Here is a 56,393-nt window from a genome sequence, read left to right as displayed (position 1 = left end):
GGACGCTGTCCATGGGGTACAGCGAGAACTCCGGCGCCCACTCGGGCCGGGCCCGCACCCAGGTGATCGCGCCGGAACGCCGGGTGGTGACGGGGCCCGCAGGGACGTCGAGTGTGGTGACCGCGGCACCGCGCTCGTGCAACCACCAGGACAGTCCGACGGTGGGATGTCCGGCGAAGGGCAGTTCGGTGGTGGGGGTGAAGATCTGGGCGCGCGCGTGCTCGTCGTCGGGCCCGGGGATGTCGACGAAGATCGTCTCGCTGTATCCGAGTGTGCGAGCGACGGACTGCCGGTCCTCGGGCGGGACGGCCGAGGAGTCGACGATGCCGAGCGGATTGCCGTGGCGTCCTTTGTCGTCGGTGAACACCCGGACGACGTCTACGTGGATGGGCATTGACGCACCCTATCGCTCCGGGGGTTCCTGCATTGTGCAGGAACCCGTCCAAAAGGCCGAGGCGATGGAAAGCATTAGGCTGATAGGCATGGCCGATCAGAGTTATCAACCCACACTGTCGCAGCTGCGTGCGTTCGTGGCAGTCGCGGAGTACCGCCATTTCGGCACGGCGGCAGCACGATTGAGTGTGAGCCAACCCACACTGTCGCAGTCGCTGGCCGCCCTGGAGAACGGGCTCGGTGTGCAGCTCATCGAGCGCAGCACCCGGCGCGTCCTCGTCACCGCGGCGGGGGAGCGGCTCCTCGGTCAGGCCAAGGTGATCCTCGAGGCCGCGGACGGTTTCGTCGCGACGGCCGCGGGTGTCGGCGACCGGTTGGCAGGGCCCCTGCGGATCGGGCTCATTCCCACCGTCGCCCCCTACGTGCTGCCGGCGCTGCTGCCGGCGCTGCGCGAGGAGATGCCCGCACTGGAGCCGCAGGTCATCGAGGACCAGACGGCGCGACTTCTCGAGGCGCTGCGTGTGGGTTCACTCGACGTCGCAGTGCTGGCCCTGCCGAGCGGTGTCAGCGGTCTCGTCGACATCCCCTTGTACACAGAAGATTTCGTGATGGTCGTCCCGAAGGGGCACCCGCTGGCCGGTCGCACCGACATCTCGCCGCCGATGCTGGACGAGCTTCCTCTCCTGCTGCTCGACGAGGGGCACTGCCTGCGCGACCAGACCCTCGATCTGTGCCGTTCGGTGGATGCGCATCCGGTGGCGGGCGACACCCGCGCCACGTCGCTGTCGACGGTGGTGCAGTGCGTCGCCGGCGGACTCGGCGTGACCCTGGTGCCGGAATCCGCCGTCCAGGTGGAGACCGGACGGGGTCCGCTCGCGACGGCCCGCTTCGCCGCTCCCGCGCCCGGTCGCACGATCGGCCTCGTGTTCCGGTCGTCCAGTGCCCGCGCGGACGACTACGGGCAACTCGCGCGCCTGTTCACGAAGACGGCGCCGGTGGGCACCCCCGCCTGACGGCCGGGGAGTGTCAGGACCGCCGACGCGGTTTGCCCTTCTTGCCACCTTTGGGCTTGCCGCCCTTGGCTCCGGTGCCGGAGCGCGGCGTCCGCGTCCCCGTGGCCGGTTTCTGTCGTGCGGCCGCCGCGGCGGGACGCTTCTTCCTCGGCTCGGCCGCCGCCGGGGTGCGACCCCGGGAGCTGTTGACGGTGCGACCCCGGACGATGCCGATGAACTCCTCCACCAGTTCGGTGGTCTCGTCCTCGGGCCACGACAACGCGATCCGCGACTCCGGGCCGTCCGACACCGTCCGGTAGACGAGGTCCTTGCGGTGGTGGAGCCGGGCGAGCGACTGCGGGACGACCAGCAGCCCGACCCCCGCGGCGACCAGTTCGATCGCGTCGGCCGTCGTGGCCGGACGGTCCGCGGCAGGCAGTCCCGGCAGCCGGTCCCACACGAGGACGTCGTCGAGGGGGTGCTGGATGAGCTCGTCGGCCAGATCCGCGATCGACACCTCGTCCACCGCCGCCACGACGTGGTCCTTCGGTGCCACGACCACCGGGATCTCGGTGTACAGCGGGATGGCGCTGAGACCGGTCCGGTCGATCGGCAGCCGCACCAGGCCCACGTCCGCACTCCGGCCACGCAACTGATCGGGTGCGTCCGAGGCGGACACGGGGACGAGGGTGAGGGGGACGTCGGGCAGCCGTTCGGCCCAGATCCGTACCCACTTGGTGGGGGTCACGCCCGGGACATACGCGAGCCGGAAGGGAGGGGATGCATCCGCGTCTGTCACTCCGTCAGGCTACCGGGCGTGGTCAACGGCACCGCACACGCTCGTTACTCTTGACACCATGACGTCGCACAAGAGCCCTCAGACTATGAAGCCCGCCACCGCGGCGAAGAAGCTGGGTGTGTACCTCGAGGCCACCCCCGCGGAGTTCCAGGAGGGTGTCGTCTCCCGCGACGAGCTCGGCGCACTGCAGAGCGATCCGCCGGAGTGGCTGCTCGAGCTGCGCCGCAACGGCCCGCACCCGCGTCCGGTGGTCGCGGCGAAGCTGGGGGTGTCCATCGCGGGCCTCGCGCGCGGCGGCATCACCGAGGCGCTCACCACCGAGCAGATCGACGCCCTCATGGCGGATCGCCCCGAATGGCTGCAGCAGGAGCGCGCCACCCAGGCCGAGGTCCGCAAGGAGACCGTCCGCATCAAGGAGAAGAACGCGGCACGGCGTGATCAGCCCCGCCGGCCGCGTTCGTGACCGCTATCCCTCGACGATGCTGAGCTCGTCGAAGATCACTTCACCGGCCGCGTCGGACTCGGGGAGGTCCACGACCGCCGTCAGCGCCCACCCGTGATCACCCTGCGGGTCCTCGAGGACCTGCCGGACCCGCCACAGCTCGGGCGCGGTCTCCACCTGGAACAGCTGGGGGCCGCGCGCCGAGGGTCCGGTGCCGAGCGAGTCGTATTCGTCGAAGTACGGCTGGAGCTGGTCCTCCCACTCCTCGGCGTCGATGCCGTCGTCCAGCCCCTCCAACTCGGCCCACCGCCGCCGCGAGGCGAGGTCGATGCGCCGGAACATGGCATTGCGCACCATCACCCGGAATGCCCGCGTGTTCGCGGAGATCGGGCGCGGCACGTCGGCGCCGAACGCGACCTGCTGGTCGTCGCCCTCGGCGCCGGGGTCGGTGAGTGATTCCCACTCGTCGAGCAGGCTCGAATCGACCTGACGGATCAGCTCACCCAGCCACTCGATGAGGTCGTCGAGTTCCTCCGTCCGGGCCTCGGTCGGAACGGTCTGGCGCAGTGCGCGATACGCGTCCGCGAGATACCGCAGCACGAGGCCTTCCGAACGGGCCAGACCGTAGTGGCTGACCATTTCGGCGAACGTCATGGCCCGCTCGACCATGTCCCGCACGACCGACTTGGGCGACAGCGCGAACTCCGTGATCCACGGATGCCCACCCCGGTACATCTCGAACGCCGGGAACAACAGGTCCGCGAGAGGCTTGGGCCAGGTGACCTCCTCGAGCAACTCCATGCGTTCCTCGTATTCGATCCCGTCGGCCTTCATCTGCGAGACCGCCTCGCCGCGGGCGAAGTGCTGCTGCGCCATGAGCACCTGCCGGGGGTCGTCGAGGGTCGACTCGATCACCGACACCACATCCAGTGCATAGGAATCGGATTCGACGTCGAGGAGTTCGAGGGCCGCCAGCGCGAACGGCGACAGCGGTTGGTTGAGTGCGAAATCCCGCTGGAGTTCCATCGTGAGTCGGGCCATCCGGCCGTCGGCGTCGGGCTCGTCGAGTCGCTGCACCACACCGGCGTCGATCAGCCCCCGGTACAGCGACAGCGCCTTGAGGATGTGCTTGCGCTGCGCCGGCCGCGGCTCGTGGTTGTCTTCGAGGAGGTGCCGCATGGACTCGAAGCAGTTACCCGGCCGTGCGATGACGTTGAGCAGCATGGAGTTCGACACGGAGAACCTCGACACGAGCGGTTCCGGCGATGCGGCGACGAGGCGATCGAACGTGGCCTCGCCCCACGACACGAATCCGTCCGGCGCCTTCTTGCGCTGCACCTTGCGGCGTTTCTTCGGGTCGTCGCCCGCCTTGGCCAGCGCCCGCAGATTCTCGACCTCGTGTTCGGGGGCCTGCACCACCACGGTGCCCAGGGTGTCGTAGCCGGCGCGTCCCGCACGTCCCGCGATCTGGTGGAACTCACGGGCCCGCAGGTGCCGCGTGCGGGTGCCGTCGAACTTGGTCAGCCCGGTCAGCAGCACGGTGCGGATGGGGACGTTGATCCCCACACCGAGCGTGTCGGTGCCGCAGATGACCTTCAGCAGACCGTCCTGCGCCAGTTTCTCGATGAGGCGCCGGTATTTCGGCAGCATGCCCGCGTGGTGGACGCCGATGCCGTGCCGGACCAGACGGGAGAGCGTCTTGCCGAATCCGGTGGTGAACCGGAACCCGCCGAGGGCGTCGGCGATGGCGTCCTTCTCCTCGCGCGAACAGAAGTTGACGCTCGTCAGGGCCTGCGCGCGTTCCAGGGCAGCGGCCTGGGTGAAGTGGACGACGTACACCGGGGCCTGATTCGTGGTCACCAGTTCCTCGATCGTCTCGCTCACGGGTGTCGTCGCGTACGAGAACATCAGCGGAACGGGACGCTCGGTGCCCGCCACGACGGTGGTGGGCCGCCCGGTCCGGCGGGTGAGGTCGGACGAGAAGAAGTCGACCTCCCCGAGGGTGGCCGACATGAGCAGGAACTGGGCGTGGGGGAGTTCGACGAGGGGGACCTGCCACGCCCAGCCGCGGTCGGGTTCGGAGTAGAAGTGGAACTCGTCCATCACGACCTGGCCGATGTCGGAGTCGGGGCCCTCGCGCAGCGCGAGGTTCGCGACGATCTCGGCGGTCGCGCAGATGATCGGTGCCCGCGAGTTGACGGCGGCGTCGCCGGTCATCATGCCGACGTTCTCGGCGCCGAACACCTCGCACAGGGCGAAGAACTTCTCGCTGACAAGGGCTTTGATCGGGGCCGTGTAGAACGTGCGCTTGCCGGTGGCCATGGCGTAGAAGTGGGCGCCGACCGCCACCATCGACTTACCGGATCCGGTGGGCGTCGCCAGGATCACATTGGCCCCGGACACCAGCTCCATGACGGATTCTTCCTGGGCGGGATAGAGCGTCAGTCCTCGTTCTTCGGTCCAGGAGGTGAAGGCGTCGAAAACGGAATCGGAATCCGCGTTCTCGGGGAGCAGGTCGGAGAGAAGCACTGCTACAGGCTAGCCGGACGGCCGTGCGCCGCTGCCGGGCCTATGTCGCGCTGCGTTCGTCCGATCCCATCGCGTCGAGAACCGCCATGCGGGTGGACGCGCTGCCGGTGATGGTGCTCTCACCGACGCCGGTGACGAGCATCTGCCGCCACTTCGCCTCGTCGAACTGCAGGGGATGGGTTCCGGACAGGAACTTCTCGATGGTGCGCAGGAACCGCATCGGGTCGTCGCGGAACGGGAAATGTCCTGCGCCGCGGAAGATCTCGAGGTGGGAGCCGGGCATCGCCGCGTGCGCGAGGTGGGCGTGGCTCACCGGAATGACGGCGTCCTGATCACCCCAGATGAGCTGCACCGGGAGGTTCTCGGTCAGATAACATCGGTCGAGCATCGTGACGACCTGCCCGCGCCAGTCGACGACCGCGCGGAGGGTGCGCAGGTACGCCTCGTACGCGGTGGGGTCGTACAGCTCCGCGAGTACCCGCACCAGGTCGGGTGTGTCGTGGAGCATCGCACCGGGGCGCAGGCGCGTGCCGTTCAGCTGACTCAGCACGTTCCCCACCAGCCGCACGGTGGGCATCGCGCCGGGAATGCGCAGCAGCTTCAGCGCCTCGTTGACCACCGGGACGGACGCGAGCCGCAGCAGCGGGTGGACGTCCTTGGTGACGCCGCCTGCCGACACCAGGACGAGGCGGTCGACCATCTGCGGGAACTGGTAGGAGAACTGCATGGCGACACCGCCGCCCAGCGAGTGACCGACGACGGTGACCTTGTCGATGCCCAGGGTGGACAGCAGGTCGCGCATGCCGTTGGCGTACGCCGCCACCGAGTAGTCGGCCCGCGGCTTGTCGGAGCGTCCGTGACCCAGCAGGTCGGGGGCGATGACGGTGTAGTTCTTGGCGAGATGCGGAATGATCTCGGTCCACGTGGACGAGTTGTCGCCGATGCCGTGGATCAGCAGCAGCGCGGGACCCTCGCCCGCCATGCGGAACGCGCGACGGTAGCCGTGGATGGTGCGGAACATCATGCGGGTTTCGGCGTTCGGAACAGGCCTGAGCTTACGAATGCGGTTGTCGCTCATGTCGCCTCCTGAACTAGGTGCACTTCCCGAATGTTGACAGCTCAATCATCGGCTTGGTCTCGACGCTATTGCACCGGTCCCGGCCGAACAACTGCACCGTGCGGTCGCACAGTGCCGGGAGGGCGACCGCACAAACCGCTACCCGGTCAGGCCCCGCCCGGTGATCCCCCCTCCTCCTCGGAGTTGCCGCTCTCGCCGTCCTGCATCGCCTGTTCGGCGAGGAAACGCTCGAATTCCGCACCGAGTTCGTCGCCACTCGGCAGGTCTTCCTCGCTGGCCAGGAGCGTGGATTGCTGTTCTTGAGCCGTTACGTAGGCATCGTACTGACGTTCCAGGGCGTGGACGACCGTTTGTACCTCGTCGTTACCTGCGATGTGCTCGTCGACCTGTTCGCGGACGCGGGCGGCGGCCTCGCCGAGCGCGGCCAGTGGCAGATCCAGGTCGGTGACGTCACTCACATTCTCGAGGAGGGTTTCCGCCGCCCCCGGGTAGTCCGTCTGAGCCAGGTAGTGGGGAACGTGAACCGAGAATCCCACCGACTCGTGCCCGTGCTGCGCCATCCGCAACTCGATCAGCGAGGACGCGCTGCCCGGCACCTGCAATTCACCCGACCAGCGCTGGTGGTCCTTGATCAGGTCCTTGTTGGTGGAATGTGCGGTCACACCGAGCGGGCGGGTGTGCGGGATGGCCATCGGGATGGCGTTGATGCCCACGGTCCGGCGCACACCGAGCTGCTCGGCCAGCAGGCGCACCGCCGTCGTGAACCGCTCCCAGCGCAGATCGGGCTCCATGCCGGCCAGCAGCAGGAACGGGGTACCCGCCGTGTCCTTCAGCGCATACAGGTTCAGCTCGGGCTGGTCGTAGTCCGAGAAGTGATCGGCCTTGAACGTCATCGTGGGCCGACGGGAGCGGTAGTCCACGAGCTCGTCGACCGCGAAGGAGGCGACGAGTTCGCTCTCGAGACTCTCGCGGAGATGCGTCGTGGCGAGTTTGACGGCGTGGCCTGCGTCGGAGAAGCCCTCGAGTCCATGGATCAGCACGGGTCCCTGCCCGTCCGCGGAGGACAGCTGCGGTGCCGGGAACTCCAGCTCGTACATCTTCGACTGTTCGTCCATTACAGACCTCTTCTCCTTCGTGCCTGGCCTCCAGTGTCCCCTATCGTCTCCGGCATCGATACGTCGGACTTTGCTCTCGGAGGCCCTGCTCTGGGGGAACACGCCACGCGCGACCGATAATTCCCGCCGGACGGCCTCCGGTGTTCGCCCACAGCGAGATCCCGCGCACGGTCTGTGGCAATGTGAGGAACGGCACGATCCGAGACGGACGACCCTGGAGGTGCGCGATGTCGACACGGGTACGAGCGATACGGGTACGAGCGATACGGCGATCGAAGGTCGAGTCGTGAGCGTGCGCATCGACCGAGTGGTCACCTCCGGCACCTTCAGCCTCGACGGTGGCACCTGGGACGTCGACAACAACGTGTGGATCGTCGGTGACGACGCCGAAGTCGTGGTGATCGACGCAGCTCATACCGCCGCCCCGATCGTCGCGGCCGTCGGCGGCAGGCGCGTCCGGGCGATCGTCTGCACCCACGGTCACAACGACCACGTCACCGTGGCCCCCGAACTGTCCGCGGCACTGGACGCCCCGCTCTTCCTCCATGCGGCCGACGACGTGTTGTGGCAGCAGACGCACCCCGCCGTCGCCTACACGCCGATCGAGGACGGGCAGGAGATCGCGGTGGCCGGGACCGACCTCCGCGTGCTCCACACGCCCGGGCATTCTCCCGGTTCCTGCTGCCTGTATCTGCCGGAGGCGGGGGAGTTGTTCAGCGGCGACACCCTGTTCTCGGGCGGTCCGGGAGCCACCGGGCGCTCCTACTCGGACTTCCCGACGATCATCGGATCCATTCGCGATCGCCTGTTCGCGCTGCCGGCGTCGACGACGGTCCGCACCGGGCACGGCGACGGCACCACCATCGGCACCGAAGCCCCGCATCTGGAGGAATGGATCGCCCGCGGCAGCTGAGCCGCAGCCTCCCCTGAGCCGCAGCCTCCCCGCTGTCGGTGTGCCGGCGTGGCAGAGTGGCGGAAAGGGTACATCCGACACGGGAGGACGACGGTGACATCTCGGCGCACAGCGGTACGGACGGCCGTCGCCCCGGTGGTCGCGCTGGCCGCGGCGGCGATTCTCGCCGGGTGTGCCTCGACCGTCTCCGGTGAACCGCAGCCGAGCACCACCATCGCGGCGGGTTCGCCGTCCGGAAAGGGACTGTCGAAGCTGCTGGTCGATCCGGCCGACTTCCCCGCCCGTTACGAGGCGATCGTCCTGCCCGCTCAGGCCGTGTCGATGGCGGCGCCCGACCTGACGGGGGTTCCGCAGGGCGCGGTGGTCGACCCCGCGGACTGTGCGCCGCCTGCACAGGACTACGGACCGACCGGCACGGTCATGGCGGTTGGTACCGACAATGCGAGCCGCTCGACGATCTCGGTCGAGCTCGCCAGGACCGATACACCCCTCGACGACCTGGCGGAACAGACGAAGAGGTGCGGTGAGGTCACCGTGACGGACAACGGGGCCGAGTCCACCGTCACCACCGAGATCACTCCGGCCCCTCCCGTCCGGGCGGACGACACCCTCGCGCTGCGGCGGACAGTCAAATCCGGCACCGGGAGCGAACAGGTCACCCAGTCGATGGTGACGCTGATCGCGCAGGTGGGCGACGTGCGGGTGTCCGCGACCTTCATGTCGTTCGACGATGCGAAGGCCGACACCGTCGCGCTCGACGAAGTGTTCACCGCCGCCGTGCAGAAGGTGCAGAACAGCTGAGCGGGCCCTAGCACAGGGCTCCGACGACTTCTCGGACGAACGGCGCGTCCGCCCGGCGCGGCGGCCGGGTTGTCCACAACCCGTCGCCCATCCACAGCCCTCTGTGTTTGCCCAGCTCGCCCGCCGGCCCCCGCGGCGTCGACCCGACAGAGTCTGGGGCATGACGACACCCGCATTCCCCCACGGTTCCGGCTTCTCCGACGATCCCGGCGGGGAACCGCCCCCGCAGCAGCACACGGTCACGCTGTCCGCTCCGGACGACCTCCTCGCCTCGATTCCCGCACTGCTCGGATTCCGGCCGGCCCGGTCGATCGTGGCGGTGTGCCTGACCGGGAAGCGCAACTCGTCGGTCGGCGCCGTCATGAGACATGACCTGGTCCTCGGAGGTGCCGGAGGGCCGAGCCCGACGATGTGCGCGGCGCTGGGCCAGTTCGCCACCGTCTGTGAGCGCGACCGCGCCGGCGGGGTGATCCTGGTTCTCGTCGACGACCGTGTCACCGGCCCGTCCGCGCTCTGCCTCGACGAATTGTCCGCGATCGTCGAAGAATTCGAGGAGCTCCTCGAATTCACGCCGACCGACCTTCTCGACGTCTTCCTCACGGCGGAGATCGCTTCGGGCGGTGCATGGTTCAGCTTCTTCGGCGGCAATTACGGTGTCCAGTCCGATCCGGCGTCGTCCCGCGTCGCGCTCGCGCGGGTCCTCGAGGGCAAGCCCATCCGCGCCTCGCGCGAGGAGATGGAGGCCACGATCGAGGTGGGGCCGGTGCTCGAACGGATGCAGATTGCCGCCCTCATCGAACGTGGCCGCCCATCGTCGCTTCTGCGAAGGCAACTGGCCGAGCGGTCGCCCATGCCGGATCGCTGCCACCGACTCGAGCTCGAACTGGTGCTGACACACGTGGCGCGGGTGTCGTCCGGTGAGAGGCTCCTCGCACCGGAGTACGCGGAACTCGCGCTCGCACTGGACAACGTCACCGTCCGGGACAGCGTGCTCGCACTCGCCGTGGGCCCGTACGCCGACGATGCCGAGCAACTGTGGATTCTCCTGGCCCGCAACCTTCCCGACCCGGAACGCGCGAACCCGGCGGCGCTGCTCGGCTACAGCGCCTACCTGCGGGGGGACGGGCCGTTCGCCGGCATCGCATTGGCCGCCGCGCTGGACTCGGAGCCGGGGCACAGGCTGGCCACCCTGCTGGACGGTGCACTGCACAGCGGAATGCGGCCGGCCGAGGTGCGGGGACTGGCCGACGTCGGTTACGAACGCGCGAGCGCGGTCGGTGTCGTGCTGCCCCCGCCGCTCGCCGGCTGAGCCCGCGTCAACGACGTGCCGCGTGCGACCGGTCGCCCAGCTCCTGCAGGTAGGTCCAGGCGTCGGCGACGATCTCGTCGAGGTCCGTGTGCTCCGGCCGCCACCCGAGTTCCGCGATCGCACGATCACTCGACGCGACGAGCACTGCGGGATCGCCTGCCCGGCGCGGCGCGTCCTCGACCGCGATGGGGAGCCCGGTGACCCGCGCGCACGCCGAGATGACTTCGCGCACACTGAAACCCGCGCCGCTACCGAGATTGTAGATGCGGTGCCTGCCCTCGATCGACGACTCCAAGGCCAGCACGTGCGCCTCGGCGAGGTCGAGCACATGGATGTAGTCGCGGATCGCCGTTCCGTCCGGGGTGGGCCAGTCGGTTCCGAAGATCGAGATCTTCTCCCGCTGGCCGAGCGCCACCTGGAGCACGAGAGGAATCAAATGCGTTTCGACGACCCGGTTCTCGCCGGCCGACTTGTACGCTCCCGCGACGTTGAAATACCGCAGGCTGGTCGCCGCGAGCGAATGCGCCACCGAGTACGAGGTGATGGCATGGTCGATCGCGAGCTTCGTCGCCCCGTACGGGTTGGTGGGACGCGTCGGATCGGCCTCCGTGATCGGCGAGTGCTCCGGTTCGCCGTACGTCGCGGCCGTCGACGAGAACACGAGTTTCTGCGTCCCCGAGTGCCGCATGGCCTCGAGGAGTTCGAGCGTGGTGACGACGTTGCCGCGCCAGTACTTTTCCGGGTACTGGACCGACTCGCCGACGAGCGACTGCGCGGCGAAGTGCAGCACCCCGTCGAACCGGGGAGTGCCGCTCGTGCCCAGCACCTCCGCCGCCACGTCCGCGACGTCGCCCTCGATGAACTCGGCACCGAGCGGCACCGCGTCGGCATTACCCGTCGACAGGTCGTCGATGACGACGACCTCGTGTCCTCGTTCGAGCAGGACCGTGCTGCAGACGCTGCCGACATAGCCGGCGCCGCCGGTGACCAGAAGTTTCATCGACTATCCCTGAACCTGCTTCACCTGGACGGCGTGCGCCATCTCCTCGGACAGATCGAACCCGCTGTGGCCGGGCACCGTGATCGTGACCGACCCGGGCTTGGTCTCGACGGTGACGCGCGCGTCCGGAACGACGCCCGCCTCACGCAACTGTCCGATGACGTCCGGATCCGACTGGACGTGCTCGGCGAGACGGCGGACGACGACCGCAGTCGGCTTGCCGGGCGGCACGTCCGTGAGGCGGATGAGCGTCTCCGGGGGGTCGACCGGGCGGTCCAGCCCGAGCAGAGCCAGTCCCGGAATCGGGTTGCCGTACGGCGAGGTGGTGGGGTTGTTGAGCACCTCCACCAGGCGCCGCTCCACTTCCTCGCTCATGACGTGCTCCCACCGGCACGCCTCCGCGTGAACCTCTTCCCACCGGAGACCGATGACGTCCACGAGGAGTCGTTCGGCCAGGCGGTGCTTCCGCATCACGGACACCGCAAGCTCGCGGCCCTTCTCCGTCAGTTCCAGGTGGCGGTCACCGGCGACCAGGAGAAGGCCGTCACGTTCCATCCGGGCGACTGTCTGGCTGACCGTCGGACCGCTCTGCTCGAGTCGTTCGGCAATACGTGCTCGAAGTGGGACGACGCCCTCTTCTTCCAAGTCATAGATCGTCCGGAGGTACATCTCCGTGGTGTCGACCAGATCCTTCACACTCACACCCCTTCGTCTCGGTTGATTCTACCGGTGATTGCCCGGCACCGGCGCCGTCCGTCCCCGCCGCGCGTCGGTGCCGGTCCGGCGGGGTCTGCTGACACCCTCCACGGGGGACCAGTAGCGTGAGTCCATGACCGCGTCGTTCAGTTCCGGGGAGGATTCGGCTGCACTGGTATCGAACCGTGCAGTCGTGTGGAGTCCGGACTATCTCAGTTATCGGTGGAGTGCGGACCATCCGATGAATCCCACGCGGCTCGAGCTGACCATGTCGCTCGCGCGCAGCCTCGGGACTCTGGAGGGAGTCGAACTGTTGCGGCCCGCCGCCGCCTCGGACGCAGATCTGTTGAGGATCCACACTCCCGCGTACATCGAAGCGGTCAAACAGGCCGGTCACTCCGCGACGTCCGGTGTGCTCGGCGCGGAGGCACCGCACGGGCTCGGCACGGAGGACAATCCCGTTTTCCCCCAGATGCACGAGGCGAGCGCGATCCTCGCCGGCGGATCCCTCGCCGCGGCGCAGGAGATCGCCGCGGGCCGCACCCGCCGCGCCGTCAGCATCGGCGGCGGCATGCATCACGCCATGCCCGACTGGGCCTCCGGCTTCTGTGTGTACAACGATGTCGCCATAGCCGTTTCCTGGCTGCTGGACAACGGTTTCGACCGGATCGCCTACATCGACGTCGACGCACACCACGGTGACGGCGTCCAGCACGCGTTCGCGAACGACCCGCGGGTCCTGACGATCTCGCTGCACCAGCACCCGGCAACCCTCTGGCCCAACACGGGGTGGTCGAGCGAAGTCGGCGAGGGATCGGGGGAGGGCACGGCGATCAACCTGCCCGTGCTGCCCGGCACCGTCGACGCGTTGTGGCTGCGTGGTTTCCACGCCGTCGTGCCGGGTGCCCTCGCCGCGTTCCGGCCGCAGATCGTGATCAGTCAGTGCGGTGTCGACAGCCACCGGGAGGACCCGCTGGCCGACCTCGCGCTGACCGTAGACGGCCAGCGGGCCGCGTTCCTCGCGATGCGCGACCTCGCCGACCGCTACGCCGAGGGGCGCTGGCTCGCCGTCGGCGGCGGCGGTTACGGCCTCGTCCGGGTCGTTCCGCGTGCGTGGACCCACCTGATCGCCGCGGCGCTCGACCGGGAGATCGACACGGCCCGTGCCGTGCCCGAGGCCTGGCAGGAGCGGGCTCACGCCCTCGCGCCCAGCGTCGACCTGCCGGACACCATGGGCGACGGCGGGGAGGTCGACTACCTGCCGTGGGACGGTCCCGGTGGCACACCGGAAACCGGGATTCCGTCGGTCGACCGCGCACTGACGCGGATCGACTCCGCCGTCATTGCCACCCGCCGCGCCTGCTTCCCGCTACTCGGACTCGACCCGGAGGATCCCCGTGACTGAGCAGGCGGACGACAGCGAAACGACCGGCGCCACGGAGTCGTCGGGCGGCGCGGAGACGGGCAGCACTGAGTCGTCGGGTAGTGCCGGGGCGACGGGGAAACCCGACCCCGCGCACAACTACCCGCGGCACTGGGTCGCCGACGTGCTCGCGGCGGACGGCGGGGCGGTCGCGCTGCGGCCGATCGTGCCCGAGGACGCCGACAAACTCGTTGCGTTCCACTCCAAGCTGTCCGAACGCACCCGCTATCTACGGTATTTCGGTCCCTACCCGACCATGTCGCAACGGGACGTCGTTCATTTCACCACGGTCGACCACCACGACCGGGTCGCGTTCGTGGTGCTGCTGGGGGACGAGATCATCGCCGTCGGCCGGTACGAGCGGCTCACCGGCGAGGGGGACGGCAAATCCGCGGAGGTGGCATTCGTCGTCGCCGACGCGCACCAGGGCCGCGGACTCGGGCCGATCCTGCTCGAGCACCTGGCCGCGGCGGCCGCGGAGAGCGGTCTGACGATGTTCGTCGCCGAGGTCCTCGCGGAGAACCGGAACATGGTGACCGTCTTCCGTGAGGCGGGATATCAGGTGAGCCGCAGCTTCGAGGGCGGCGTGCTCAGGCTCGAGTTCGCGATCGACCCCACGGAAGCGATGGTGTCCGTGCGCAATTCCCGCGAGCGGGCCGCCGAGGCGCGGAGTATGCGCAACGTGCTCAGTCCGCGTTCGGTCGCGGTGATCGGCGCGTCCACCGACCGGGCGAAGGTCGGCAACGCCGTCCTGACCAACCTGCTGCGGGCCGGATTCACCGGCCCGGTGTATCCGGTCAACGCCGAGCACCGTTCGGTCCACGGGGTGCGGGCGTACCCGACGGTCCGGGACATCCCCGACGAGGTGGACCTCGCGGTCGTCGCCGTCCCCGCCGAATCGATCAACGCCGTCCTCGACGACTGCCTGGACAAGGGGGTCAAGGCCCTCGTCGTCGTGTCCTCGGGATTCAGTGAAACCGGAATGGACGGACGGCAGTCCGAGCGCCGCCTCGTCCACGCCGCCCGCGCACACGGGATGCGGCTGATCGGTCCGAACGCGCTCGGCGTGGCCAACAACGACCGAGAGGTGTCGTTGAACGCCACCCTCGCGCCGGTGCTGCCGAGCCCCGGCAACGTCGGATTCTTCTGCCAATCCGGCGCCCTCGGCATCGCCATCCTCGACGAGGCCGCGCGGAGCCGAATCGGGTTGTCCGCGTTCGTCTCTGCAGGCAACCGCGCCGACGTCTCCGGCAACGACCTGCTGCAGTACTGGGATTCGGACCCGGCCACCGAGGTCGTGCTGCTGTATCTGGAGAGCTTCGGCAATCCCCGCAAGTTCTCGCGCATCGCGCGGAGGGTGGCCAGAAACAAGCCGATCGTCGCGGTCAAGAGTGGGCGGCACGCCGTCCCGCCCGCGCTGGCGGCCAGCGGCGGCGAGATGGACGATTCGATCGTGCGTGCACTCTTCGAGCAGGCCGGGGTGGTGCAGGTCGGGTCGATCTCGCAGCTGTTCGACTGTGCGCTGCTGTTCGGGTACCAGCCGCTGCCCGCAGGCCCCCGGCTCGCCGTGGTCGGGAACTCCACCGCGCTCGGTGTCCTGGCGGCCGACGCGGCCCGCAGCGAGGGTCTGCAGGTCGGCGACCCCGTCGACCTCGGCCCGCAGGCCGGTCCCGAGGAATTCGCGACGGCGGTGCGGACGGCGCTCGCGTCCTTCGACGTCGATTCGGTGATCGCCGTGTTCGTTCCCCCGGTCGCCGTGCCCGCCGAACCGTATGCCCAGGCGCTGCGGGAAGCGGTGCGGGACGCCGACAAACCCGTCCTCACGACGTTCCTCGCGGCGGAGGGTGTGCCCGACGTCCTGGCGGTCCGGGGTGAGGACGGGCATCCGACGCGCGGTTCGGTGCCGTCCTATCCGGGTCCGGAACGCGCGGCGCTGGCGCTGGCGCGGGCCTGGCGGTACTCGGCCTGGAAGAGTAAGCCATCCTCGAAAGTCGTGCGCCCCAACGGAATCGATCCGGAGCGGGCGAAAGCGCTGGTCGACGGCTGGCTCGGGGCGTCGTCCGGACGCTGGCTGTCGGACTTCGAGGCGTCGCAACTCCTCGCGTGCTACGGCGTGGACGTCGTGGAATTCCGGTCCGCCACCACCGAGGAGGAGGCCGTGCAGGCCGCCGAGGAACTGGGATACCCGGTGGCGGTGAAGGCGACGGGGGAACAGTGGCGGCACCGGCCCGACCTCGGCGGCGTCCGCCTCGACCTCGTCGGACCGGACTCGGTCCGCTGGGCCTACCGCGACCTCGCCGCCGCATCCGGTGAACCCCTGCTCCACGTGCAGCGGATGGCCACCAAGGGAATCGGCTGCGTCGTCGGCGTGCAGGACGACCCGTCGTTCGGCTCGCTCATCTCGTTCGGGCTCGCCGGCGTGATCTCCGACCTGCTCGGTGACCGCGCCTACCGGGTGCTGCCCCTCACCGAGGACGCCGCGGCGGAGCTGATCGACGCACCGAAGGCCGCGCCGCTGCTGTCCGGCTACCGCAGCGCGGTGCCGGTGAACAAATCGGCCCTCGTCGACCTCGTACAGCGGATCTCCGCTCTCGCCGACGACCTGCCGGAGGTGCGGGAACTGGCCTGCGAACCGGTGCTCGCGTCCGCCGAGGGCGCGCTGGTCACCGATTCGCGCGTGCGGATCGGCCCTGAGCCCAGCGTCGCCGACCTCGGACCCCGCCGGCTGCGCTGACCCGACACACGGTCCCGCAGACAGAAGCTCCCCGCACGGCACAGCGCCGGTGCCGGTCGCGTACGACCGGCACCGGCGCTGAATCGGTGGTGGACTGGGGGGTCAGCTGGCGTAGGAGCGCAGCCGCTCGGCGCGGTCGCCCTGGCGCAGCTTGCCCATCACCTCGCGCTCGATCTGACGGACACGCTCGCGGGAGAGCCCGAAGAGCTTGCCGATCTGGTCGAGGGTGCGCGGCTGACCGTCGTCGAGTCCGTAACGCAGGCGGATGACCTGCTGCTCACGTTCGTCAAGGGTGGCGAGCACGGTGCGCACGTCGCTGTGCAGGAGGCCGGCGATCACGGCGTTCTCCGCGGACGTGGCCTCGGAATCCTCGATGAAGTCGCCCAGCGGGGCTTCCTCGTCGTTGCCGACCGGCATGTCGAGGCTCACCGGGTCGCGGCTGTGGTCGAGGAGATCCGCGATCTTGTGCGCCGGGATTCCCGATTCCTCGGCCAGTTCGTCGTCGGTCGCCTCACGCCCGAGTTGCTGATGCAGTTCACGCTTGATGCGGGCCAGCTTGTTGACCTGCTCCACGAGGTGCACTGGGAGCCGGATCGTGCGGCTCTGGTCGGCCATGCCGCGGGTGATCGCCTGACGAATCCACCAGGTGGCGTACGTCGAGAACTTGAACCCCTTCGCGTAGTCGAACTTCTCCATCGCGCGGATCAGGCCGAGGTTGCCCTCCTGGATGAGGTCCAGCAGGGGCATGCCGCGACCGGTGTACCGCTTCGCGAGCGACACGACGAGCCGCAGGTTGGCCTCGAGGAGGTGCGCGCGGGCAGACTGTCCTTCCCGGACGACCGTCGCGAGGTCGCGCTTCTTGGCGGGGGAGAGGCGCTTCCCGGTCTCCAGGATGTGCGCTGCGTACAGCCCAGCCTCGATTCGCTTGGACAGTTCCACCTCGTCTGCGGCCGTCAGCAGCGCTGTGCGGCCGATGCCGTTCAGGTAGACGCGGACCAGGTCGGCAGCGGGGCTCTGGGCGTCCAGATCGGCAGCGCTGGGGCGAATGCGAGTAGTGGTGCTGGGGCTTGTCATGACTTGCCTCCTCATCGGTGGTGTCTCATATGGATCAACGCACCGACGGCCCGGGAAAGTTCCCGGCCGGTAATTTACGAAGAGGCTGTGACCTGCGGGTTCCTCGATTCGGTCCTGAGAAGTTGCTGAGAACACGTATAAGGGGGACGGATCGGGAACCCGGCGGCTACGCGGGGAGCACCAGTCCGTGCCGGACGAGGGCGTGCACGAGCGGCACCGCCGACTGCGCGAGTTCTTCCGCGTCGACGCCGTGCGCGGCGGCGAGGAGTTCGATCAGTTCGCCCAGTACGAGGCCGTCGCCGCGCATGCCCGCGACGAGCGAGGCGACGAGATCGTCGACCTCGTGCTGCCACGCCGGGCCGTTTCCCCGGTGTAACCGGGCGACCACCTGCGTCCATCCCTCGTCGCCGGGCAGGAACACCCGCTCCAGGGCGGTGCTCTCCTCGACGCGGAACCGGGCGGTGAGCACGTCGTGGTCGCGCAGCCACGCCACCCGATCGAAGTACGCGAGCGCCTCCGCGCCGAGCGGATCGGTGAAGCCGTGGGTGAGGTCTTCCGCCATCAGATCGGTCGGTGCGTCGGTCCGGCGCAGGTAGACGAACCCGAAACCGACCCCCTCCACGTCCGCGCTCGCGAGGTGGTCCAGCCAGTCCCCGGCGATCGTGGCAGTGGCCGGGTCGCGGGTGTCGAGGCCGCCGTCCCGCATCCAGGTGCCGACGTACAGGGCCGGGTCCGCGACGTCCCGCTGCACCACCCACGCGTCGATCCCGTGGGCGGGCAGCCAGGACGCCACCCGGGCACGCCAGTCCTCGCCCTCGACGTGGATCCACGACGCCAGCAGCGCCGCCGTGCCGCCGGGCGCGAGGTAGTCGGCCACGCGGGAGATCATCAGTTCACTCGCGCCGTCGAGGTCGAGGCCGGAGTCGCGGTAGGTGTGGCCCACCGTGGCACGGCTCACGACGAACGGCGGATTGGCCACGACCTGATCGAACGTGCGGCCCTCGACCGGCTCGAACCACGACCCGGCGAGCAGTTCCACCTCCTGCTCGTTGAGCGCCGCCGTGACGGCCGCCAGGTCCACCGCCCGGACGTTCAGGTCCGTCGCCGTGATCGCGTCGGCGTAGGACGCGCCGTGCAGGGCCTGGATGCCGCACCCGGTCCCGATGTCGAGCAACGTCCCGACCGGTGCGGTCGGGGTGGCCTGCAGCAGCGACAGCGACGCGTGCCCGACGCCGATGACGTGGTCGACGGGCGTCTCGCGGGGGCGGAGGGAGCCGTCGAGGTCGGAGAGCACCCAGCGGTTGCCGCCGCCGATGTCCAGCGGCCGCAGGTCGAGGGCGGCCCGGACGACGTCGCCCTCGGATTCGAGCAGGCCTGCGGCGACGGCGTCGTCGACCGCGAGGGGGGCCAGCGCTTCGGCCACCTCGCCGGCGGGACAGTCGTCGGTGAGCAGGAACAGGCGGATCAGGGTGCCGAGTTCGCCGCAGGACGCGCTGGCCCGGCGCACCGGGACCGGTTCGTTGCGGCTCAACGCCGCATGGACCTCGGGGCCGAGCGCATCGAGCAGGGTGTCCGTGTCGTACCGATTGCGGAGGAGGGCCGCACGCAGAAATGGGCAGATCGACAGCAGTTCGTCACGGTTCACCCGTGCATTGTTGCAGGACGCCCGACGGCGTCAGCCCTCGATCGTGTGGTGCGGCGGCGCGGGCAGGGCCGTGGACGGCGAGTCGCGGTGGTCGTACCGGCTGGGCTCGTCCTTGGTGCGCGGCGGCCGGTCGTTCGCGATGAGGACCGCGATCCACGGCAGCGGGATCGACACGCCGATGATCGCCATCGAGATCCACGGGTTCTCCCAGATGCCGTACGCCACCGCCGCGAAGATCAGCGCCGGGAACCGGAACGACATGATGAGCAGGTACTTGCGGACACGGGCACGGTGTTGATCCTCGATGGATCGCGCTGCCTCGGTGATGAGAACCGGATTACTCGGTGAGCCGGCGTCGTGGGACCCACCGAACCCTGCACTTCGTGCCATGTCTCCACTGTTCCACTGTCGGGTCGCAAATGCACACGGGGGGTGGGATCACCGGCCGGTTGCGGCATTATTGAGGGGTGAGCACTCAAACCAAGGAACGGCCCGACGTCACCACCGACGAGTCGACCGATGACGACACTCCCAAGTTCTTCCATTACGTGAAGAAGAACAAGATCGCGGAGAGCGCCGTCATGGGCACTCACGTCGTCGCGTTGTGCGGCGAGGTGTTTCCGGTGACGAAATCCGCGAAGCCGGGATCGCCGGTCTGCCCCGACTGCAAGAAGATCTACGAAGGATTGCGCAAGGGCGACTGAGGCTTCGCCGGCGCTCGCCGCACACCCGGTGGCTCGGGAGATTCTCGTACCGGGCCGTCGGGCTTTTCGTCGTTCCCCGACCCTTGCCCGGCCGGATCGGGACGGGTGCGGTCGCCGACGACCTTGATCGGGCCGGTGGCGATGCGACGTGTGAGGCTGGTCACCGGACCCGCCGACGGTGAACTCTCGGCCTGCGCGGCGATCCAGTCCCGCATCTGGTCGATGCGGGTCGCCCTGGCAGGCCAGAACTCCTGCACGGTGGCGTTGAACTCGGCGCCGAGCACCACCGCGAAACCCAGGAAGAACGTGAACAGAAGGAACGCGATCGGCGTGGCCAGCGCCCCGTACGTGTACCCGGTTCCCGCCACCCACGAGAGGTAGCGGCGCAGGCAGGTGCTCGCGCCGAGGAAGAACACTCCCGCGACGAGCGCGCCGCCGAGCAGCCGGTGCCAGGGCAGCGACCGGGGGAGCGCCACCTTGTACAGCGTCGTCAGGCCGACGATGAGCAGCAGTCCCACGCCGGGGTAGTAGAACGTGTCGACGATCTCCGTCCCGATCGTGCGCCACGCCTCCGGGAGCACCCTCCCGACGAGTGTGGGCCCCAGCGCGACCAGCGGCAGGGTGAACACGGCGAGAATCAGGAACATCACGTAGAGCAGCAGCGCGAACAGGCGCTGCCACACGGGGTGCCGCGCCTCCTGCTGGCCGTGGGCCTCGACGATCGAGTCCACGAACGTGGAGATGGCCGACGAGCCCGCCCAGAGGGACAGCAGGAAACTCAGGGACACGATCTCGGGACGTCCCCGTTGGAGGACGTCCCCGACCGTCGGGCGGATGATCTGTTCGACGACGCTGTCGCTGAACACGGTCCCGCTGAAGTTGATGATCTTCGACTGGATGATGTCGACCGTGTCGGGTCCGAACCACCCGCCGACGTAGCCGAGCATGCCGAGGAGTCCGAGCAGGAGCGGGGGCAGCGACAGTGTCTGCCAGAAGGCCGCCGTGGCCGCCTTCCCGAAGATCGAATCGTCCCACGCCTTGCTCGCTGTGCGACCGATCACGCTCAGTGCGCGACGTAGCGGATGCCACCCCGACCGGGGTGGATCACCGCCACTCTGCGGTGTTGTCGAGGGTGTTTCGGTCATGATGTTTCCAGCATCCCTGACGACACGCCCGGTTGCCCACCGCTGCTGTCCTCGTGTCGCGACAAATCTGTCAGTATCGGAACTCGCGAATGCGGTTCGCGTCGGATCCGGGCGCTAGGCTCCTTGACGGACAGCGCCTTCGGGTCTGGACCGGATGTGTCGATCGATACCGAGGAGTGCGAGCAAACAGTGCCATGCCAGCGGAGGGCAGCCCGTGAGTGCTGAGACAGTGGGCTCCCAGTCGGCGCCGACAGTGGAAACCGAGGCCGCGCAGATCGTGGGTACCGAGGCCTACCTCGCACAGACCGAACCAGCCAGGCCCGCGGGATCGCTGCGCGCCTGGCAGCGTCGTGCGCTGACCAAGTACCTGTCCACCGGACCGCAGGATTTCCTCGCGGTCGCGACGCCGGGCGCCGGTAAGACCACCTTCGCGCTGCGCGTCGCGTCGGAGTTGCTGCGCGACCGGACCGTCGACCAGGTGACGGTGGTCGCGCCGACGGAGCACCTCAAGCACCAGTGGGCGGAGTCCGCGGCGCGCAACGGCATCGCGCTGGACTCGTACTTCTCGAACTCGACCGGGCAGACGTCCAGCGACTATCAGGGTGTCGTGGTGACGTACGCGCAGGTCGCCTCCCACCCGTTCAAGCACCGGGTCCGCACCGAGAGCCGGCGCACGCTGGTCATCCTCGACGAGATCCACCACGGTGGCGACGCGAAGAGCTGGGGTGACGCCATCCGGGAGGCATTCGGTGACGCCACCCGCCGTCTGGCCCTGACCGGTACGCCGTTCCGCAGCGACGACAGCGCGATCCCGTTCGTGACGTACGAACCCGACCGCGAGGGTCTGATGCGCTCGAAGGCGGATCACTCCTACGGGTACTCGGACGCGCTCGCGGACGGCGTCGTCCGGCCCGTCGTGTTCCTCGCGTACTCCGGCGAGGCACGCTGGCGGAACAATGCGGGCGAGGAGTTCTCCGCGCGGCTCGGGGAGCCGCTCAGCGCGGAACAGACGGCCCGGGCGTGGCGCACCGCCCTGGACCCGTCGGGTGACTGGATTCCCGCGGTCCTGCACGCCGCCGACACCCGCCTCGGACAGTTGCGCACCGGCGGCATGCCCGACGCGGGCGGCCTGGTGATCGCCACCGACCAGACCGTCGCCCGTGCCTACGCGCAGACCCTGAAGGCGGTCACCGGCGAAGACCCGGTCGTGGTCCTCTCCGACGACCCGACGGCGTCCAAGCGGATCGCCGAGTTCGGCGCGAGCACCCAGAAGTGGATGGTCGCCGTCCGCATGGTGTCGGAAGGCGTCGACGTCCCCCGCCTGGCCGTCGGCGTGTACGCCACCAGCGCGTCGACCCCGCTCTATTTCGCGCAGGCGATCGGTCGTTTCGTGCGGGCCCGCCGCAAGGGTGAGACCGCGAGCGTGTTCCTCCCGTCGGTGCCGGTGCTCCTCGACCTGGCCAGCCAGCTGGAGGCGCAGCGCGACCACGTGCTCGGCAAGCCGCACCGTGAGAAGGACGGCTTCGACGACGACCTGCTCGCCGACGCGAACAAGCAGAAGGACGAACTCGGCGAGGAGGAGAAGGCGTTCACCTCGCTCGGTGCCGATGCCGAGCTCGATCAGGTGATCTACGACGGCTCGTCCTTCGGGACGGCCACGTTCTCGGGATCCGACGAGGAGGCCGACTACCTGGGTCTGCCCGGTCTGCTCGACGCCGATCAGATGCGGGCCCTGCTGCGTCAGCGTCAGTCGCAGCAGCTGGACAAGCAGGAGCCCGCCGCGCCCGCGCCCGCGCACACGCCGGTTCCACAGGTCGCGGACCGGGTGGCTGCCGCCGGGCAGCTCGCGCAACTGCGCCGCGAATTGAACAGTCTCGTCGCGATGCACCACCACCGGACGGGCAAGCCACACGGCACGATCCACGGCGAACTCCGCCGGGTCTGCGGGGGACCGCCCACGGCCATCGCCACCGTCGAGCAGCTCACCGAGCGGATCTCCACCCTGCGGCAGTGGTGACCCCCGTCACCGCGTGACGCGAACGCACAAAAGACCGGCGAGCGCACTGCACTCGCCGGTCTCTTGTTGCTGAAAGAGGTGAGCCTGGGACGGGTCACCCGGGCTGACGTATCAGATTGCAGCTTCGGCTTCGGACACGATCGTGGCGTTCATCTCGCGAAGACGGTCTGCGTGCTCGTTGGCGTGGTGACCGCAGAAGAGCAACTCTCCTCCGGTCGGAAGGACCGCGCGAACGCGGGCTCCCGCACCGCACCGGTCGCACCGGTCGGCTGCGGTCAACGGGGGGCTGGTCAGTGTTCCGGGCATGACTCCTCCGTACTGGCTTTCGACTGATGCCGAGTGCCTGGGGCCTTGGTCCGCCGCGTCGGGGGTGGCGCGGTGGATCTACTCTGTCAGACGTTTGGGGTTTACGCGTTGTTCCCGACGGCGTTTCTCAGTGTTGCATCACACACGAAACCGGCCCGAAACGTGCCGACAGCGACGTGACGAGCGCCGATGCGAACAGACCGATCGGTCCGAGTTCGCTGACAGCTGATTCGATTTCGGCCGTGACGCTAGTCTCACCGTGTGAAATCCGAAGACCAATTCGTTCACATCTGCAGCCGCGACGAATGGCGCGCCGCGGAACGCGAAGGCGCTCGCGTGCCCGCCGCGTACGCCGCGGACGGATTCGTGCACCTCTCCACACCCGCTCAGGTGCATCTGCCCGCCAACCGGTTGTTCGCCGGGCGCACGGACCTCGTCCTCCTGAGACTCGACCCCGACGCGCTCGGTGCGCCGGTGAAGTGGGAGCCGGGCGTGCCGGCCGATCCGGCGTCGATGCTGTTCCCGCACCTGTACGGGCCGCTGCCCGTCACGGCGGTCACCGCCGTCGAGGAGTACCTCCCCGAGGCCGACGGCACGTTCCCGGCCCGGCGCTGACGCGAGCCTTCCGCTGTTGGTCACCCCCATCGGACTACCGTGGAGGCATGAACGTTGAAGTGACGCCACTACCCGGTATCGGGGTGCGTAAGGACTTCGAACTCGCCGCCGGTCGCCGCATCGGTGTCATCACCCATCGCGACGGCCGCACGGACCTGATCGTGTCGAAGGCCGACGACCCCGACGCCTGCGCCGCGTCCGTGCCGCTCACCACCGAGGAGGCGGCCGTGCTCAGCAATCTGCTCGGAGCGCCGCAACTGGTGGCGCAGCTGGAGGAGGAACACCGGGACCTGCCCGGCATCCGCACCAAGCAGCTGTACATCAAGGAAGATTCCCGATTCGACGGCCGCCCGCTCGGCGACACCGCGATGCGCACGCGCACCGGGGTCTCGATCGTCGCGGTCATGAGGGCGGGCCAGGTGTACCCGTCACCGAAGCCCGACTTCCTGCTCACCTCCGGCGACCTGCTGGTCGCCGTCGGAACCACAGACGGACTGGACGCGTCAGCCAAGCTCCTGGCCAACGGCTGACAGACCCGTGAACACCACCACGCTCGCGCTCATCGAACTGGGCGCGGTGTTCTTCGCGCTCGGCCTGCTGGGCCGTCTGGCAGCTCAATTCGGGATGTCGCCCATCCCGTTCTATCTCCTCGGAGGCCTCTGCTTCGGCAGCGGCGGATTCGTCAACCTCGGCGACATCAGCGAGTTCAGCCACCTCGCGAGCGAGATCGGGGTGGTCCTCCTCCTGCTTCTGCTGGGGCTCGAGTACACCGCATCGGAACTCGTCACCGGGCTGCGACGGTCGTGGATGGCCGGTGTCGTGGACGCCGTCCTGAACGCCGCGCCCGGAGCGGTCGTCGCCCTGATGCTGGGGTGGGGGACCACCGGTGCCGTCGTGATGGCCGGTGTCACCTATATCTCGTCCTCGGGCATCATCGCGAAGGTGCTGAGCGACCTGGGACGGCTCGGTAACCGGGAAACGCCGGTCGTGCTGTCGATCCTGGTGTTCGAGGACCTCGCGATGGCCGTGTACCTGCCCATTCTGACGGCCCTGCTCGCCGGCGTCAGTTTCGCCGGTGGACTCGAGGCGGTGGGCATCTCCCTCGTCGTGATCTCCGTCGTCCTCGTGATCGCGCTGCGGTACGGCCGCTACGTGTCCGCGCTGCTGGACAGCCCGGACAGCGAGACCCTGCTGCTGAAGCTGCTCGGTGCCGCGCTTCTGGTGGCGGGGATCAGCTCGGCGATGCAGGTCTCGGCCGCGGTCGGGGCCTTCCTCCTGGGGATCGCGATCTCCGGCACCACCGCCCACAACGCGAGCCGCGTCCTCGAGCCGCTCCGCGATCTGTTCGCGGCGATGTTCTTCGTCGTGTTCGGGCTCAACACCGATCCCCGGGCGATTCCGCCGGTCCTCGGCTGGGCCGTGCTGCTCGCTGTCGTCACCGCGCTGACGAAGATGGTCACCGGTGCGTGGGCGGCGAAACAGCAAGGGGTCGGGCGGCTGGGCCGGGCCCGCGCCGGGGTCGCGTTGATCGCGCGCGGCGAGTTCTCGATCGTCATCGCCGGGCTGGCGTTGTCGGCAGGCGCAGTGGAGAGCGAACTCGTGGCACTCGCCACCGCGTACGTGCTCCTGATGGCCGTCATCGGCCCGGTGGCGGCACGGGTGGTCGAACCGGTGGCGGGCGCCTGGATCCGGGTTCGCACCACCGCGTGACGGGTGCCCGCCGGATGCCCCGGCGCACGAACGACGATGCCCCCGGACTCGCTCGGAGTCCGGGGGCATCGCAGTCTGTGCGTCAGTCCAGGTAGTCGCGCAGCACCTGCGACCGCGACGGGTGGCGCAGCTTCGACATGGTCTTGGACTCGATCTGGCGGATGCGCTCACGCGTGACGCCGTAGACCTGTCCGATCTCGTCGAGGGTGCGGGGCTGCCCGTCGGTCAGGCCGAAGCGCAGGCGCACGACGCCCGCTTCACGCTCGGAGAGCGTCTCGAGCACCGACTGGAGCTGGTCCTGCAGCAGGGTGAAGGACACGGCGTCGACGGCCACGACGGCCTCGGAGTCCTCGATGAAGTCGCCGAGCTGACTGTCGCCTTCGTCGCCGATGGTCTGGTCGAGGGAGATGGGTTCACGCGCGTACTGCTGGATTTCCAGCACCTTCTCGGGCGTGATGTCCATTTCCTTGGCGAGCTCTTCGGGCGTGGGCTCACGGCCCAGGTCCTGGAGGAGTTCACGCTGGATGCGGCCGAGCTTGTTGATGACCTCGACCATGTGTACCGGGATGCGGATGGTGCGGGCCTGGTCGGCCATCGCGCGGGTGATGGCCTGGCGGATCCACCATGTGGCGTAGGTCGAGAACTTGTAGCCCTTGGTGTAGTCGAACTTCTCGACGGCACGGATGAGGCCCAGGTTGCCTTCCTGGATCAGGTCCAGGAACGCCATGCCGCGGCCGGTGTAGCGCTTGGCCAGCGACACGACGAGCCGGAGGTTGGCCTCCAGGAGGTGGTTCTTGGCGCGGTTTCCGTCGCGGCAGATCCAGCTCATGTCCCGGCGCTGGGCGGCGGGGAGCTTCTCGCCGGAGTCGGACAGCTCCTGCATGATCTGGGTCGCGTACAGCCCCGCCTCGATCCGCTTGGCGAGCTCGACCTCCTCTTCGGCGTTGAGGAGGGCGACCTTGCCGATCTGCTTGAGGTAGGCGCGGACGGAGTCTGCGGATGCGGTCAGCTCGGCGTCCTTGCGGGCCTGGCGGAGCGCTTCGGACTCCTCCTCGTCCCACACGAAGTCGCCGGACGCCTTGTCCTTCTCGGACGGCTCCTCGGTCTCTTCGTCCTCGCCGACTGCGACGACCTCCACGACATCGGACTCGACCTCGGCGAGGTCGCCCTCGGTGATGTCGATGTCTTCCATGTCGGCGGCATCCTCGTCGAGGTCCTCGCCGTCCGCACCCTTACCGGCCGTGGCCTTCTTGCCGCCCGCCTTCTTCGCCGCCGCCTTCTTGGCGGGGGCCTTCTTCGCTGCTGCCTTCTTGGCGGGGGCCTTCTTCGCCGCTGCCTTCTTCGCGGGAGCTGCCTCGGCTGCCGGAGCGGTGCCGGTGGCTGCCGCTGCGACTGGTGCTTCCGGTCCTGACTCTGAAGTCGAATCAGCAGTCTGACGTGTATCGGTGGCTGCCACGTACGCCCTTTCGTGACGGTGTCGTGCGGCGTCACGCCAGAGTGGTCATCCGGCGGAGAGGTCTACTGGTTTCGCCGGCGCGCAGCCGGGCTCTTCCATTGTAACGACCCATCCGAAATAGTTACGGAGCGATGCCCGTTTCGACCGCGAGCGCTGCACCGACGATTCCCGCCGTGTTGAGCAGCGCAGCAGGTACGACGGGTGTCCTGTTGGTCAGATGGGGGATCCACTTCTCGTGTTTGCGGCTGATTCCGCCGCCGGCGATGAACAAATCCGGCCACAGGAGGTTCTCGAACCGGGTGAGCACCCGGCTGACCTCGGCGGCCCACTCCTTGTACGACAGATCCTTCTTCTCTTTCACCGAGGACGCCGCCCGGTGCTCGGCCTCCTTGCCGTCGACCTCCATGTGCCCGAACTCGGTGTTGGGAAGCAGTACGCCGTTGTGGAGGATCGCCGAGCCGATGCCCGTGCCGAAGGTGAGGAGGATGACGACCCCCTTCGCGTCCTTGCCCGCGCCGAGCGCGTCCTCGGCCATCCCCGCCGCGTCCGCGTCGTTGAGGACGGTGACGCGCCTGCCGCCGAGTGCGTCCGAGAACAGCGCGCGCGCGTCGGTCCCGATCCACCCCTTGTCGATGTTCGCGGCGGATCGTGCGACGCCGCCGGTGACGACGCTCGGCAGAGTGATACCGACCGGTCCGTCCCATTCGGCCTGGCGGATGATCTCCGCGACGGTCTTCGCGACCGCCTCCGGGGTGGACGGATGGGGGGTGAGGAGCTTGATGCGGTCGCCGATCAGTTCTCCGGTCTCGAGATCCACGACGCCACCCTTGACGCCGCTGCCTCCGACGTCGACACCGAACCCCGTTTTGGCCATGGCGTGTGCTCCTCCGTGTCGACGACGACGTGTTCTCCGGGCGCGCTTCTGCTGCCCGTCACACTAGTGCGTCGAGGCGGGTTCGGTGGGTGATGACACCGGACGACGCTGTGGCGCCGGAAGGGGAGCGCGGACCGTCAGCGGTGGTGTGAGGCAGCGAAAGTGTGTTCCGATGGGTGTGTGCATGCACCCCAGAGTTCAGACACCGCGCCCGGCCACGTCGGCACCGATCCCAGACGACTGCTCGAGGTCGCCGTCACGGTGGCCGAGGAGGCCGCCGCACACGTCCGGGCACGGCGGCCCGAGGTGTTCGGAATCGTCGGGACGCGAGCGGAATCCGGCGACTCGGTGGCGTCGAAGAGCACCCCCACCGACCCGGTCACCGTCGTCGACACCGAGAGCGAGCAGGTCATCCGCGACCGCCTCGCGGAGCTTCGTCCCGAGGACGCGATCCTCGGCGAAGAAGGTGGGGGAGAGGGCGATTCCGTCGCGGGCGTGCGCTGGATCGTCGACCCGATCGACGGCACCGTCAACTTTCTGTACGGGGTGCCCGCGTACGCCGTCTCGGTGGCCGCCCAGATCGACGGAGTGTCCGTCGCCGGGGTCGTGGTCGACGTGGCGGCCCGGTCGACGTACGCGGCGGCGCGCGGCGGAGGGGCGACCCTCACCGACGCCGACGGACGGGTCAGCGCACTGCGGTGCAACCCCGTCACCGACGTGTCGATGGCGTTGCTCGCCACCGGATTCGGATACGGCGCGGCCCGGCGCAAGGTTCAGGGCGCCCTCATCGCCGACATCCTGCCGAGGGTGCGGGACATCCGCCGGATCGGCTCGGCGGCCCTCGACCTGTGCATGGTCGCGGCCGGCCGTGTCGACGCCCATTTCGAACACGGGCTGAGCCCGTGGGACTGGGCGGCGGGCTCGCTGATCGCGACCGAGGCGGGCGCCCGCGTGCAGATCCCGTCGCCGCACACGTCGAGTGTGGACGGTGAGGTGGTGGTGGCCGCGGCCCCCGGCATCGCGGACGCACTGGACGCCCTGTTCGCCGAGATCGGGGCGGACAGGGCGATCCCGGAGGAGTGACCGGCGGTCAGCAGCGGGCGGTACGCGCCGCCTTCAGGAGATCGATGTCGAGAGGTGCGGGCTGGGTCCCGAACGGCGGATCCTTCAGGGACCGCAGAACCTCCTCGGCGTCGGCGTTCGGCGAGATCTTGCGGAAATAGGTTCCGAGGGCGAGATCGACCGTGTCGTCGGTGCGGGTGTCCTGGATGAGTTCCGCGCACGGGGCCACCAGCCAGAGCGCGCTCGCGGCGGCGGCGCCGTTCGGGCCGAACCGCAGCTGCCCCTGGCACTGCATGTTCTGGTCGACGTAGATCGGGTCGTTGCCCGCCTGGACATCGGGTGCGCTCGCGAACCCGTAGTCGCTCAGCTGCGCGGCCACCTGCGCCGCCTGGCCGTGCTCGCCGTTGGCGTTGAACACGCGCACCTTCGTGGCGGACAGCGCGGCGGGCTCCACGTCCCGCAACGTCGAACCGTCGACCCTCTCGCCCAGTGCCTGCGGCGGCGGGGCTGCGGGATCGACCGGCTGCGCGGCCGGTTGCGGAAGGTTGCAGTCGACCGTCGCGGCCAGGTCCTCGTCGTCGCCGAGGACGCCGATCCACACGACGGCTCCGAGCAGGGCGAGGACCGCGAACACCACGAGGATCGGCATCGCCCGCCGCCGCCGGAACGGACGACCCTTGTCGTCGAGCGGGCTGCCTTCGGTGATCAGTGAAACCACAGTGTGCCTCGACCTCTCCTACGAACTGCGCTTCGAACGTTTCGCCCGTCCAGCGCACCGATACAGGGCCCGGCCACACGTCGTGGCGCAGGTTCGGCACCTACCTTAGATCCCTGCGGCGTCATAACCCCGAACCCGTCCCCGTTGTGGAATGTCACAGCTTGCTGTGGTGTTGGTGACGATTAGCAGACAATTTGCGCGATCGGTCGATTCGGTTACGTCTTTTGTACTTCCTTCGGCTACTGTCTGGCGGCCCCAGTCGTTCAAAGCATGCAGAACGAGGGTCGGCAGAAGATGACAAAAGAGGCGTAGATCATGTTTCCGGAGCCTGGTATCCGGGCACGTATCCATCCGCTGCAGCGTTGTGCAGCCGCAGGGTGTGGTCTGCGCCGAGGCGGTTTTCGTGGACGGTCGACCGGCACTCGGTTCGACGCGTCGCACGGGCCGGGATACACGGAAGAAGATGAGGGGAAGGCGACATGGCAACTGACTACGACGCACCGCGGCGAACAGAGTCCGACGAGGTTTCGGAGGATTCGCTGGAGGAACTGAAGGCGCGACGCAACGAGGCTCAGTCGGCTGTTGTCGACGTCGACGAGTCCGACACCGCGGAGTCGTTCGAACTGCCCGGCGCGGATCTGTCCGGTGAGGAACTGTCGGTGCGGGTCGTGCCGAAGCAGGCCGACGAGTTCACGTGTTCGAGCTGTTTCCTGGTGCACCACCGCAGCCGGCTCGCCAGTGACGCGGGTGGAGTGCTGGTGTGCAGGGACTGCGCGGCCTGACCGGCGGCGAGTTCGAGAGGCGGACGGTGGGGGCCCACCGTCCGATCAGTCTCCGTCCGTCTGCGGGCGGGCACGGTCGAGCGCGGCCAGCAACTCCGCGGGCCGGCGCGTGCTGATCAACCAATAGGGGGTCGGGTCCTCGGGGTCGTCGAGCACGATCAGTGCCATCGGCTTGACCCAGACCCGGTGTTGCACGAAGGCGGCGGGGTCGAGCTGACGGCCGAGAGCCGCACTCTTCGCCGAACCCGGTACCTCGGCGACCCGCGCGATGACGTCCACCGGCAGATGCGCCTGTCCGACGCGCAGGTGGACGCCGCTCGGTTCCTCGACGACTTCGACCCGCAGGCGGCTGAGCCAGACGAGCCCCCACACGGGCAGGGGCAGGAGCAGGACGTACGGCAGCCACGCGCGCAGGCCGGGCGCACCCATGTGCACCTCCGCGGCGAGCAGTCCGGCGACGAACAGGCCCACTGCCCACCACCAGACGGGCACCCACAGGCGCTCGGAGTACAGCACGGGCGAGGCGTTATCGGTGGGCGCGACTTCGGGCCGGGACGTTTCTGACACCCGACCAGGATAGTCGGTGTCTGAGAGTAGGCTCGGTGCACGTGAGCGACCTATCTCCCGGCCATTCTCCCGCCGCGACCCCCACCATTCCGCCCGTCGCCCTCCAGCGGCTGGACCCGGGCATTCCGGTTCCGCAGCGCGCGCACGACGGCGACGCAGGTGTCGACCTCTGCAGCACCACCGATGTGACCATCGAGCCGGGGCGCCGGGTCCTCGTCGGAACCGGCATCGCGGTCGCGTTGCCCCTGGGCACCGTCGGGCTGATCCACCCCCGATCCGGCCTGGCGGCCAAATCGGGATTGTCGGTGGTCAACACCCCCGGCACCATCGACGCGGGATACCGGGGCGAGATCAAGGTGTGCCTGATCAATCACGACCTCGAGACCCCGATCGAGATCCGGCGGGGCGACCGGATCGCCCAACTGCTCGTGCAGCGGGTCGAACTGGTGTCGTTCGTCGAGGTCGAGTCCCTCGACGGCACCACCCGCGGCAGCGACGGGCACGGGTCGAGTGGAGGCCACGCCAGCCTCGTCGGCAATGCCAGTGAAGGAGCCTGATCATGTTCGGACGTCGTAAGAAGGCGGAAGCCGAGGCCGACCGGCCCGATTTCTTCGAGGACGCGGAGACGGACGCCGCGGATGACGACGCCGACGCCGCGGACTACGAGGACGACTACGACGCCGTGACCGAGGTGGACGGCGGTCCGTACGACGCCGACGACCTCGAGTCGGGCGCCGACCTCACCGTCGGCGAGGTCGGGACCCGCCTCGACCTCGGTTCGGTCCTCGTGCCGATGCCGCAGGGCGCCCAGTTGCAGGTCGAGATGGCGCCCGACGGTTCGCCGCAGGCCGTGCATCTCGTCACCCAGCACGGACGCATCACGGTGGCCGCGTATGCGGCCCCGAAGTCTCCCGGTCAGTGGCGTGAGGTCGCGGGCGACCTCGCCGAATCGTTGCGCAACGACAACGCGACGGTGAGCGTCGAGAGCGGACCGTGGGGACGTGAGGTGTTCGCCGTGACCCCGAACGCCGACCTGCGCTTCATCGGCGTCGACGGCTACCGGTGGATGGTGCGCTGCGTGGTCGCGGGACCGAGCGGTGGCAACACAACCGACTCGGAACTCGTCGCGACCGCCCGGGCGATCCTGCGTGACACCGTGGTGAAGCGGGGAAACGAGCCGAACCCGGTGCGGACCCCACTGCCGGTGGTGCTGCCCGACGCCCTCGCTCAGCAGCTGGCCGCCGCCCACCAGCAGCAGCTGGCGCAGCAGCAGGGAGGCGCCCCGCAGCAACCGGCTCCGCAGCAACCGGCGCAGCAACCGGCCCCGGGTTCGCAGGGCGAGCAGCAGCCGCCGCAGGCCCCGGCCCAGCCGCAGCAGCGTCGCGGCGAATCGGGTTCGGCGATGCAGCAACTCGGTCGCTGAGCCCGCGTCCGGCTGGGGATTGCGGGGGGATTGCGGGGATGACGACGCTCAGGCCGTGTGCAGGATCGAGTCCAGCGCGCTGAGGCACGTGTAGCCGAGAACCGCCGGATCGGCGCCGATCTCGTCCAGTGTGACCGTGACGAGGCCCGCGTGCGGTAGTCGTTCGGACCAGGTGCGGGCGACCTCGAGGGGGTGCACGGCGTCGTCGGTCGCGGCGGCGATGCCCACCGGCGCCGTGATGCGCTCGAGGTCGTCGAGACCGGGCGCGTGATACTCCGACGCCTCGTCCAGTGCCGCGGGGAGGTGCGGCCACTGGGATCGCCAGGATTTCGCCAGTTCCCGGCCCAGCCACGGTGGGCTGGAGGCGATCATCTCGGCGGTGACCTGTTCGAGGCCGTCCGCCCGCAGCCGGGCGGCGGTGAACCGGGCGCTGGCGGCGGCGGGGGCGTCCGCGGCGGTCCCGGTCCACGCGGGCAGCGCCGCGAGTACCCCCGCGACACGATCGGGGTGTGATCCTGCCCACTGCAACGCCACCGCGGCGCCGATGGAGACCCCGCCGACGAGGATTCTTCCGTGCTGTGCGGCGGCGCCGTCGAGCGCGTCGAGGTAGCTGCCGACGACCCTCCGGGGATCGGGTTCGACTGCGACCGTACGCACTCCACGGCTGGTCAGGGGCTCGGTGAAGGCACGGGCGACGAAGTCCGCATCGGACCCCGTACCGGGGAGCACGACGGCCACGGACGGCCGGTCATCAGAGGGCATGAGTTGATCCTGCCTGGTGCGTCACAGCGGCCTCCCGGTGGTGTGGTTGCGGGGAACCAATGGGTCTACAGTGGCGAATACACAGCCCTACGAGCGGCGCGAAGATCTCGCGTCGCACATGCTCCAGGAGCGCGCAATGGCACCCGCCACGGCAGGATATTTTCGTCGGCTGACTCGAAGGCTCACCGAAGACCTCGAGCAGCTGGACGCCGAGGAAATGGCCGAGACGTCTCAGGCGTCCGGCGCACAACGTGCCTGCGACTGCAGCCGCGGCGAAGAGGTCACCATGCTGGGACGGCTCCGCAGTGTGGAAGCCTGTCCGAAGTCCGGAAACGCCAGCATCGAGGCGGAATTCTTCGACGGTACGGAACAGATCAAGTTGGTGTGGATCGGGCGGCGGCGAATTCCGGGTATCGAGCCGGGCAAGACGCTGCTCGTGCGTGGACGTGTCGGTGAACGCGACGGCCAGAAGGTGATCTTCAACCCGTATTACGAGCTGCGCGGCGACTCGTAGGGTCCGCCTTGTGTGGCACTCTCGTTGAGTGACCGAAACGAAGCAGCAATCCATACTCGACCAGCTCGGTGGTATCAGCGGGCTGATCTATTCGACCCTGCCCATCCTGGTCTTCGTTCCGGTCAACGCTGTGTGGGGTCTGGGCCCGGCGATCTGGGCGGCCCTCGGCGTCGCCGTCGCGATTCTCGTCTGGCGTCTCGTCCGTCACAGCCCCATCCAGCCCGCGGTGTCCGGGTTCTTCGGCGTCGGTATCTCCGCGTTCATCGCCTACCGCACAGGCGATGCCAAGGGGTACTTCCTGTTCGGCATCTACACGAGCCTCGCGTACGGGGCGGTTTTCCTGGTCTCGATTCTGGTGCGCCGGCCGCTCGTCGGCCTGATCTGGGGCTTCCTCAACGGCCACGGCAATCTCTGGCGGCGCCATCGCGGCGCTGTGCGCGCCTACGACGTGGCCACCGCCGCCTGGGCGCTGGTGTTCGCGGCCCGATACCTCGTGCAGTCGCAACTCTATGATTCGGACCAGACCGGCTGGCTCGCGTTCGCCCGCATCGCGATGGGCTGGCCGCTGGCCGGATTGGCTCTCCTGGTGACGATCTGGGCCGTGCGCCGGGCCGACCGGATCGTCGAGCCGGGTCCGACCGAGGCCACGGGCGTACCGACCGACGACACGGAAGCGGGCGGCCCCCGGGAGGAAACCGACCGCCCCTGAGTGCGGTCCCCTACCCGGGGCCGCCTGGGCGCTGACCGACTGTGCCGGAGAAGAATTCGGCGCTGCTCGCGCCGGGCGGCTACGAGAGCCCGACCGCCGCGCGCAGGTCGTCCTCGACGTCCACCGCGGCGACGAACAGCAGCTCGTCACCGCCCTCGAGCGGATCGTCCTGCTGCGGCACGATGACTCGTCCACCGCGCAGGATGGTGACCAGCGCGGCGTCGCGGGGCAATTGCAGCTTGCGGACGGGTTTCCCGGCGAGGGGCGTGTTGTCGGGCAGCGTGATCTCGACGAGGTTGGCCTGCCCCTGGCGCAGCGTCATCAGCCGCACGAGATCGCCTACCGACACCGCCTCCTCCACCAGCGAGGCGAGCATCCGGGGGGTGGACACGGCGACGTCGACGCCCCAGGACTCGTCGAACAACCACTCGTTGCGCGGATCGTTGACGCGGGCGACCACGCGGCTGACCCCGAACTCGGTCTTCGCGAGGAGGCTGAGGACGAGGTTGGCCTTGTCGTCACCGGTGGCCGCGATCACGACCTCGTAGGTTTCCAGGGAGGCCGTCTCGAGGCTGCTCAGCTCGCACGCGTCGGCGTGGACCCAGGTCGCCTCGGGCACCGACTCCTGCTCGACGTGCTCGAGTTTGCGCTCGATCAGCATGACGTCGTGTTCGCTGCGGACCAGTTCGCGCGCGATCGAGCGTCCGACTGCGCCGGCTCCTGCGATTGCGACTCTCATCGATTGCTTCCGTTCGGGTGGTCGATCGTGAACATTCTCACTGCCGTCTCAGCTCGCTGCCGTCTCAATTGTCCGAAGGCGGGGGATTGCCCGCGAGTGCCACGGCCTCGGCCACCGTTCCCGACACGGCCGCGATGTACACCTGGTCGTCGGCCTGGAACACCGTCTTGCGGTCCGGCAGGACGCCGGTGCCGAAGCGGATGATGAACGCGACCCGCGAATGGGTCGCCGCCTCCAGTTCGGCGACGGGCCTGCCGATCCAATCCTCGTGCAGGGACAACTCGGTGACCGCGACCGTTCCGGACGGGTCGCGCCACTTGGTGGTCTGGCTGTCGCGGGTGAGGGTGTGCAGGAACCGGTCCGTCGACCACGGGACGGTCGCGACGGTGGGGATCCCGAGCCGCTCGTACACGGCGGCGCGCTTCGCGTCGTAGATCCGGGCGACGACGCGTTCCACACCGAACGTCTCGCGGGCGACCCGCGCGGAAATGATGTTGGAGTTGTCGCCGGACGACACGGCGGCGAACGCCTCCGCACGCTCGATACCGGCCTTGACCAGCACGTCACGGTCGAAACCCATGCCGACGACAGTGTGTCCGGGGAAGTCGGGTTCGAGGCGCAGGAATGCGGCGGGGTCGCGATCGATGACCGCGACCTCGTGGCCGATCCGGGTCAGCGAGCCGGCGAGGGATGAGCCGACCCGGCCGCATCCCATGATGACCACATACACCTTGTACTCCGTTTCTGGGCTCTGGTTTCACGTCTCGAGTACGTGCGTACCGAATCGAACCGTACAGTGCCCGGACGGAAGAGCAACCGGGACAGAGATCGCAATCCGGACACATTGGTGGGTGAGGGTCCAGGTTTTCTGCGGACGGCTTACGCTTTGGCAGTGTCAAAGCTCTCGACCGCCACAAAGCGGCTACTGCTAGGCAGACCCTTCCGGAGCGACAAGCTCGGGCACACGCTGCTTCCCAAGAGAATCGCCCTCCCCGTCTTCGCGTCCGACGCGATGTCGTCGGTGGCGTACGCCCCCGAGGAAATCTTCCTGGTGCTGTCGGTGGCGGGCATCTCCGCCTACGCCTACACCCCCTGGATCGGGCTCGCCGTCGCCGCCGTGATGGCGGTGGTGGTCGCCAGCTACCGGCAGAATGTGCACGCCTACCCGTCGGGCGGCGGCGACTACGAGGTCGCGACCGTCAATCTCGGTCCCACCGCCGGTCTGACCGTCGGCAGCGCCCTGCTGGTGGACTACGTGCTCACGGTGGCCGTGTCCATTTCGTCGGCGGCGTCCAACATCGGTTCGGCGGTCCCGTTCGTCGCCCAGCACAAGGTGCTGTTCGCGGTCGCGGCCATCGTCCTGCTGACCGCCATCAACCTGCGGGGCATCCGCGAATCCGGTGCCGCCTTCGCGATCCCGACGTACGCGTTCATCGCCGGCATGGCGCTGATGCTGCTGTGGGGGTTCGTCCAGATCTACGTGTTCGGCGACGACCTGCGCGCCGAATCGTCCGGGTTCGAACTCGAAGCCGAGGACTCACACCTGTACGGGATCGCGTTCGCGTTCCTGATCGCGCGGGCCTTCTCGTCCGGGTGTGCGGCGCTGACCGGTGTCGAGGCGATCAGCAACGGTGTTCCCGCGTTCCAGAAGCCGAAGTCCCGTAACGCGGCGACCACGCTGCTGCTGCTGGGGTCGATCGCCATCGTGTTGCTGATGGGCATCATCATCCTGGCTCAGAAGATCGGGATCGTGTACGCGCACAGCCCGGCCGAGCAGCTGATCGGCGCGCCGGCCGGCTATCACCAGAAGACGCTGATCGCGCAGATCGCGGAGACGGTGTTCGGCGGTTTCCCCATCGGGTTCTACTTCATCGCCATCGTGACGGCCCTGATCCTGGTGCTGGCCGCGAACACGGCCTTCAACGGCTTCCCCGTGCTCGGCTCGATCCTCGCGCAGGACCGCTACCTGCCGCGTCAGCTGCACACCCGCGGCGACCGTCTGGCGTTCAGCAACGGCATCCTGTTCCTGTCCGGGGCGGCGATCGCGTTCGTCGTCCTGTTCGGCGCCGAGGTGACCAAGCTGATCCAGCTGTACATCGTCGGCGTGTTCGTCTCGTTCGTGCTCAGCCAGACGGGCATGATCCGGCACTGGACCCGGCATCTGAAGACCGAGAACGATCCCGCTTCGCGCCGGCGGATGCAGCGCTCCCGGGTGATCAACTCCATCGGCCTCGCCATGACCGGTGCCGTCCTGATCATCGTGCTCATCACGAAGTTCGCGGCAGGCGCGTGGATCGCGATCGTGGCCATGGTCGCGATCTTCGTCGTGATGAAGATGATCCGGAAGCACTACGACAGCGTCGCGCGGGAACTCGAGGAACAGGAATGGGACGGGGTGCTGCCCAGCCGCACGCACTCCATCGTGCTCGTCTCCAAGCTGCACATGCCGACGATGCGCGCGCTGGCCTACGCCCGGGCGACACGGCCGGACACGCTCGAGGCGATCACCGTCAATGTCGACGAACCCGACACCCGGGCGCTCGTGCGGCGGTGGGAGAAGAGTGACATCTCGGTGCCGCTCAAGGTGATCGAGTCGCCGTACCGCGAGATCACCAAACCCGTGCTCGACTACGTGCGCCGCGTCCGGAAGGACTCGCCGCGGGACGTCGTCACCGTGTTCATTCCCGAGTACGTGGTGGGGCACTGGTGGGAGCAGATCCTGCACAACCAGAGTGCACTGCGGCTCAAGAGCCGGCTGCTGTTCCAGCCGGGTGTGATGGTCACCAGCGTGCCGTGGCAACTGAACTCGTCCGAGAAGGCGAAGACACTGAACATCGAATACACGGCCGGGGCCTCGCGCCGCGGCTACGAACCCGACGACAAGTGACGGACGAGAAGCGTTGAGTGAGAACTGGTCGGACCGCCACCTCGAGCTGCGGCTGGGAAATCCCGGGCACGGCGGTTTCGTCGTCGCCCGCCACGAGGGCCGGGTGGTCTTCGTCCGGCACGGGCTGCCGGGCGAGCGCGTCGTCGCCCGGGTCACCGAGGACCGCGGCGGGTCGTACTGCCGGGCCGACGCGATCGAGATCCTCGACGCGTCCCCGGAGCGGGTCGCCCCGGTGTGCCCGGTGTCCGGTCCGGGCGGCGCGGGCTGCTGCGACTTCTCGCACGCGAGCCTGCACCTGCAGCGGGACATGAAGTCGCAGGTCGTGTCGGAGCAGCTGGTGCGGCTCGCGCGGGTGCAGCGTGACGTGGACGTCGAGGAACTGCCCGGCACGGGGGACGGCACCGGCTGGCGCACCCGGGTGCGGCTGGCCGTCGACCCGGACGGCCGTCCCGGCTACCACCGGCACCGCAGTTCCGGGATCGTCACGGACCTCGCGTGCCCGCAGATCGAGGCCGCCGCCTACGACGGTGTGGGCGAACACGATTGGAAGCCCGGCAGCGAGGTGCAGATCGTTCTCGACGGCGCGGGGGAGCGGCACGTGGTCGAGATCGCGCCGCCGAAGGTGTCGCGGACCGGCCGCACGAGTCCCGGGCGGCGTGGTGCCATGGCACGGCGGGCCGCGGGTGGTGCGCCGCGCGCGGAGCGGGTGGTCGTGGGATCGGGCCGCCCGGTGGAGCGGGTGCGCGACCGCTCATGGGAACTGGCCGCCACCGGGTTCTGGCAGGCGCATCGCGGGGCCGCCGAAGCGTATTCCGCGGTGGTCTCCGAATGGGCCGGGCTGTCCGCGGGTGAGACGGCATGGGACCTGTACGGGGGAGTCGGGGTGTTCGCCGCCGCCCTCGCCGGGAGCGCCGGGTCGTCGGGACACGTGGATTCCGTGGAGTCCGCGCGCCAGGCCGTGGCGGACGGGAAGGCGGCGCTCTCCGACCTCCCGCAGGTGCGCTTCCACGCCGACCGGGTCGAGCGCGCGATCGCCGGGTTGGCCTCCCCACCCCGGGTCGTGGTACTCGATCCGCCGCGTGCGGGTGCCGGGCGTGCGGTGATCGAGACGGTCGCCGCCGCCGGCGCCGAGCGGGTGGTGCACGTGGGGTGCGACCCGGCGTCGTTCGCCCGCGACATCGGTCTGTACCTCGGGCAGGGATATCATGTCGACGAGTTGCGCGCGTTCGACGCGTTCCCGCTGACCCACCACGTGGAGTGCATCGCGCTGCTCACGCGCTGACGAAGTTCGTTACCGAACGCAACAATACGTATAGTCGAGCCCGCAGGTAGTGGGTGTTCGGGACGGGGACAGGATGTCGGTACAGGCAGATACTGCGCAGGCGCTCGTCGATGCGGTGTTCGCGCTCGGGCGGTCGTTGCGGGCGGTCGTCTCCGCGAGCGGCGAGACCCCGATCGCGCCCGCACTGACGAGCGTGCTCTTCGTGCTCGCAGCGCGCGGGGAGTGCCGCCAGAACGAACTGGCCGCCGACCTGTGCGTGAGTCAGTCCTCGCTGAGCAGGCAGATTTCCGAACTGGTCGACGCGGGATACGTATCCCGCGCCGCCGATCCCGACGACAAGCGGGCCTCCCGGATCCGGGTGTCGCCGAGCGGGATGGACATTCTGGCCGAGACCACCGCGCGCCGGGCCGAACGGTTGCGCGGCATGCTCGAAGACTGGTCACAGGAACAGGCACTGGCGGCAGTGACGTCGCTGACCCAGCTCACCGACACGTTCGCGGCCTCGGTGCAGCAGCGCGGCCCCCGGGCCTAGACCAGCCGCCACCGCACGCGCACGTCCACCCGCGTCGGCTTCTCACCGCGTTCGACGGCGATCGCGGAATCGGCCGCCGCGAACGCCTTCGCGACCGGTCGCGGGGATACGTCACCGATGTCGACCTCCGCGATGTCGAGCACCTCGCCCAGTGCGCTTCCCGACAGCGAGGCGTACTGCTCCGCTTTGCCGAGGGCATCGGCCCACGCCCGTTCCCGGGCGGTCGCCGTCAGCGCGGCCGGATCGGAGAAGTCGAATTCGAGTCCGCCGAGGCGGATGTCGTCGCCACCCGCGCCGACGCAGGCGGCCACCACCTGCGCCGGTGACGGTGCGGATGCGCCGGCCGCACGGACGGTGATCTGCAGTGTCGTCGCCGCGGTGTAGCCCGTCACCTCGTTGCCCCGGCCCTCGGCCCACGTGGTCTCGGAGTGCACGGACAGCCCGGTGGTCGCGAGGTCGGGGCCCGAGACGCCGTACCCGCGCAGGGTGTCGGTGACGGCAGTGGTGGAGCGGGCGACGGCCTCGAACGCATCGGCCACCGCGGGACGCGTCGCCGTCACGGTGACGGAGGCGCGGACGAGATCCGGAACCGCGGAGACGATTCCGGATCCGCGCACCGTCACCGCATGCTCGGCGGGACCGGACACAGACGCCGTCACGACTTACGGTTGTACAGGCGCATCGTCAGCGGTCCGAAGATCACGACGAATCCGGCGCACCACCCGAACACCACGGCGAGATCCGCCATCTCCACCGTTCCGGCCATGAGCCCGCGAATGGACGTCACCAGCTTGCTGATCGGGTTGACGCCGACGAACGCCTGGAGCCAGCCCGGCATGGTCGCGGGGTCGACGAAGATGTTGCTGGCGAACGTCAGTGGGAACAGGATGAACATCGACACCCCCATGACCGCCTGCTCGGTGCGCATGAGCATCGCGAACATCGTCCAGATCCACGACAGGCTGAAGGAGAACAACAGCAGCAGTCCGATCGACGCCACCACACCGACGAGCCCGCCATCCGGGCGGAATCCCAGGACGAGCCCGAGGATCAGGACGATGATCGAGGCGATCGTGTAGCGGACGACGTCGCCGAGCAGCGCGCCCACGAGAGGCGACGGACGCCAGATCGGGAGCGACCGGAACCGGTCGAAGACGCCCTTCTCGATGTCCTTGTTGAGCGTCAGGCCGGTGTACATGGTGATCATGACGACCGTCTGCACGAGGATGCCCGGCAGCAGGAACTGCACGTAGGCGCTGGTCGATCCGGCCAGCGCACCCCCGAACAGATACGTGAACATCAACGTGAACATGATCGGGAACATCGTCACGTCGAACAGTTGCTCGGGAACGTGCTTGATCTTGAGCAGGGCCCGCCAGCCGAACGACAGCGACGTCGACAATGCGGTGGGTCGCGCGGGCCTCGGGCCGGGCATCTTCAGGACGTCGGCGACAGCCGCTGCGGTGTCGGCGGTCCGGTCGGTGGTGGAGGTCATGCGTGCTCCTCGGTGGGTCGGCCGGTGAGGGAGAGAAAGACTTCGTCGAGGCTCGGCTGCCCCAATGCGAATGTGCTGACTGCGATTCCGGCGTCGTCGAGTGCGGGCAGCGCCCGCGAGACCCGGGCCGGGTCGTCGATGCGGGCGGTGAGTGCGGCGGGATCGGCTTCCTCGGTGACCGGCACCTCGAGCACGTCCCGCAGCAGCGCCGCCGCCGCGGGACGGGTGGCGATGTCGGTGACCCGCACGTGCAGCGCACCCGATCCGACGGAGGCCTTGAGTTCGCCGGTGGTGCCCTCGGCGATCACCTTGCCGTGGTCGATGACGGCCACCCGGTCGGCGAGTTGGTCGGCCTCGTCGAGGTACTGCGTGGTCAACAGCACCGTCGTTCCGCCGGCCACCAGTGCGCGGACGATCTCCCACACCTGATTGCGGCTGCGTGGGTCGAGACCGGTGGTGGGTTCGTCGAGGAAGATCATCTCCGGGGTGACGATGATGCTCGCCGCGATGTCGAGCCGCCGGCGCATGCCGCCGGAGTAGTTCTTCACCTGCCGGTTGCCCGCCTCCTCCAGACCGAACGCGGACAGCAACTGCTCGGACCGGGTGCGGGCCGCCGCACGGGAGTACCCGTACAGCCGGCCGAGCAGCAGCAGATTCTCGCTGCCCGTCAGATCCTCGTCGAGCGAGGCGAACTGCCCGGTGAGGGAGACCTTGCTGCGCACGGCGTCCGGCTCGGTCGCGACGTCGTGTCCCAGCACGGTGGCGGTTCCACCGTCGAGGGGCAGCAGCGTGGCCAGCATGCGGATCGCGGTGGTCTTGCCCGCGCCGTTCGGTCCGAGGACGCCGTAGACGCCCCCGAGGGGAACGGCCAGATCCAGGCCGTCGACCGCGTGGGTGGATCCGAATGTCTTGACGAGTCCCGTCGTCTCGATGGCCAGCTTGGTCGCTGTGAGCATTGCACCCTGCTTTCGATTCGAGCGTCGTCGGTTCCGAGCCCCAAGCCTGTCCGATTTTTCCGGTTCGGGCAACGGGTTTTCCCGTGAGCCGGTCAGAGTCCGCCGCCCTGGCGCAGCAGCGCCCGCAGCATCACGTCGAGTTGCTCGTACGCGCCCGACGCGAGACGTTCGAGCAGCGCCAGCTTCAGTTTCGGTTCCTCCGAAGCCATTTCGGTGTAACGCTCGGTGGTCAGCACCGCGACCGTCACCTCGGTGTCGGCGCGGACGTCGTTGAGGAACCGGGAGTCGATCATCATCGTCATCTCCCCGAAGCTCATGCCGGCCGACAACGTCATGATCCGGTGCACCGCACCCGACTGGTCGGTGACCGTGGAACTGACGCTGCCGGACAGGATGAGGAACAGCCCGGCGGCCCGGTCGCCCCGGTGGATGACGAGGTCGCCGCGCGCATACGACTGGGTGACCAGATCGCGGGTGAACCGTTCGAGTTGCTTCGCGCTGAGGGTGGACAGCATGGGGTGCTCGGCGATCGTGACGGACGACGGCTGACGTGCCGTGCTGCAGTGCCGGTCGAGGAGGATGTCCTCACACCACTGCACGGCGGCATCCAGGTCGGCGAACACCCGGCCCGCCCGTCCCGACAGGTCGGAGCGGGTGTTGCCGAGCAGACCGGCCGGGTCGACGAACGCCAGCGCGCACCCGCTCTGTCCGAGGTCGGCCCGCAGGGTCTCGAACATCCGGCGTGCGACCCCGCTGACGTCGTCGACGCGCCGGACGTCGATCACCACCGCTTCGAGGTTCTCCTCGACGCCGCCGATCTCGCGGACGGCGCTCTCCGCGCCGGCGAACAGCAGATCCCCGTGCAGTTCGTAGATCCGGCTGCGCTTGCCGACGTCGTCGAGGGCGGCGCGCTCGGCGGGGGACCGCCGCATCCGGGACGGGGCGTCCGACACGGAGTACCGGGCGCGGACCGCGGAACGGGCGGCGCGGGTGACGTGCAGGAAGTGCAGTTCCAACTCGTTCGACAGGGCGCGGCACGACTCGACTCCGCGGACGCTGTTGCCGTGGGAGTCGAGGCGCGGCGAGTAGATCGCGATCCCGATCTGCCCGGGCAGGACGGCGAGCACGCCGCCCCCGACGCCGCTCTTGGCGGGCAGCCCGACCTCGTAGACCCATTTGCCCGCGGCGTCGTACATGCCGCACGTCGACATCACACTCAGGACCCGCTCGACCAGGGCCGGCTCGAGGACGGTCTCCCCGGTGACGGGATTGACGCCGTTGTTCGCCATCGTCGCCGCCATCAGGCTCAGGTCGCGGCACGTCACGTCGAGGGAGCACTGACGGAAGTAGAGATCGACCGCCTCGTCGGGGTCGCCGGTGATGATGTCGAACGAGCGCAGCATGTGGCCGATCGCCCGGTTGCGGTGCCCGCTCCGCGACTCGGACTCGTAGACCGCCCGGTTGAACGTCAGGTCCCGCCCTGCGTACCGGGAGTACGTGGACCGGATCCGCTCGAATCGCGTGTCCAGGTCCGGTCCGGCCACCAGCGACGTCGCAGTGATCGCCCCGGCATTGATCATGGGATTGCGGGGCCGTTCCGTCCGTGGGTCGAGGCTGATCTCGTTGAACGGTTCCCCGGACGGTTCGACGTCGATCTTCTCGGCGACGGCGGCGGACCCGCGATCGGCGAGCGCCAGGGCGTACGTGAACGGTTTCGAGATGGACTGGATCGTGAACGGCAGACGGGTGTCGCCGACCTCGTACACATAGCCGTCCACGGTCGCGACGCAGATGCCGAACGAGTCGGGGGCGACCGCGGCGAGCTCGGGAATGTAGTCGGCGAGCTGTCCGCCGCGGTTCTCCCGGGTCTCGGTGAAGACTTTTCCGATCAGCGCGTCCACGACGGTGCTCATGAGAAGACCCTAGAGGCTGCTCACGACGAAATCGGCTGTTCCGCCGGGTCCGCCCGGCGACACAATTGTGTGAAGCCGGTCACGGCTGTGGCCGGAATGCCCGAGGACGAAGCCGCACCACGCCGCCGCCGCGACCGGTACCGTGTGTTCCGCCCTTCCGCGGCTCCGTAGACTGGTTCCACTGTGACGTGACACGAAGCCACGTGGCAGAGGCACGCAAGGCAGCGTGCATCACGGAGGGAGCGATCTCGTTGGGTGTTCTTGCCCGTATCCAGACGCCTGACGATCTTCGTCAGCTGAATCCGGCGGAGATGAAGCAGCTCGCCGCGGAGATTCGTGAGTTCCTCGTGCAGAAGGTCGCGGCGACCGGCGGGCACCTCGGCCCCAACCTGGGCGTCGTGGAGCTGACCCTCGCGCTGCACCGCATCTTCGAGTCGCCGGCCGACCCGATCATCTTCGACACGGGCCACCAGGCGTACGTCCACAAGATCCTCACCGGCCGCAAGGACGATTTCGACTCGCTCCGCAAGCAGGGCGGCCTGTCGGGGTACCCGTGCCGGGCGGAGAGCGATCACGACTGGGTCGAGTCGTCCCACGCGTCGGCGGCGCTGTCGTACGCCGACGGCCTCGCGAAGGCCTTCGAACTGACCGGCCAGGCCCGGCACGTCGTCGCCGTCGTCGGTGACGGCGCCCTCACCGGCGGCATGTGCTGGGAGGCGTTGAACAACATCGCCGCGGGCAAGGATCGCTCGGTGGTCATCGTCGTCAACGACAACGGCCGCTCGTACGCCCCGACCATCGGTGGTCTCGCCGACCACCTCGCCGCCCTCCGGCTCCAGCCGGGCTACGAGCGGATCCTCGACAGCGGCCGGCGGATGGTGAAGAAACTTCCGTGGGTGGGACGCACTGCCTACTCGGTGCTGCACGGGATGAAGGCGGGACTCAAGGACGCCGTCGCCCCCCAGGTGATGTTCACGGACCTGGGCATCAAGTACCTCGGACCGGTCGACGGCCACGACGAGGCCGCGCTCGAATCCGCGCTGCGCCGCGCGAAGGCGTTCGGCGGTCCGGTCATCGTGCACGCCGTCACCCGCAAGGGCATGGGTTACGCGCCCGCCGAGAACCATGTGGCCGATCAGATGCACTCGACCGGCGTGATCGATCCGGTCACCGGTAAATCGGCCGGATCGGCGTCCGCCGACTGGACGTCGGTGTTCTCGGCCGAGCTGATCGACCAGGCTGGCCACCGTCAGGACATCGTGGCGATCACCGCCGCCATGGCGGGCCCGACCGGTCTCGCCGCGTTCGGCGAGAAGTACCCCGACCGCATGTTCGACGTCGGGATCGCCGAGCAGCACGCCGTCACGTCGGCCGCTGGCCTGGCGCTCGGCGGCCTGCACCCGGTGGTCGCCGTCTATTCGACGTTCCTCAACCGTGCCTTCGACCAGTTGCTGATGGACGTGGCCCTGCTGAAGCTGCCCGTCACCCTCGTCCTCGACCGCGCGGGCATCACCGGCAGCGACGGCGCCAGCCACAACGGCATGTGGGACATGTCGCTGCTGGGCATCGTGCCCGGGATGCGGGTCGCGGCTCCCCGCGACACGGCCACCCTGCGGGAGGAACTGAGCGAGGCGCTGGCCGTCGACGACGGGCCGACCGCACTGCGCTTCCCGAAGGGCACGGTCGGTGACGACGTGCCCGCCGTGAGCCGGCTCGACGGCGTCGTCGACATCCTGCGCGCCCCCTCCGGTCGCAACGACGTGCTCATCGTGTCGGTCGGCGCGTTCGCCGGACTCGCGCTCGCCGCGGCGGAACGTCTGGAACAACAGGGCATCTCGGCGACCGTCGTCGACCCGCGGTGGGTGCTGCCGGTCCCGGAGTCGCTGCTGAAGCTCGCCGAGGACTACACGATGGTGGTCACCGTCGAGGACAGCGGCCTGCACGGCGGTGTCGGGTCCACCGTGTCCGCCGCGCTGCGGTCGGCCGGGGTCGATGTGCCCTGCCGCGATCTCGGTGTTCCGCAACGGTTCCTCGACCACGCGTCCCGCGCGCAGATCCACACCGAGTTGGGACTCACCGCGCAGGACGTCGCCCGGCAGATCACCGGGTGGTTCGCCGGCCTCGGTAACGTGCGCCCCGGGCAGCAGAACGGTGTCGTCGCCGGCCTCGATGCGCAGCGCGCGGAGAACAGCGGCCAGTAGGACCGACCCCGTCCCACACGAGAAATCCGGCCGAATCACACTGTGATTCGGCCGGATTTCTCGGTACCGGGGTCAGGTGTGCATCTCCTCGAGCTCCATCCCTTTCGTCTCCCGGACCTTCGACCGGACGAAGAAGTAGGACAGCAGCGCGAAGAACGCGAACAGTCCGTACAGGAACCACAGCCCCACCGACCGGGTGAGCGGCGGGAACGCCAGTGTGACCGTGAAGTTCGCGATCCAGTTCGCCGCCGTGCTGATGCCGAGTGCGTAGGCGCGCATGTTGTTGGGGAACATCTCGCCCAGCATCACCCACATGACCGGGCCCCAGGTGGCGGCGAAGAAGATCACGAACAGGTTGGCGCCGATCAGCGCGACCGCCCCCCACGGGCTGGGGAGTGTGACGTCGTCGCCACTGCCCGTGGCCTGGGAGAAGGCGATTGCGGCCATGAGCAGGCTCGCGAACATCCCCAGCGAGCCGACCTCGAGGAGGATCTTCCGGCCGATCCGGTCGACGAAGAGGATGGCGACGAATGTCATACCGACGTTGATGATCGCGGTGATCACCGACGTGGTGAACGACTCGTTCTCGGTGAAGCCCACCGACTTCCAGAGCGTGGTGGAGTAGTAGAAGATCGCGTTGATGCCCACGAACTGCTGGAAGATGGCCATGAAGATGCCGACCCAGACGATCGGCTGCAGCCCGAACTTCGGGCCGCGAATGTCGTCGAACGACGCCGTCGATTCGTGGCGCAGGGTCAGCCGGATCTCGGAGACGCGCTCCTGCGGGTCGACTTCGCCGGTGATGTTCGCGAGGATGTCGGCCGCTTCCTGGTCGAGGTGCTTGCCCACGAGGTACCGCGGCGACTCGGGAATGAGCAGGGCGAGAATGCCGTACACGACCGCGGGGACCACACCGACGATGAACATCCAGCGCCAGGCCTCGAGGTTGAGCCACAGCTCTTCCGACGCGCCGCCCGCGGCGTTCTGCAGCACCGCGTCCGACAGCAGCGCGGCGAAGATGCCGAGAGTGATGGCCAACTGTTGCAGCGACGCCAACGCGCCGCGGTAGCGGGCCGGCGCGATCTCCGAGATGTACGTGGGCGCAATGACCGACGCGATACCGATGCCGAGACCGCCGAGGACGCGCCACAGCATCAGGTCGGGGACGCTGAACGCGAGACCGGACCCGAGCGAGGAGACGACGAACAGCACCGAGCCGAGCAGCATCACTTTCTTGCGGCCCCAGCGGTCGGCGAGGCGGCCCGCAAACCACGCGCCCACAGCACATCCGAGCAGCGCGATCGCCACGGCGAAGCCCGTGAAGAACGACCCCAGCTCGAAGTGGCCCTGGATGGAGTCGACGGCGCCGTTGATGACCGAGCTGTCGAAACCGAAGAGAAATCCACCCACCGCGGCGGCGACGGTGACGCCGATGACCTTCGCGGTGTGTCTTTCGGACATCTGCGTCATCGCATACCTGCTTTCGGCGAGCGTTCCTGATGCGGGCACAGCGGAAATTTGTGTCTCGGATTACGCTACGCCCGACACCGCCTGTCAGGCGGGAGTTCAGGCACCCGCTTTCTTCGCGGCCTCGCTCAGCTGAGGTGTCAGCTTGTCCAGAACCCACGGTGTCGCGAGAACGCTGGTCTGGCTGAGCCCCGAGATGATCTTCGTGTCCGACAGCGCGACCGCGGTTCCGCGCCCGATGGCACCGAGATTCGCGTAGGCCGGGTTCGCGGCGACGGTGGTGTTCTCCGGGACGAACGCGACCACGACGTCGGCGTCCACGTCGGAGATGTTCTCCACGGAGATGTCGGCGAAGAACTTGTCAGGATCGTTCGCCGCGGCCAGCTTCTGCACGCCGGGCGACACGGTGAAGCCGAGCTCGGTCAGCACCTGGACGCGGGGATCGGAGGGCATGTAGACGTTGACGGTCGCGGCGTCGGTGTCGAAGTTGACGACCGAGATCGTCTTGCCTGCGAACTCGGGATGCGCGGCGGCGGTCTGGGCGAGGGTGTCGTCGAGACCGGCGACCAGCTGCTCGGCCTCGGCACTCTTGCCGAGTGCCTGACCGACCAGTGCGGTCTGGTCCTGCCACGTGGTCTGCCACGCCTTGTCCGGGTACGCCACGGTGGGGGCGATTCCCGACAGTTTCTCGTACGTCGCCTCGTCGAATCCCTCGTACGGCGCGAGGACCACATCGGGCGCCAGCGCGGCGACGCCCTCGATGGGGGTGGACGTGGCCGCGTCGAGCAGCGTGGTCGCGGACGGGTCGAAACGGTCCTGCAGCCAGGGCATCACGCCGTTCGCCTCGGCGCCGTACGTGTATTTCGGCATGCCGACCGGTGTCTGGCCGAGGGCGTAGACGACGTCCTGGGCGTTCCATCCGAGGGTGACGATGCGTTCGGGTGCCGCGTCGAGCGTGGTCGATCCGAACGTGTTCGCGATGGTGACCGGGAATCCCTCACCGGACGCCTCGGTGCTGCCGCCGCCGTCGCCGGACGAGCAGGCGGCGAGGAAGAGGGACGAACTGGCCACGGCGAGTGCGACGGCGAGCTGACGCCTGGCGGTGGGTGCGAACACGGCAACGACTCCTTCGGGACAAATATGGAAGGTAAGCCTAACCTAGAGTTGCGCGCTCGTTCGGCGGACGCCGCCACTTCGAATCACCGTGATTGGAATTCCCGGGCCCGCCGCCGCCTGGCGCATTACCCGGGCACTGCCGTGTTCGCGCTGGTGAGACGAGTCGCCGCCGGCGCGGACCCGGCCGATTCACCGAGGCGTCCGGGGGGCGTGTTCGCCGCGACTCCGGGCCCCGCGGACTGCCGTTAGCGTGTGTCTTCGTCCAGCTCACACGCACAATCGACGAAGGAACCATGGTGGTGAATCCGACTCCCCTCCCGACGGCGTCACGCAGTTCCCGTGCGGACCATGCGCGCAGATTCGCCGACCTGCTGCGGCAGCAGATCCACGCGGAGTCCTTCGCCGAGCGCGGATTGCCGTCGGAATCGGAGTTGGCCGCCGAGTTCGGCGTGTCGCGCAACGCGGTGCGCGACGGACTGGCGCTGCTGAAGCAGGAGGGGCTCATCGACCGCGCCCCCCGCGTGGGAACCCACGTGGCGCAGCGCAAGTACGACCACGGCCTCGACGCCCTGCTGGGGCTGAAGGAGACGCTGAAGGGGCACGGCGAGGTCCGCAACGACGTCCGCGCCGCCGTGGAGATCAGCCCGCCGCCCGCCGTCGCCCGCCGGCTGCAGCTGGAGCCGGGCGAACCCGCCGTGTACATCGAGCGGGTGCGCTACCTCGGAGACCTCCCGCTCAGCCTGGACCTCACCTACCTCGTCCCCGACATCGGCGCCGAGATCCTCGGCCGCGACCTCGAAACCAACGACGTGTTCGCGCTGATCGAGGAGGTCTGCGGTCAGCCTCTGGGTTCCGCCGATCTGGCGATCGAATCCGTCAATGCCGACGCGCACTCCGCCGCGAACCTCCAGACCCCCGAGGGCGCGGCGCTCCTGCTGCTCGAGCGCCTCACCCGGCTCGTCGACGGACGGCCGGTCGACCTCGAATACATCCGCATGCGCGGTGACCGGATCACCATGCGCAGCAACCTCGTCCGCAGACCCGACATCACGAACTGGGAGCTCACCTCATGACCTTGGTCAACCAACGCGCCGACGTACCCGTCACCATCGACGAGTCGCTGTGCATCGAGGGCTGCACCCTGTGCGTCGAGATCTGCCCACTCGATTCCCTCGCCATCAACCCGGAGAACGGCAAGGCGTTCATGCACGTCGACGAATGCTGGTACTGCGGCCCCTGCGCGGCGCGCTGCCCGACCGGCGCGGTCACCGTGAACATGCCGTACCTCCTCCGCTGAGCGAAAGACCACACAGATGAAGCGACGTTTCCCCACCTTCGCGATCGCCGCCGCGGCACTGACACTCGTGGCGACGAGTTGCTCCCTCGAACCGTCGGCCGGAAACGGCGACGCGGTCACCGTGGTGATCGGGTACCAGTCCAAGACGATCAACACCGTCACCGCCGGAACCCTGCTGCGGGCGCAGGGCTACCTCGAACAGCGTCTGCAGGACGTCACGGAACGGACCGGGACGAAGTACTCCGTCGAATGGCAGGACTACGACACCGGTGCGCCGATCACCGCCCAGATGGTGGCAGAGAAGATCGACATCGGATCGATGGGCGACTACCCGATGCTGATCAACGGCTCCCGCACCCAGGCGAACCCGCGCTCGAAGACGGAGATCGTCTCGGTGACCGGGTACAACCCCGAGGGCGCGCTGAACATGGTGGTGGTGCCGCCGAACTCACCGGCGACCACGCTCGGCGACCTGGCCGGACAGAAGGTGTCCGCGAGCGTCGGCTCCGCGGGCCACGGCACCCTCGTCCAGGCACTCGACCGCGCCGGGATCGACCCGGCCACCGGCGTCGAGGTCCTGAACCAGCAGCCGCAGGTCGGATCCTCGGCACTGGAATCCGGTCAGGTGGCCGCGTTGTCGCAGTTCGTCGCGTGGCCGGGACTTCTCGTCTTCCAGGGCAAGGCGAAGCTGCTGTACGACGGCGCCGAACTGCACACCCCGACCCTGCACGGTGTGGTGGCCCGGGAGGCGTACGCGGACGAGCACCCCGAGGTACTCGACGCGTTCCTCCGGGCACAACTCGACGCCACCCGGTTCGTGCAGACTGAACCCCTCGAGGCGTCGCGGATCGTCGCCGACGCCAGCGGGCTGCCGCAGGAGGTCGTGTACCTGTACAACGGCCCGGGCGGCACCTCGTTCGACACCACGCTCAAGCCCGGTCTGATCGGTGCACTGAAGAACGATGTGCCGTATCTGAAGTCGATCGGCGACTTCGCCGACCTCGACGTCGACGGTTTCGTGAACGACGCACCGCTGCGGTCGGCATTCGCGGCGGACGGGCAGGACTACGACACCACGCTCGCGTCCACCGCCAACCCCGCCGCCGTCACCGGTACCGACCCCGTGTGCGCCGCGCCCGCGAGCGACCCGGCATTGGCCGGGGAGGTGTGGTTCGACGGCACCGGCGAGACCCAGCCGGCCGCGAACCCGACCTGCCTGCTCCGGGCGGTGAAGCAGGCCCGCGCCGAGGGCCGCACCGTGCGCGCCGGCTACGTTCCCGACGCCGAACTGGGCACCCGATGGTTCGCGGACAAGGCCGTGTGGGTGCGCGACGGCGACACCTTCCTGCCGTTCACCACCGGCGCCGCGGCCGACCGCTACCTGAGGGCGCACCCGTCGGGGGCCGTGGTCACCTACGACCGCGCCGTCGAGGAGGTCCGGCCGTGACCACACTGGAACAACCGGAAGTCCTGTCCGACGCCGAAGGCGTTGTGGAAGAACGTGATCCGGAGACCCGCCGACGATCGTCGCCGTGGCGGTCCCGGCTCGTGCGGGTCGCCTCGGTGCTGGCTGCGATCCTCGCGTGGCAGCTGCTCACCGCTTACGACGTCCGGTTGTGGCTGCGGTTCGACACGCTCCCCACCGTCACCGACGTGGTGTCCGCGTTCGGCACCCAGCTGCAGACCGATCTGTTCTACCTCGACCTCGGACAGTCGCTGATCCGCATTCTCAGCGGATTCGGACTCGCCACGGTTATCGGGGTGGCCACCGGAATCGCCCTCGGCAGATCGGAACTGTTCGCCGACGTCCTCGGCCCGCTGACCGAACTCGCCCGGCCGATCCCCGCCATCGCGGTCGTACCCGTCGCGATCCTGCTGTTCCCCAGCGACGAGGCGGGCATCGTGTTCATCACGTTCGTCGCCGCATTCTTCCCGATCATGGTGAGCACCCGGCACGCCGTCCGGGCACTGCCCACGCTGTGGGAGGACTCGGTGCGCACCCTCGGCGGCGGACGCTGGGACGTGCTGGCCAGGGTCGTGCTGCCCGGGATCCTGCCCGGCGTGTTCGGTGGACTGTCCGTCGGGATCGGGGTCGCCTGGATCTGTGTGATCTCCGCCGAAATGATCTCCGGCAGGCTCGGTGTCGGGTACCGCACCTGGCAGGCGTACACGATCGTCGACTACCCCGGCGTCTTCGTCGGCATGATCACGATCGGCATCCTCGGATTTCTCACGTCCGGGGCGGTCGAACTGCTCGGCAGGCGGGTCACCCGCTGGCTGCCACGAGGGGAGCGCGCATGACCGCCACCGCCGGAACGTCCGTGGCCGCGGGCATGTCGCTGGTCCTCGATGACGTCACCCTGTCCTACACCGGGAAACCCGTCATCCGTTCGCTGTCGCTGACCGTGGTGCCCGGCGAGATCCTGGTGCTCACCGGACCTTCGGGGTGCGGCAAGTCCACCGTGCTCCGCGCATTGGCGGGGCTGCTGCCGCCCGATTCGGGGCGGGTCGTCGCCGACGGCGCCGCGGTGGAGTCGACCTCCCGGGACCGGGCGGTCGTCTTCCAGGACAACGCGCTCCTCCCGTGGCGCACCGTGCGCTCGAACATCGAACTGGCCCTCGCGCTGCGCGGCGAACCCCGCAAGGGGCGCCGTGAGACCGCCGACCGCTGGATCGCCGAGGTGGGTCTGACCGGGTTCGGCGACTTCCTGCCGAAGAACCTGTCCGGCGGCATGCGCCAGCGGGTCCAGTTGGCGCGCGGCCTCGCCGGGGCGCCGCGGGCCGTGATGATGGACGAACCGTTCGGCGCCCTCGACACCCAGACCCGCGGCGTCATGCAGCGACTGCTCGTCGACACGTGGAGCACGCACCCGACGACGGTGGTGTTCGTGACCCACGACGTGGACGAGGCGGTGCTGCTCGGCGACCGGGTGGCGGTGCTGGGCCGGGCAGGTGAGCCGCTGCGGGCGCTCGTCGACATCCCGCACCCCCGCGACCGCGACCACCTCGACCATCCCGGCACCCGTGCCGCCCGCGCCGACGTTCTCGGCGCGCTGAACCACACTCCGGAGACCTGATGGACATCCCCGACCTCGCCGACACCGTCCGCCTCGACTGCGACGTCCTCGTCATCGGCGGCGGCACGGCAGGCACGATGGCGGCGCTGACCGCCGCCGAGAACGGCGCGAACGTGCTGCTGCTCGAGAAGGCGCACGTGCGCCATTCCGGTGCGCTCGCCATGGGAATGGACGGTGTCAACAACGCCGTCATCCCCGGCAAGGCCGAACCCGAGGACTACGTCGCCGAGATCACGCGCGCCAACGACGGAATCGTCAACCAGCGCACCGTATACCAGACGGCGACCCGCGGTTTCGCGATGGTGCAGCGCCTCGAGAAGTACGGCGTCAAGTTCGAGAAGGACGAGTACGGCGAATACGCGGTCCGCCGGGTGCACCGCTCCGGTTCGTACGTGCTGCCGATGCCCGAGGGCAAGGACGTGAAGAAGGCGCTGTACCGGGTGCTGCGGCAGCGGAAGATGCGCGAGAAGATCCGCATCGAGAACCGGCTGATGCCGGTCCGGGTCCTGACGGAGAACGGCCGCGCCGTCGGCGCCGCGGCGCTGAACACCCGCACCGGCGAGTTCGTCGCTGTCGGCGCGAAGGCGGTCATCCTCGCGACCGGCCCGTGCGGCCGGCTGGGGCTACCGGCGTCGGGGTACCTCTACGGCACCTACGAGAACCCCACGAACGCCGGCGACGGCTACTCGATGGCCTACCACGCGGGCGCCGAACTCAGCGGCATCGAATGCTTCCAGATCAACCCCCTGATCAAGGACTACAACGGCCCGGCCTGCGCGTACGTCGCGAACCCGTTCGGCGGCTACCAGGTCAACGCCGAGGGGGAGCGGTTCGTCGACTCCGACTACTGGTCCGGGCAGATGATGAGCGAGGTCAAGAGCGAGATCGAATCCGCCCGCGGCCCCATCTATCTCAAAGTCAGCCACCTGCCGGAGGAAACCCTCGACACGCTCGAGTCGATCCTGCACACCACCGAACGCCCCACCCGCGGCACGTTCCACGCGAACCGCGGTCACGACTACCGCAGCCACGACATCGAGATGCACATCTCCGAGATCGGCCTGTGCAGCGGGCATTCCGCGTCCGGCGTGTGGGTGGACGAGCACGGCGCGACCACCGTCCCGGGGTTGTACGCCGCCGGCGACCTGGCCTGCGTCCCCCACAACTACATGATCGGCGCGTTCGTCTACGGCGACCTCGCCGGATCCCACGCCACCGGCACCCTGCCCGACGTCGACGCGCCGGACGCGCTGCCCGCGGAACAACTGGCCGCCGCGCACGAGCTGATCTATCGGCCGCTGCGCAACCCGGACGGCCCGCCCCAGCCGCAGGTCGAGTACAAGCTGCGCCGCTTCGTCAACGACTATGTGGCACCGCCGAAGACGGCGACGAAGTTGTCGATCGCCGTCGAGACGTTCGAACGGATGGCGGGAGAGATCGCCGGGATGGGCGCGACCACCCCGCACGAGCTGATGCGCTGCGCGGAGGTCACGTTCATCCGCGACTGCGCGGAAATGGCGTCCCGCAGTTCCCTCACCAGGACCGAGAGCCGGTGGGGGCTGTACCACGAACGCGCGGACCTCCCGGACCAGCGGGACGACGAATGGGGTTACCACCTGAATCTGCGGCGCGGCGAGAACGGCGACATGGAGTTCTTCAAGCGCCCCGTCGAACCGTACTTCGTGCCGGTGCCCGGACTCGATTCCCTTCCGCCGGTGGACCGCACCGTCGTCCCCGTCGCTCAGCCGCCGCTGGTCGGGGGCCGCGCGCCGGTGGAGGAACGCTCCCGCATCGCGGCGCCGACCCGGCAGGAGCCGTCCTCACCGGCCATCGTCGCGGTCCTCGGACTCGACGCCCCGAGCGTCGCCGAACTCGCACCGTACCTGCAGGACGCCGATCCGCAGGTCCGCGTCACGGCACTGTCCGTGCTGACCGAAGGGACACCCGACGGATTCGGCGCCGCCCTCGTCGACGCGCTCGGCGACGGCGCGGTGACGGTGCGCCGCGCCGCCGCCGACGGACTGCGCGAACTCGTCGAGGTGCTGCCGTCGGCCGGCGGACTGGCCGAGCACCTGGGGTCGTCCGACGCCGTGGTCCGGGCCGCCGTGGTCGACGTCCTGCGCGCCCTGCACGCCGGTGCGGCGGAGCAGTTCCTGACCGCGCTGTCCGACGCCGATCACCACGTCCGGATCGAGGCGGTGCGGGCACTGGTGTCGCTGGACCGGTGGGAGTCGGTGGCCGAGGGGGCACACGACGAGAACCGCGAAGTGCGGATCACCGTCGCACACGGCCTGGCCACCGTCGGGCTCGGCGGTGCCGAGACGGTGCGCACGCTGGCCGGAGACCGGGATCCGCTGGTGCGCGCCGCCGCGCTGACGGCGTTCGCGAGCCTCGGCTGCCGCGGTGACGACGTCGCGCTCGCGACAGCGGCGCTGCGGGAGTCGGCCTGGCAGATCCGGCAGGGCGCCGCCCGGGCACTCGCCGGTGCGGAACCCGATGTCGCGGTGCCCGTGCTGGCGGACGCCCTGACGGACGCGCACCTCGACGTGCGCAAGGCCGCGGTCCTCGCACTCGGCCGGTGGACCGGCGACCGCGGCGCAGTCGATGCCCTCACCGCCGCACTCGAGGACACGGACGCCGACGTGCGGGCCTACGCCCGCCAGGCCCTCGTCGCCGCAGACCACGTCCCCGTCCCCTGAGCACGTGAGTGGCGATGTGTGCCGGGGCACACATCGCCACTCACGTGGGGGTCAGACGCTCGCGACGCCCGGCGCCAGGAACCGCTTGCCGTTGACGGCCTCGGACGTGCCGGTGCGGTCCAGGTACGGCGTGATGCCGCCGTTCCAGAAGCCGAACCCGCCGCCGAGGATCAGGCAGAGATCGATGTCCTCGGCCGCCGCGACGACGCCCTCGTCGAGCATGATCTGGATCTCCTCGGCGAACGCGCGCCGCGTGCGATCGAGGACCTCCGCGGACGTGGACGCCGTGTCGCCCTGCTTCCACAGCGCCGCGACCTCGGGGTCGACGACCTGCGTGCCGTCGGCGCCGTAACTCCACACCGCCGGCTTCTTCGCCTCGACGAGCGCCTCGAGCCCGGGGGAGTTGTGGAACCGCTCCGGGTACG

The 56,393-nt window shown here is 68.9% G+C and carries 54 protein-coding genes (2 of these 54 only partly in view); 28 read left to right on the top strand and 26 right to left on the bottom strand.

Features of this window, described 5'->3' with window-relative positions:
• On the bottom strand, positions 1–394 hold the 5' portion of the coding sequence (locus BLV94_RS10510; protein WP_072942372.1) for a PhzF family phenazine biosynthesis protein. The gene continues 287 nt to the left of window position 1, outside the view; only the first 394 of its 681 coding nucleotides appear in the window; the start codon lies at positions 392–394; its stop codon lies off the left edge, out of view.
• 88 nt (positions 395–482) lie between these two features.
• On the opposite strand from BLV94_RS10510, the gene BLV94_RS10505 reads away from it, so the two are divergent.
• A complete protein-coding gene (locus tag BLV94_RS10505; RefSeq protein WP_072942370.1) occupies positions 483–1,406 on the top strand; it encodes a hydrogen peroxide-inducible genes activator in 924 nt (307 codons plus the stop codon).
• Positions 1,407–1,419: 13 nt separating this feature from the next.
• On the opposite strand, the gene BLV94_RS10500 is transcribed toward BLV94_RS10505, so the two are convergent.
• Positions 1,420–2,184, bottom strand: a complete 765-nt coding sequence (locus BLV94_RS10500; protein ID WP_072942368.1) for a LysR family substrate-binding domain-containing protein — start codon at positions 2,182–2,184, stop codon at positions 1,420–1,422.
• Positions 2,185–2,242: 58 nt separating this feature from the next.
• Between BLV94_RS10500 and BLV94_RS10495 the strand changes: the two genes are divergently transcribed.
• Complete coding sequence (locus BLV94_RS10495) at positions 2,243–2,647, top strand: DUF5997 family protein (protein WP_072942367.1); 405 nt, start codon at positions 2,243–2,245, stop codon at positions 2,645–2,647.
• Between the two features lie 3 nt (positions 2,648–2,650).
• Here BLV94_RS10495 and BLV94_RS10490 read toward each other — a convergent pair whose 3' ends face one another.
• From BLV94_RS10490 to BLV94_RS10480, 3 genes are all read right to left on the bottom strand, one after another.
• Entirely contained in the window at positions 2,651–5,155 is a 2,505-nt protein-coding gene (locus BLV94_RS10490) for a DEAD/DEAH box helicase (RefSeq protein ID WP_072942366.1), read from the bottom strand.
• 40 nt (positions 5,156–5,195) lie between these two features.
• Positions 5,196–6,233, bottom strand: a complete 1,038-nt coding sequence (locus BLV94_RS10485) for an alpha/beta fold hydrolase (RefSeq protein WP_015890471.1) — start codon at positions 6,231–6,233, stop codon at positions 5,196–5,198.
• 146 nt (positions 6,234–6,379) lie between these two features.
• Positions 6,380–7,348 (bottom strand): proteasome assembly chaperone family protein, encoded by a 969-nt coding sequence (locus BLV94_RS10480; RefSeq protein ID WP_072942365.1) that lies wholly within the window; start codon positions 7,346–7,348, stop codon positions 6,380–6,382.
• A 286-nt stretch (positions 7,349–7,634) separates the two neighbouring features.
• On the opposite strand from BLV94_RS10480, the gene BLV94_RS10475 reads away from it, so the two are divergent.
• From BLV94_RS10475 to BLV94_RS10465, 3 genes are all read left to right on the top strand, one after another.
• On the top strand, positions 7,635–8,261 hold the full coding sequence (locus BLV94_RS10475; RefSeq protein ID WP_072942364.1) for an MBL fold metallo-hydrolase: 627 nt from the start codon (positions 7,635–7,637) through the stop codon (positions 8,259–8,261).
• A 135-nt stretch (positions 8,262–8,396) separates the two neighbouring features.
• Positions 8,397–9,062 (top strand): DUF5642 family protein, encoded by a 666-nt coding sequence (locus BLV94_RS10470; RefSeq protein ID WP_072942363.1) that lies wholly within the window; start codon positions 8,397–8,399, stop codon positions 9,060–9,062.
• A gap of 160 nt (positions 9,063–9,222) precedes the next feature.
• The gene (locus tag BLV94_RS10465; protein ID WP_072942362.1) at positions 9,223–10,371 is read left to right on the top strand and encodes a DUF4192 domain-containing protein; all 1,149 of its coding nucleotides are present in this window, start codon (positions 9,223–9,225) and stop codon (positions 10,369–10,371) included.
• A gap of 7 nt (positions 10,372–10,378) precedes the next feature.
• On the opposite strand, the gene galE is transcribed toward BLV94_RS10465, so the two are convergent.
• Positions 10,379–11,371, bottom strand: coding sequence for a UDP-glucose 4-epimerase GalE (gene galE / locus BLV94_RS10460; RefSeq protein ID WP_072942361.1), 993 nt, complete (start codon positions 11,369–11,371; stop codon positions 10,379–10,381).
• A 3-nt stretch (positions 11,372–11,374) separates the two neighbouring features.
• Positions 11,375–12,067: an iron-dependent transcriptional repressor DtxR gene (locus BLV94_RS10455; RefSeq protein WP_015890477.1), complete on the bottom strand. Its 693-nt coding sequence runs from the start codon at positions 12,065–12,067 to the stop codon at positions 11,375–11,377.
• Positions 12,068–12,200: 133 nt separating this feature from the next.
• Here BLV94_RS10455 and BLV94_RS10450 point away from each other — a divergent pair, with 133 nt between their 5' ends.
• Together BLV94_RS10450 and BLV94_RS10445 are read left to right on the top strand one after the other, a co-directional pair.
• On the top strand, positions 12,201–13,472 hold the full coding sequence (locus BLV94_RS10450; protein WP_072942360.1) for an acetoin utilization protein AcuC: 1,272 nt from the start codon (positions 12,201–12,203) through the stop codon (positions 13,470–13,472).
• Entirely contained in the window at positions 13,465–16,224 is a 2,760-nt protein-coding gene (locus BLV94_RS10445; RefSeq protein ID WP_072942359.1) for a bifunctional acetate--CoA ligase family protein/GNAT family N-acetyltransferase, read from the top strand. Before BLV94_RS10450 ends, BLV94_RS10445 begins: the two co-directional genes overlap by 8 nt.
• Positions 16,225–16,326: 102 nt before the next feature.
• Here the strand turns inward: BLV94_RS10445 and BLV94_RS10440 are convergent, their stop codons facing one another.
• The 3 genes from BLV94_RS10440 to BLV94_RS10430 form a co-directional block, all read right to left on the bottom strand.
• Positions 16,327–17,298: a sigma-70 family RNA polymerase sigma factor gene (locus BLV94_RS10440; RefSeq protein ID WP_005240812.1), complete on the bottom strand. Its 972-nt coding sequence runs from the start codon at positions 17,296–17,298 to the stop codon at positions 16,327–16,329.
• A gap of 166 nt (positions 17,299–17,464) precedes the next feature.
• Positions 17,465–18,943 carry a DUF7782 domain-containing protein gene (locus BLV94_RS10435; protein ID WP_072942358.1) on the bottom strand — a complete coding sequence of 493 codons (1,479 nt, stop codon included), beginning with the start codon at positions 18,941–18,943 and terminating at the stop codon, positions 17,465–17,467.
• Positions 18,944–18,973: 30 nt separating this feature from the next.
• Entirely contained in the window at positions 18,974–19,333 is a 360-nt protein-coding gene (locus BLV94_RS10430; RefSeq protein ID WP_072942357.1) for a DUF3099 domain-containing protein, read from the bottom strand.
• 77 nt (positions 19,334–19,410) lie between these two features.
• Between BLV94_RS10430 and BLV94_RS10425 the strand changes: the two genes are divergently transcribed.
• Positions 19,411–19,647 (top strand): DUF3039 domain-containing protein, encoded by a 237-nt coding sequence (locus BLV94_RS10425; RefSeq protein WP_005240826.1) that lies wholly within the window; start codon positions 19,411–19,413, stop codon positions 19,645–19,647.
• Here the strand turns inward: BLV94_RS10425 and BLV94_RS10420 are convergent.
• Positions 19,620–20,792 (bottom strand): YihY/virulence factor BrkB family protein, encoded by a 1,173-nt coding sequence (locus BLV94_RS10420; RefSeq protein ID WP_072942356.1) that lies wholly within the window; start codon positions 20,790–20,792, stop codon positions 19,620–19,622. The two genes, BLV94_RS10425 and BLV94_RS10420, sit on opposite strands and share 28 nt — an antisense overlap.
• 253 nt (positions 20,793–21,045) lie before the next feature.
• Between BLV94_RS10420 and BLV94_RS10415 the strand changes: the two genes are divergently transcribed.
• Complete coding sequence (locus BLV94_RS10415; RefSeq protein ID WP_072942354.1) at positions 21,046–22,809, top strand: DEAD/DEAH box helicase; 1,764 nt, start codon at positions 21,046–21,048, stop codon at positions 22,807–22,809.
• Positions 22,810–22,920: 111 nt separating this feature from the next.
• On the opposite strand, the gene BLV94_RS10410 is transcribed toward BLV94_RS10415, so the two are convergent.
• Positions 22,921–23,115 (bottom strand): DUF7455 domain-containing protein, encoded by a 195-nt coding sequence (locus tag BLV94_RS10410; RefSeq protein WP_005240831.1) that lies wholly within the window; start codon positions 23,113–23,115, stop codon positions 22,921–22,923.
• 261 nt (positions 23,116–23,376) lie between these two features.
• Between BLV94_RS10410 and BLV94_RS10405 the strand changes: the two genes are divergently transcribed.
• The 3 genes from BLV94_RS10405 to BLV94_RS10395 are packed head-to-tail and all read left to right on the top strand — an operon-like array spanning position 23,377 to position 25,440.
• On the top strand, positions 23,377–23,730 hold the full coding sequence (locus BLV94_RS10405; RefSeq protein ID WP_072942352.1) for a DUF952 domain-containing protein: 354 nt from the start codon (positions 23,377–23,379) through the stop codon (positions 23,728–23,730).
• A gap of 47 nt (positions 23,731–23,777) precedes the next feature.
• Positions 23,778–24,260, top strand: a complete 483-nt coding sequence (locus BLV94_RS10400; RefSeq protein ID WP_005240833.1) for a cation:proton antiporter regulatory subunit — start codon at positions 23,778–23,780, stop codon at positions 24,258–24,260.
• 7 nt (positions 24,261–24,267) lie between these two features.
• Entirely contained in the window at positions 24,268–25,440 is a 1,173-nt protein-coding gene (locus BLV94_RS10395; protein WP_072942350.1) for a cation:proton antiporter, read from the top strand.
• 82 nt (positions 25,441–25,522) lie between these two features.
• Here BLV94_RS10395 and BLV94_RS10390 read toward each other — a convergent pair whose 3' ends face one another.
• Both BLV94_RS10390 and ppgK read right to left on the bottom strand, forming a co-directional pair.
• The gene (locus BLV94_RS10390; RefSeq protein ID WP_072942348.1) at positions 25,523–26,896 is read right to left on the bottom strand and encodes an RNA polymerase sigma factor; all 1,374 of its coding nucleotides are present in this window, start codon (positions 26,894–26,896) and stop codon (positions 25,523–25,525) included.
• Positions 26,897–27,017: 121 nt separating this feature from the next.
• A complete protein-coding gene (gene ppgK / locus BLV94_RS10385) occupies positions 27,018–27,770 on the bottom strand; it encodes a polyphosphate--glucose phosphotransferase (protein WP_072942346.1) in 753 nt (250 codons plus the stop codon).
• Between the two features lie 180 nt (positions 27,771–27,950).
• Between ppgK and BLV94_RS10380 the strand changes: the two genes are divergently transcribed.
• Positions 27,951–28,853: an inositol monophosphatase family protein gene (locus tag BLV94_RS10380; RefSeq protein WP_167372159.1), complete on the top strand. Its 903-nt coding sequence runs from the start codon at positions 27,951–27,953 to the stop codon at positions 28,851–28,853.
• Positions 28,854–28,860: 7 nt separating this feature from the next.
• On the opposite strand, the gene cei is transcribed toward BLV94_RS10380, so the two are convergent.
• The gene (gene cei / locus BLV94_RS10375; protein ID WP_072942343.1) at positions 28,861–29,550 is read right to left on the bottom strand and encodes an envelope integrity protein Cei; all 690 of its coding nucleotides are present in this window, start codon (positions 29,548–29,550) and stop codon (positions 28,861–28,863) included.
• A 479-nt stretch (positions 29,551–30,029) separates the two neighbouring features.
• Between cei and BLV94_RS10370 the strand changes: the two genes are divergently transcribed.
• Positions 30,030–30,332 (top strand): DUF4193 domain-containing protein, encoded by a 303-nt coding sequence (locus BLV94_RS10370; RefSeq protein WP_005240850.1) that lies wholly within the window; start codon positions 30,030–30,032, stop codon positions 30,330–30,332.
• A gap of 45 nt (positions 30,333–30,377) precedes the next feature.
• On the opposite strand, the gene BLV94_RS10365 is transcribed toward BLV94_RS10370, so the two are convergent.
• On the bottom strand, positions 30,378–30,848 hold the full coding sequence (locus tag BLV94_RS10365; protein WP_072942341.1) for a DUF3093 domain-containing protein: 471 nt from the start codon (positions 30,846–30,848) through the stop codon (positions 30,378–30,380).
• Between the two features lie 86 nt (positions 30,849–30,934).
• Here BLV94_RS10365 and dut point away from each other — a divergent pair, with 86 nt between their 5' ends.
• Together dut and BLV94_RS10355 are read left to right on the top strand one after the other, a co-directional pair.
• Positions 30,935–31,456, top strand: a complete 522-nt coding sequence (gene dut, locus BLV94_RS10360) for a dUTP diphosphatase (protein WP_174705494.1) — start codon at positions 30,935–30,937, stop codon at positions 31,454–31,456.
• Between the two features lie 2 nt (positions 31,457–31,458).
• A complete protein-coding gene (locus BLV94_RS10355) occupies positions 31,459–32,322 on the top strand; it encodes a DUF3710 domain-containing protein (protein WP_072942340.1) in 864 nt (287 codons plus the stop codon).
• 48 nt (positions 32,323–32,370) lie between these two features.
• Here BLV94_RS10355 and BLV94_RS10350 read toward each other — a convergent pair whose 3' ends face one another.
• On the bottom strand, positions 32,371–33,084 hold the full coding sequence (locus BLV94_RS10350; RefSeq protein ID WP_072942338.1) for an alpha/beta fold hydrolase: 714 nt from the start codon (positions 33,082–33,084) through the stop codon (positions 32,371–32,373).
• A gap of 136 nt (positions 33,085–33,220) precedes the next feature.
• Here BLV94_RS10350 and BLV94_RS10345 point away from each other — a divergent pair, with 136 nt between their 5' ends.
• A complete protein-coding gene (locus BLV94_RS10345) occupies positions 33,221–33,598 on the top strand; it encodes an OB-fold nucleic acid binding domain-containing protein (RefSeq protein WP_043825920.1) in 378 nt (125 codons plus the stop codon).
• Positions 33,599–33,626: 28 nt separating this feature from the next.
• Positions 33,627–34,307 (top strand): DUF3159 domain-containing protein, encoded by a 681-nt coding sequence (locus tag BLV94_RS10340; protein ID WP_072942336.1) that lies wholly within the window; start codon positions 33,627–33,629, stop codon positions 34,305–34,307.
• Positions 34,308–34,386: 79 nt separating this feature from the next.
• Here BLV94_RS10340 and BLV94_RS10335 read toward each other — a convergent pair whose 3' ends face one another.
• Both BLV94_RS10335 and BLV94_RS10330 read right to left on the bottom strand, forming a co-directional pair.
• On the bottom strand, positions 34,387–35,046 hold the full coding sequence (locus BLV94_RS10335) for a potassium channel family protein (protein ID WP_072942334.1): 660 nt from the start codon (positions 35,044–35,046) through the stop codon (positions 34,387–34,389).
• Between the two features lie 64 nt (positions 35,047–35,110).
• Complete coding sequence (locus BLV94_RS10330) at positions 35,111–35,776, bottom strand: potassium channel family protein (RefSeq protein ID WP_072942332.1); 666 nt, start codon at positions 35,774–35,776, stop codon at positions 35,111–35,113.
• Positions 35,777–35,938: 162 nt separating this feature from the next.
• Between BLV94_RS10330 and BLV94_RS10325 the strand changes: the two genes are divergently transcribed.
• The 3 genes from BLV94_RS10325 (at position 35,939) to BLV94_RS10315 (ending at position 39,747) form a co-directional block, all read left to right on the top strand.
• Positions 35,939–37,933: an APC family permease gene (locus tag BLV94_RS10325; RefSeq protein ID WP_072942331.1), complete on the top strand. Its 1,995-nt coding sequence runs from the start codon at positions 35,939–35,941 to the stop codon at positions 37,931–37,933.
• Positions 37,934–37,946: 13 nt separating this feature from the next.
• Positions 37,947–39,215, top strand: coding sequence for a class I SAM-dependent RNA methyltransferase (locus BLV94_RS10320; protein ID WP_072942329.1), 1,269 nt, complete (start codon positions 37,947–37,949; stop codon positions 39,213–39,215).
• Positions 39,216–39,288: 73 nt separating this feature from the next.
• Positions 39,289–39,747 carry a MarR family winged helix-turn-helix transcriptional regulator gene (locus tag BLV94_RS10315; RefSeq protein WP_072942327.1) on the top strand — a complete coding sequence of 153 codons (459 nt, stop codon included), beginning with the start codon at positions 39,289–39,291 and terminating at the stop codon, positions 39,745–39,747.
• Here the strand turns inward: BLV94_RS10315 and BLV94_RS10310 are convergent.
• From BLV94_RS10310 to glsA, 4 genes are all read right to left on the bottom strand, one after another.
• The gene (locus BLV94_RS10310; RefSeq protein ID WP_072942325.1) at positions 39,744–40,406 is read right to left on the bottom strand and encodes an SIMPL domain-containing protein; all 663 of its coding nucleotides are present in this window, start codon (positions 40,404–40,406) and stop codon (positions 39,744–39,746) included. The two genes, BLV94_RS10315 and BLV94_RS10310, sit on opposite strands and share 4 nt — an antisense overlap.
• Positions 40,403–41,242: an ABC transporter permease gene (locus BLV94_RS10305; RefSeq protein WP_072942323.1), complete on the bottom strand. Its 840-nt coding sequence runs from the start codon at positions 41,240–41,242 to the stop codon at positions 40,403–40,405. Before BLV94_RS10305 ends, BLV94_RS10310 begins: the two co-directional genes overlap by 4 nt.
• Positions 41,239–42,198, bottom strand: a complete 960-nt coding sequence (locus tag BLV94_RS10300) for an ATP-binding cassette domain-containing protein (RefSeq protein ID WP_072942321.1) — start codon at positions 42,196–42,198, stop codon at positions 41,239–41,241. The genes BLV94_RS10305 and BLV94_RS10300 overlap by 4 nt, the downstream gene beginning before the upstream one ends.
• Positions 42,199–42,290: 92 nt before the next feature.
• Positions 42,291–44,111: a glutaminase A gene (glsA, locus tag BLV94_RS10295; protein ID WP_072942319.1), complete on the bottom strand. Its 1,821-nt coding sequence runs from the start codon at positions 44,109–44,111 to the stop codon at positions 42,291–42,293.
• A gap of 251 nt (positions 44,112–44,362) precedes the next feature.
• On the opposite strand from glsA, the gene dxs reads away from it, so the two are divergent.
• Positions 44,363–46,312: a 1-deoxy-D-xylulose-5-phosphate synthase gene (gene dxs, locus BLV94_RS10290; RefSeq protein WP_072942458.1), complete on the top strand. Its 1,950-nt coding sequence runs from the start codon at positions 44,363–44,365 to the stop codon at positions 46,310–46,312.
• Between the two features lie 72 nt (positions 46,313–46,384).
• On the opposite strand, the gene BLV94_RS10285 is transcribed toward dxs, so the two are convergent.
• Complete coding sequence (locus tag BLV94_RS10285; RefSeq protein WP_072942317.1) at positions 46,385–47,782, bottom strand: sugar porter family MFS transporter; 1,398 nt, start codon at positions 47,780–47,782, stop codon at positions 46,385–46,387.
• A gap of 96 nt (positions 47,783–47,878) precedes the next feature.
• Positions 47,879–48,895 carry an iron-siderophore ABC transporter substrate-binding protein gene (locus BLV94_RS10280; protein ID WP_072942315.1) on the bottom strand — a complete coding sequence of 339 codons (1,017 nt, stop codon included), beginning with the start codon at positions 48,893–48,895 and terminating at the stop codon, positions 47,879–47,881.
• Positions 48,896–49,188: 293 nt separating this feature from the next.
• Here BLV94_RS10280 and BLV94_RS10275 point away from each other — a divergent pair, with 293 nt between their 5' ends.
• Genes BLV94_RS10275 through BLV94_RS10250 form a run of 6 tightly spaced genes read left to right on the top strand, consistent with a single transcriptional unit; the run spans position 49,189 to position 55,968 of the window.
• Positions 49,189–49,968 carry a GntR family transcriptional regulator gene (locus BLV94_RS10275; protein ID WP_072942313.1) on the top strand — a complete coding sequence of 260 codons (780 nt, stop codon included), beginning with the start codon at positions 49,189–49,191 and terminating at the stop codon, positions 49,966–49,968.
• Positions 49,965–50,192: a 4Fe-4S dicluster domain-containing protein gene (locus BLV94_RS10270; protein ID WP_005240903.1), complete on the top strand. Its 228-nt coding sequence runs from the start codon at positions 49,965–49,967 to the stop codon at positions 50,190–50,192. The genes BLV94_RS10275 and BLV94_RS10270 overlap by 4 nt, the downstream gene beginning before the upstream one ends.
• A gap of 16 nt (positions 50,193–50,208) precedes the next feature.
• Positions 50,209–51,639 (top strand): ABC transporter substrate-binding protein, encoded by a 1,431-nt coding sequence (locus tag BLV94_RS10265; RefSeq protein ID WP_072942311.1) that lies wholly within the window; start codon positions 50,209–50,211, stop codon positions 51,637–51,639.
• A complete protein-coding gene (locus BLV94_RS10260) occupies positions 51,636–52,493 on the top strand; it encodes an ABC transporter permease (protein ID WP_072942309.1) in 858 nt (285 codons plus the stop codon). Before BLV94_RS10265 ends, BLV94_RS10260 begins: the two co-directional genes overlap by 4 nt.
• Entirely contained in the window at positions 52,490–53,269 is a 780-nt protein-coding gene (locus tag BLV94_RS10255; protein ID WP_072942307.1) for an ABC transporter ATP-binding protein, read from the top strand. The genes BLV94_RS10260 and BLV94_RS10255 overlap by 4 nt, the downstream gene beginning before the upstream one ends.
• On the top strand, positions 53,269–55,968 hold the full coding sequence (locus tag BLV94_RS10250; RefSeq protein ID WP_072942305.1) for a fumarate reductase/succinate dehydrogenase flavoprotein subunit: 2,700 nt from the start codon (positions 53,269–53,271) through the stop codon (positions 55,966–55,968). The genes BLV94_RS10255 and BLV94_RS10250 overlap by 1 nt, the downstream gene beginning before the upstream one ends.
• A 51-nt stretch (positions 55,969–56,019) precedes the next feature.
• Here BLV94_RS10250 and BLV94_RS10245 read toward each other — a convergent pair whose 3' ends face one another.
• A protein-coding gene (locus tag BLV94_RS10245; protein ID WP_072942303.1) for a 3-hydroxyacyl-CoA dehydrogenase NAD-binding domain-containing protein crosses the window boundary here: on the bottom strand, positions 56,020–56,393 show its 3' end. Its footprint extends 1,735 nt past the window's final position; only the last 374 of its 2,109 coding nucleotides appear in the window; the start codon falls outside the window, past its right edge — the gene reads right to left on this strand; its stop codon occupies positions 56,020–56,022.

The sequence above is a fragment of the Rhodococcus koreensis genome, from assembly GCF_900105905.1.
Classification (GTDB): Bacteria; Actinomycetota; Actinomycetes; order Mycobacteriales; family Mycobacteriaceae; genus Rhodococcus_F; species Rhodococcus_F koreensis.
This window is presented reverse-complemented; position numbering and strand designations above follow the sequence as displayed.

What these genes read in the sequence shown, in the direction of transcription:
- BLV94_RS10505 (WP_072942370.1), top strand. Translation starts at nt 483, where the DNA reads ATGGCCGATCAGAGTTATCAACCCACACTGTCGCAGCTGCGTGCGTTC.
- BLV94_RS10495 (WP_072942367.1), top strand. Translation starts at nt 2,243, where the DNA reads ATGACGTCGCACAAGAGCCCTCAGACTATGAAGCCCGCCACCGCGGCG.
- BLV94_RS10485 (WP_015890471.1), bottom strand. Translation starts at nt 6,233, where the DNA reads ATGAGCGACAACCGCATTCGTAAGCTCAGGCCTGTTCCGAACGCCGAA.
- BLV94_RS10480 (WP_072942365.1), bottom strand. Translation starts at nt 7,348, where the DNA reads ATGGACGAACAGTCGAAGATGTACGAGCTGGAGTTCCCGGCACCGCAG.
- BLV94_RS10465 (WP_072942362.1), top strand. Translation starts at nt 9,223, where the DNA reads ATGACGACACCCGCATTCCCCCACGGTTCCGGCTTCTCCGACGATCCC.
- galE (WP_072942361.1), bottom strand. Translation starts at nt 11,371, where the DNA reads ATGAAACTTCTGGTCACCGGCGGCGCCGGCTATGTCGGCAGCGTCTGC.
- BLV94_RS10450 (WP_072942360.1), top strand. Translation starts at nt 12,201, where the DNA reads ATGACCGCGTCGTTCAGTTCCGGGGAGGATTCGGCTGCACTGGTATCG.
- BLV94_RS10440 (WP_005240812.1), bottom strand. Translation starts at nt 17,298, where the DNA reads ATGACAAGCCCCAGCACCACTACTCGCATTCGCCCCAGCGCTGCCGAT.
- BLV94_RS10430 (WP_072942357.1), bottom strand. Translation starts at nt 19,333, where the DNA reads ATGGCACGAAGTGCAGGGTTCGGTGGGTCCCACGACGCCGGCTCACCG.
- BLV94_RS10420 (WP_072942356.1), bottom strand. Translation starts at nt 20,792, where the DNA reads ATGACCGAAACACCCTCGACAACACCGCAGAGTGGCGGTGATCCACCC.
- BLV94_RS10410 (WP_005240831.1), bottom strand. Translation starts at nt 23,115, where the DNA reads ATGCCCGGAACACTGACCAGCCCCCCGTTGACCGCAGCCGACCGGTGC.
- BLV94_RS10400 (WP_005240833.1), top strand. Translation starts at nt 23,778, where the DNA reads ATGAACGTTGAAGTGACGCCACTACCCGGTATCGGGGTGCGTAAGGAC.
- ppgK (WP_072942346.1), bottom strand. Translation starts at nt 27,770, where the DNA reads ATGGCCAAAACGGGGTTCGGTGTCGACGTCGGAGGCAGCGGCGTCAAG.
- BLV94_RS10370 (WP_005240850.1), top strand. Translation starts at nt 30,030, where the DNA reads ATGGCAACTGACTACGACGCACCGCGGCGAACAGAGTCCGACGAGGTT.
- BLV94_RS10355 (WP_072942340.1), top strand. Translation starts at nt 31,459, where the DNA reads ATGTTCGGACGTCGTAAGAAGGCGGAAGCCGAGGCCGACCGGCCCGAT.
- BLV94_RS10350 (WP_072942338.1), bottom strand. Translation starts at nt 33,084, where the DNA reads ATGCCCTCTGATGACCGGCCGTCCGTGGCCGTCGTGCTCCCCGGTACG.
- BLV94_RS10345 (WP_043825920.1), top strand. Translation starts at nt 33,221, where the DNA reads ATGGCACCCGCCACGGCAGGATATTTTCGTCGGCTGACTCGAAGGCTC.
- BLV94_RS10335 (WP_072942334.1), bottom strand. Translation starts at nt 35,046, where the DNA reads ATGAGAGTCGCAATCGCAGGAGCCGGCGCAGTCGGACGCTCGATCGCG.
- BLV94_RS10315 (WP_072942327.1), top strand. Translation starts at nt 39,289, where the DNA reads ATGTCGGTACAGGCAGATACTGCGCAGGCGCTCGTCGATGCGGTGTTC.
- BLV94_RS10305 (WP_072942323.1), bottom strand. Translation starts at nt 41,242, where the DNA reads ATGACCTCCACCACCGACCGGACCGCCGACACCGCAGCGGCTGTCGCC.
- BLV94_RS10300 (WP_072942321.1), bottom strand. Translation starts at nt 42,198, where the DNA reads ATGCTCACAGCGACCAAGCTGGCCATCGAGACGACGGGACTCGTCAAG.
- glsA (WP_072942319.1), bottom strand. Translation starts at nt 44,111, where the DNA reads ATGAGCACCGTCGTGGACGCGCTGATCGGAAAAGTCTTCACCGAGACC.
- BLV94_RS10285 (WP_072942317.1), bottom strand. Translation starts at nt 47,782, where the DNA reads ATGACGCAGATGTCCGAAAGACACACCGCGAAGGTCATCGGCGTCACC.
- BLV94_RS10275 (WP_072942313.1), top strand. Translation starts at nt 49,189, where the DNA reads ATGGTGGTGAATCCGACTCCCCTCCCGACGGCGTCACGCAGTTCCCGT.
- BLV94_RS10270 (WP_005240903.1), top strand. Translation starts at nt 49,965, where the DNA reads ATGACCTTGGTCAACCAACGCGCCGACGTACCCGTCACCATCGACGAG.
- BLV94_RS10265 (WP_072942311.1), top strand. Translation starts at nt 50,209, where the DNA reads ATGAAGCGACGTTTCCCCACCTTCGCGATCGCCGCCGCGGCACTGACA.
- BLV94_RS10255 (WP_072942307.1), top strand. Translation starts at nt 52,490, where the DNA reads ATGACCGCCACCGCCGGAACGTCCGTGGCCGCGGGCATGTCGCTGGTC.
- BLV94_RS10250 (WP_072942305.1), top strand. Translation starts at nt 53,269, where the DNA reads ATGGACATCCCCGACCTCGCCGACACCGTCCGCCTCGACTGCGACGTC.